The following is a 55687-nucleotide window of genomic DNA, read 5'->3' on the forward strand; positions in this document are numbered from 1 at the left end:
CCGGGTGCTGCCGACGCTGGCCGACTGTCTGAGCCGGCTGGCCGAGCGTGGGTTGCTCGCCATCAAGGATCCGGAGATCGCGGCCAACCATCTGGCCGGTCTGCTGCTGTGGATCCCGAGCAACCGGGTGATGTTCTTCGGCCGGATGGACGCGGTCTCGGCCGAGGAGCTGGAGCGGTTCACGGCAGCGGGCGTCGAAGCGTTCCTGGCTGCCTACAAAGCTCGCTGAGTCTCGGGGCGCGGCCGATGCCTCGGGGCGGTGGGCACCGGCCGCGCCTGGGTGCTAGCTGATCGGGAGGGTGAAGGCGAGCAGCCCGGTGCCGGTGGCGTTGGTGATCCACGGGCCGGCGCCGTTGTGGCCTTGGTAGGTCAGGGAAGACCCGCTGGTTGCGGGCCCGGACAGGGTGACCACGAGCTTGCCGCCCGCCTGGTAGGCCACCGACGAGACGCTGACGATGGAGCCATCGACCCGGAAGGCGGCGGCTACTCCAGCGTCGACAGTCAGCGCATCAGTCGATCGAAGCTGTACTACGAGCTGCGACCCATTAGCGGTGACAGTGGATGGGTTAGGCGGAGCCACCCCGACCTTGGTGCCGCCGTACAGATCCCGAGCCAGTACTGCGAACGTGTGGTCGCCCAGATCGCGATAGCCACCCAGATACGAGTAGTGGCAGCCGTCATGCCCCGATACGCCGTTGGTCGACAGCACCGTCACGCCTGCTGTGTCGCCGAGATCCCGTTGGGCCTCGCGCAGGTTCATGGCAGTCGTGTTGCCGCAGGGCGACGTGCGGACCTGGTAGACGTAGTACCGGCTGCCGCCGGGGATGGCGGTGCCGAAGTCGGCTCGCCAGTCCTGCAGCAGCGAGGTGAAGCCGCTGATGTGCACCGACGCGTTGTCGTTGTCGGACTCGCCCTGGTACCAGAGCACGCCCCGCACCTGGCCGATCACGCCGGCGCCGGTCAGGCGCTGCCGAAGCCTGCCGTAGTTGGTGTTGAGGTCGTTGGGGTTCGCGTCGTTGCGCTGGAAGAAGTTGATCGGCTGACCGCCGTGTGCACCGTTGATGAGCGCCACCGGCACCTTGTAGGTGTCGACGATCCGCCGGCCCATCCGGACGGCCCACTGGCCGATCGAGCCGGACTGGTTGGTCACGTCGCCGGTCGCGTAGTGCCAGACCCGGTCGGCGCCGGAGATGTTCGGGTCCGCGGTCGGGGAGCCGTAGCTGCGCAGGTACGGCGACTCTTCCCCGTTGGCAGCGCCGTTGTACTTCGCTGCCTCCGAGTTCGACTGCCCCTGTACTACGTAGACGTCACCTGACACCACGCCCTCGCGGCGAGCCACCACCCGGTCGAACCCGGGACCAGTGGCGCGCAGCTCGAAGGTGTATACCTGCAGCCCTGCCTTGATCCGCGGGGAGAACCGGAAGGTGCTGCCGACGGAGCTGTAGCTCTCCGTACGGCCGTTGCTGCTCACCCGCAGCTGCACCCGGCGTACTCGGGGGTCGGTGACCCGCCCGGCCACCGGCACGATCGAGCCGCCCTTGGCGTCCCGGGGGATCAACTGCCGGTCCTGGGGAGACTCGGTCAGCGCGACGACCGCAGTACGGACGTAGGCGGTGAAGCGGCGCTGGGAGTAGCGGTTCGCGTTGTTGGCGAAGGTCCAGTCGGGCTGGCCGCTGAGGTTGGTGCCGATGCCCAACGAGAGCAGGCCGGTGTCCGACTCGGTGAAGGTGTTGATCGCGAAGACCTGCTTGGCCGCCAGGCTCGACGGCCGGGTCGGGCCGATCTGGGCGACCTGGAAGGAGCCGTAGCCGAGCGGGGAGGTCGGGTTGTCGTCGGCGTCGAAGGTGATCGGCGACGCGTTCGAGACCTGGCTGCTGGCGCTCTCCTGGTACTGGTTCGGCCACATCTCCAGGTAGCCGGTCTGGCCGGTTCCACTGGTCACGCTGGCCACGTTCGACTTGACGTCAAGGTCGCCGACCCGCTGCCGGACGAGTTCACCAGGCCTCGTCGGCAGGCCGATTCGCCTTGCGTCGTTGGAGAACGGCTCCATCGCGGTCCAGACCCACTGTGGTCCGTCCGGTCCGTTGAGCTCCACGCAGTAGCCGACCCGGTCGAAGTTCGCGCCGATCTCGGCGGTCCGGTCCAGGCTGTACGGCGGGGTCTGGTTCAGGTAGCCGGCCCGCTCCGGGAGGTCCAGCTGCAGGACCGGGGTGAAGCCGGCGGCGGCACTGTCGCAACTGGTCGCGGCCGCCTGACCCGAAGAGGTCGCGGCGGCGGGCGTCACCACTGCCTGCACGGTGGCGGTGGTGGCGATCAGGGTGGTGGCGATGGTGACGATCGAGCCGGCGTTGATGCGTCGAGGCATGGGCGGACCTCCATGGGCGGGATGTCTCCACCATGGGTAGCGGGTCGCTTACCTATCGTGCGAGCGTTCTGCGCCCAGCGGTCCGATCCCTGCGCCCAGTGGTAGCGACTTTCACTTTTGTGCATCGCCGTGCGGGTTTGGGGACTGAACCGCGGTGGATCACCGTCGGCGGAGCAGGATTCCGCGGCTGCCGCGTTTGCGGAGGTAGGCGCGGCCGCCGGCGACCGGCTCGATCCGCGGCAGGACCAGGTCGAGCTCCTCCTCGATCGACCAGGAGGAGGACCAGTTCTGGCGGGCCAGCTTCTCCGGTTCCATCGACACGAAGACCCGGTCGGTCGGGAAGCGGTCGAGCAGGGTCAGGTTCTGGCCGTAGTACAGCATCTCGATCAGCAGGTACGCCGAACCCGTCAGCCGCCGCGTCGTGGTGAGCTCCTCGAAGCTGTGCCGGTGGATCCGGACGTCACCGTCGACGCCGGCCCGCAGTCTGGCCAGGAAGGTCTGGTTCGGCTCGGTCGCATCCACCGAGTAGCCGTCGCGCAGCAGCCGCCGGGTCAGCGCGCCCTCGCAGGCGCCGAGCTCGATCACCCGGCCGGCGACCGGATCGAGATGCCCACGCACCCAATCCGCGGTCGCGTCCAGCCGCTCGATCTCGTACTGCGAGGTCGCGAACTCCCAAGGATCCTCGACGATCGCGGCGTTCGAGCTCAGGCTGCTCATCAACGCGAACAGCCGGGCCCGCTCGTCCGGATCGGAGTCGAAGAACCGCTCGACCGACTGGATCCGCCGGGTCGGCAGCGCGTCGTCGTCGTCCTCACCGAGCTGCAGTAAGTCGGCGCAATGGGTGTTGACGAAGTCGAGCTTCGCGTCGATCAGCGGCTGGTCGAGCTGGACGTCCAGCTCGGTTCGCCACTGGAACAAGAGTGCGTCCCCGACCGCGTGCCGGACCGGCGCACGCCGTACTGCGGCGGCGAGGTCGAGACCCCACTGACCGCGACGCTCGCGGGCGTCGGCAGGTGAGTGGGTCCAGACGGTCGCCGCCACATCGCCGGTCTCGAGCGCGATCGCATCCGCCGCGCTCTCCGGCGAGAACGGTTTGGCGCCCTCGCCGGAGGTCTGCAGCAGCTCGGCCAAGGGCGCCAGCCGGCCGGCGAGCGGGACTCCCGCCGGCAGCCGCAGATAGGCGCCCCGGTCAGCGATGACCAGGTGTGTTTCGCGGCCGGAGCCTGGATCTAGGACGGAGAGGAAGTCGATCACGACGTCCTCGGGACGCAGCACAGCAACGACGTCAATCATCGAAACCGATTTTACGCAAGAACGCTACGAAAAGACGTCCGTCGCGTGTCGCCTGGTGGACTGCTGCTCGGCGTAGGTTCGGCGGATGGAGCTGAGGCGGTGGCTGGGAATGACCGCGCTGCTGTTGATGCTGAGCGGCTGCGTCGAGGACGACGGGTACAACGCCGCCCCGAACGTGCCGCCCCGGCCGCCGACCATCAATCCGCGCCCTGCTGATTGCCCGGCCGTCGGGCCGAAGATCACCACCGGGATCGTCGAAGCCACGATGGGGTACCGGGCGGTGGTGGTGACGCTGGCCAACTGCTCGGCGCAGCCGCTGATCATCAACGGCTATCCGGTAGTCGCCATCCTGGATGCCGACCGCAACACAATGCCCGTGCCGGTGACGCCGGGCGTCGTCAAGGTGGCGACCGACCGGGGCCCGGCCAGGATCCGGCTCGCCCAGGGCGGGACGGTCCAGGCCGCGGTCACCTGGTTCAACAGCGACGACATGATCTCCGGCAGGAAGGTGGCCGGCGACTTCCTGTCGTTGGCCCCCGGTCAGGGCGATCCGGTCGTCGTCCTGCCGATCGCCACTGACATCAACCTCAGGACGAAGGTCTCGGTGACCGCCTGGTCGCTGAGGTCGCCGCTCAGTTCTTGAGTTCGGCGTACACGTCGGCGAGGTCGCCGGCGGTGGAGGCCTTGGCCCAGCGGGCGGTGTCGTCGGCCAGTACTTCGTGCTGGCCGGTCTCGATGCCGTCGAGGGCGGCCTTGGCGATGTCGGCCGGGCTCTCCTTGGGGTCGGTGACGTCGCTGGTCATGTCGGTGTCGACGTAGCCCATGTGCAGGCCGGTGACGCCGATGTTGCGGTCGAGCAGCTCCAGCCGCAGGGCGTTGGTCTGGGACCAGAGGGCGGCCTTCGTGGCGGAGTACGCGCCGTGCCGGGCGACCCAGGTCAGGGCGGAGTGCGCGTTCAGGATGTGGCCGCCGCCGTTGCGCTCGATCACCGGGACGAACGCGCGGGTCAGGTTCAGCGGGCCGAAGAAGTTGGTCTCGAACACCTCGCGGATCGCCGCCAGCGGCACGTCCAGGTAGGTGTCCGGCGAGCTGCCGCCGGCGTTGTTGATCAGCACGGTGACGTCGGGCGCCGCGGCGACCAGGGCGTCGATCGAGGCCTGGTCGGTGACCTCGAGCGGGAGCGTCACGACCCGGGGGTCGGTGCTCGGCTGCGGGGCGCGGGCGGTGGCGTAGATCTTCGTGACGCCGCGGGTGAGCAGGTCGGCGACGAGCGCCTTGCCGATACCGCGGGTGCCGCCGGTGACGAGGACTACGGCGCCTTCGAGGGTGGTCATGTCTGCTCCTGGGAGAGTGGTTGGAAACCGTTCTGTTTCCACACTCTAAACCGATCGGTTTCCAAACACAAACCGAGCCGGTACGCTCGAAACATGAACTCCCAGGCGACACCCCGCGAGCGGCTTCTGGACGCGGCGGGCGAACTCTTCTACCGAGACGGCGTGAACATCGGCGTGGACGCGCTCTGCAAGGCGGCCGGCGTCTCGAAGAAGTCGATGTACCAGTTGTTCCGCTCCAAGGACGAGCTGATCGCCGAGAGCCTGGCCAGCGTCGGGCCGTCGTACCAGCAGGCGTTGGAGCCGGGGGTCGAGGACGGCGCGACGCCGCGGGAGCGGATCCTGGCGGTGTTCGAGAAGCAGGACCTGCTTGCCGCGGGCAACGAGTTCTTCGGGTGCCCGTTCGTCAGCACCGCGGTCGAGTTGAAGAACCCGGAGCACCCGGGCAGTGTCGTCGCGCGGCACTTCAAGCAGCGGCTGACCGACTTCTTCCGCAGCGAACTGGTGGCCGCCGGGGTCGACGATCCCGACGCGATGGCGATCCAGCTGACGATGGCGTTCGACGGCGCGAGCGCCCGGGCCGTCGTACGGGCCCAGGCGCTCAACGGGGTCGGCGTCCGGATGGCCGCGGCGATGCTCGACGCGGCCGGAGTACGTGCTGCGGAGTTAGCCGGCCAGGCTCGCTAATTCGGCGCCGGCCAGCAGGAAGGCGCCGACGCCGAAGTCGGCAGTGGATTCGTAGTTGACCGGTTGGCTCGACTCCGGCCGGTCGCCGACCTTCTGGACATAGCCGAGGAATCCGTCCGGGTGGACGGCCGTCTGGACCATTCCGTTCCAGGCCCGGGCCGCGACCGGGAGATGGTTGAGCGACGGCACCAGGCCGGTCTTGACGGCGTACGCCGTGGCATAGGCGAAGAACGCCGTCCCGCTGGTCTCCGGGCCTGGCAGGTGTTGCGGGTCGCCGAGGTTGACGTTCCAGAAGCCGTCGGAGCGCTGGATCGGCCGTAACGCACTCACCAGCTGCGCCAGCGTACTGCGGTACTCGACGACATTCTGCTGGTTCGCGGGCAATGCCTTGAGGGTCTTCACATGCGCGGCCGCGACCCAGCCGTTGCCGCGCGACCAGAGCACCGGCTTGCCGTTCGGCGAGACGATCTTGCCGGGCAGGAAGCGATCGTCGCGGTACCAGAGCCCGCTCGACGCGACGTACAGGCCGCGTCTGATCTTGGTGTCGCGGTACAGCTGGTGCAGCTTGGCCCAGTACGCCGGATCGTTGCGCAGCCGGCCGAGCCGGCCGAGTCGGGCGAACGGCGGCATCGCCATGTGCAGCGCGTCGTCCCACCACCAGTCGTCGACCTTGCTGCCGGCCACCATCCTGCCGATCGTTTCCGTTGCCGCGGTCAACTTGTTGGCGGACGGCTCGAGCTCGTTGAGGTCCAGGTAGACCTGGATGGCGTTGTGGTTGTCGGCGTGCCGGGTGGCGACGCCTTCGCGGATGCCGTAGCTGTGCCGCTCGGCCCAGCTGCGGGTGTAGTCGAGGTAGCGGCGGTCGTTGGTCAGCCGGTAGGCGGCCATCAGGCCGCTGAAGAAGGTGGCCCGGGCCCAGCCGTTGTCGCCGGACTGCGGATGGGTGGCGATCCACTGGTCGGCGACCCGGCGGATCTGGGTGACGATCTGTGCGCGGCCGGGGAGCAGCTCGGACGGCGGCGCTGCGTAGGCGGTGACGGAGGGTAGTGCCGGGGCGGCCAGAACGGCGGTTCCAAGGCTCAGGAAGTGACGTCGTTTCATGGGACAAGACCTCGCTTTGTTCCATTGGGGATGGGACAAATCAGATTTCTGTTCCAGGTGAAGTTATTGCTGGCTTGGATATTGACGCCTTCACCCTCTGTCGTCAAACTTCCGAAAAGACTCTGCGGTAGTGGGGGGAATCGCAGCGTCACACCGCCCCCGTATGCAAGGACTCCGCCCATGCACAAGAAAGTCTTCTTCCCGGTAGTTGCCGCTGCTTGTGCGGCTCTGGTGGTCGGCACGCTGACCAGCCCGGCCGCGGCATCTCCCAAAACAGAGGCCGCAGTACAGGCTCCGCTGGCGCCCGGCACCTTCACGCACCCCGGCGTCGGGGTCAGCCGCGCACAGCTGGACTTCGTCCGCGCCAAGGTGAACGCCGGCGCCCAGCCGTGGACCAACGCGTTCAACCAGGCCAAGAACAGTGCCTACGGCTCACTCAGCCGTACGCCGAAACCGCGCGCCGTGGTCGAGTGCGGCCCGTACTCCAACCCCGATCTCGGCTGCCGGGACGAGCGCGGCGACGCGATCGCGGCGTACACGGACGCGTTGATCTGGTACGTCACTCGCGACGATCGCTATGCCCAGAAGTCGATCCAGCTGATGGACGCCTGGTCGAACACGATCCGCGACCACACCAACAGCAACGCGCCGCTGCAGACCGCCTGGTCGGCCTCGTCGTGGCCGAAGGCCGCCGAGATCATCAAGCACGTCTACGGCAACTGGCCGAACTCCGGCCGGTTCGGCACCATGCTGCGCAACGTCTACCTGCCCGAGATCATCAACGGCTCGAACTCCAACGGCAACTGGGAGTTGAGCATGACCGAGGCCATCCAGGGCATCGGCGTGTTCCTCGAGGACGCGGCGGTCTACGACAAGGCGATCTCGCTGTTCCGGGTCCGGACGCCTGCCTTCGTCTACCTGGAGTCCGACGGCGCGCTGCCGAAGACCAAGCCGAGCCAGAACCTCAACACCCGCGACAAGATCGTCGCGTACTGGCAAGGTCAGGGCACCTTCGTGAACGGCCTGACCCAGGAGACCTGCCGCGACTTCGTGCACACCGGGTACGGCATCTCGGCGATCTCGCACGTGTTGGAGACCTCGCGGATCCAGGGCATCGACCTGTACCCCGAGTTCGGGCCGCGGCTGCAGCAGGCACTGGGCTTCCAGTCCCGCTACGAGCGCAACCTCGAGGCCGTTCCGTCCTGGCTCTGCAAGGGCACGCTGAAGCGTGGTCTCGGCCCGATCACCGAGGTCGGCTACAACGCGCTGCACACCCGGCTGGGGATCGCGATGGCCAACACCCAGGCACTGACCGAGTCCCGCCGCCCCGCCGGTACGAACGATCTCTTCGTGGCGTGGGAAACCCTCACCCACGCAGAGAACCCGAGCTGACCTTCACTCCATTGCTTCGCCGCGCTTCCAGTACCCCTGGAAGGAGATGGCGGACTTGGGAAGGCCTGCAACGTTGACCAGGTGCCGGCGGATCTGCTTGATCATGGTGGATTCGCCGGCCACCCAGGCGAAGTCGACGTCAGTAGGCAACTTGGCCGCGTCGAGGGCCTCAGGCAACGATGTGGGTGTGCCTTCGGGTGCTCCGGCGTGCGGGAGCCAGGTGATGTCGACCTCGCCGGGGCTCGGCAGCGGACGGATGTCACGGATGTCCGGGACCTCCGCGAAGACGGTCGCCCGTACTCCGGCCGGCAGCTGCTCCAGGATGCCTGCGAGTGCGGGCAGCGCGGTCTCGTCGGCGACCAGCACCCGGCTCAGACTCGTTGCCGGAGGCACATAATCGACGCCGGACATCAGCAGGCCCTTGACGCTGGTGGTGTCGACCGAGAACGGCAGGATCAAGCCGATCGTCTGGCCGACCGTGACCTCGCCGGCCCACGCCGAGGCGGGCCCGTTCACGCCGTGCAGGACGAACTCGATGTCGAGCTCTGCCAGCTCGGGCCGGAGCGCGCGCACTGTGTAGGTGCGCATGATGGAGCGCTCCTCGGCGGGCTGCGCGCACCAGGCGGCGTACCACTCCTCGCCTTCGGGCAGCTTCAGTTCGCTGCCGTTGGGTGGCGGGAGCAGGATCTTGATCCGCTGGTCCGGGCCCGCGGTGACCGCGGCGCCGATTCGTTCGCCGGTGAAGGTGACCCGGCGCAGATGCGGGCTGAGGTCATCGATCGCCGAGACGGTGGCAAAGACCGAGTCGAAGGCGATCGGGCGTTCGAGCGTGGACGTCATGGCGGCGTCTCCGTCGGGTTCGGATGGCGGAAAGGCAGGGTTCAGGTGCGGGGCGACAGGCCTGCGGGTTATGGTGAAGCACCTAGAGGTTAGCCTTACCTAAGAGGATCCCAAAAGTCCATGCCCCCGTCTTCCGCTGCCGACACGGTCTCCGCCGGCCGTCCGGAATCTGTTCCTGCCGGCGGAAAGCGGCCGCAGCGCGCCCGGCGGACGACGCTGATTCTCGGGCTGGTGAGCTGTGTCGCGCTGTTGCTGCTGATCGCGTTGCTCAGCATCGCGGTCGGCTCGAAGCAGATCCCGCTGGGGACCGTGCTCGATGCCCTGCGTCACTACGACGAGACGAACACCGATCACGTGATCGTCCGGTCGCTGCGGGTGCCGAGGACGGAGATCGGCCTGCTGGTCGGCGCCGCGCTCGGCCTGTCCGGCGGGTTGATGCAGGGCGTCACCCGCAACCCGCTGGCCGACCCGGGCATCCTCGGCGTCAACGGCGGAGCGGCGCTGTTTGTTGTCGCGGGCATCTACTGGTTCGGCCTCAGCAGCCTGACGGCGTACGTGTGGCTGGCCTTCGCCGGCGCCGCCGCGGCCTCGGTGGCGGTCTACCTCCTCGGCTCACTTGGTCGTGAGGGTGCGACCCCGGTCAAGCTCGCGCTGGCCGGAGCAGCACTGACCGCGATGCTCGGCTCGCTGACCACCGCGCTGCTGATCGGTGACGTCGACACCTTCGACCAGTTCCGGTTCTGGGCGGTCGGCTCGCTGGCCGGCCGTGGCTCGGACATCGCCGGCCAGGTCGCGCCGTTCATCATCATCGGCATCGTGCTCGCGCTGGTCTCCGGCCGGATCCTGAACGCCCTGTCGCTCGGTGACGACGTGGCCCGCTCGCTCGGTCAGCGGGTCGGCATGGCCCGGCTCTTCACCGCAGTGACCGTCGTACTGCTCTGTGGCGCGGCCACCGCTGCCGCCGGACCGATCGGTTTCGTCGGGCTCACCATCCCGCACGTCGCGCGGCTGGTGACCGGCCCGGACTACCGCTGGATCCTGCCGTACTCGATGCTGCTCTCCCCGATTCTGCTGCTCGGCTCGGACGTGATCGGCCGGGTCGTGGCCCAGCCCGGTGAGCTCCAGGTCGGCATCGTCACCGCCGTCATCGGCGCCCCGTTCTTCATCGCCCTGGTACGCCGCCGGAAGCTGGCGGACCTCTGATGGCCGACGTGATCGTGGAGCAGTCGCCCGCCCAGGTGATCTCGCACGCCCGCGCCGTCCGGCATGCCCGGAACGCGGCCGTGGTGCTCGTCCTGGCCGTCATCGTCTTCGTCGTGTTCTGTGTCTCGCTGTCGCTCGGCGACTTCAAGATCCCGGTCCTCGACGTGGTCAAGACCCTGTTCGGCGGTGGCGACAAAGCCACCGAGTTCATCGTCAACCGGCTCCGGCTGCCGCGCGCGCTGACCGCGATCCTGGTCGGCGCCGCGCTCGGACTGTCCGGCGCGATCTTCCAGAGCATCGCCCGCAACCCGCTCGCCAGCCCGGACATCATCGGGGTCACGTACGGCGCCAGCGCGTTCGCCGTCTTCGGGATCATCACCCTCGGCCTGACCGGCGCCGCTGTCTCGGGGCTGGCCATCCTGGGCGCGCTGCTGACCGCGATCATCATGTACCTGCTGGCCTGGCGGCGCGGGGTCTCGAGCTACCGGCTGATCCTGGTCGGGATCGGGATCGGCGCGATCGCCACCAGCCTCACGTCGTACCTGCTGACCAAGGCCCGGGTCGAGATCGCCCAGCAGGCGCTGATCTGGCTGACCGGCAGCCTGAACGGGCGGGACTGGTCACATGTCCGGTCGATGGTGATCACGCTGGTGGTGCTGACGCCGGTGATGGCGCTGCTGGTGCACCGGTTGCGGATCCTGCAGCTCGGCGACGAAACGGCGTACGGGCTGGGGTTGCGGGTCGAGGGGTCGCGGCTGGCGCTGATCGTGGTCGCCGTACTGCTCGCCGCCGTCGCGACCGCGGCGGCCGGACCGATCGGCTTCGTGGCGTTCGTGGCGCCGCCGATCGCCCGCTGGCTGACTCGCTCGCCCGGGCCGTCGATGGTCGCGTCGGCGCTGATCGGCGCGCTGGTGGTCGGGGTGTCCGACCTGATCGCGCAGCACGCGCTCGGCAACACCCAGCTGCCGGTCGGTGTCGTCACCGGCGTGGTCGGAGCGCCGTACCTGATGTTCCTCTTGGCCCGGACGAACCGGATCGGAAGTGGTGGCTGACATGGAGACGCACGTGGAGCACAGCCTGTCGGCCGAGAACCTTGCCGTCGGCTACGACCAGCGGGAAATCATCCACGACCTGTCGGTGCGGATCCCGACCGGCAAGATCAGCGTGATCGTCGGCGCCAACGCCTGCGGCAAGTCGACCCTGCTGAAGACGCTGGCCCGGCTGCTGAAGCCGAGCCGCGGCACGGTGCTGCTGGACGGCAAGAGCATCCAGTCGATCCCGACCCGGCAGGTCGCGACCAAGCTCGGACTGTTGCCGCAGTCACCGACCGCGCCGGAGGGGATCACCGTCGCCGACCTGGTCGGCCGCGGCCGGTACCCGCGGCAGGGCTGGATCCGGCAGTGGACCAAGGGTGACGACGAGGCGATCGCCGACGCGATGAGCTCGACCGACGTGCTGGAGATCGCCGACCGGCCGATCGACGAGCTGTCCGGTGGCCAGCGGCAACGGGTCTGGATCGCGATGGCGCTGGCCCAGGAGACCGACATCCTGCTGCTGGACGAGCCGACCACGTTCCTCGACCTGACCCACCAGTTCGAGGTACTGGACCTGCTGGTCGACCTGAACCGGCGCGACCAGCGCACGATCGTGATCGTGCTGCACGATCTCAACCAGGCCTGCCGGTTCGGCGATCACCTGATCGCGATGAAGAACGGCGCGATCGTTGCTGAGGGCAACCCCAGTGAGGTGATCACCGAGCAGGTCGTGCAGGACGTCTTCGGGCTGGCGGTGAAGGTGATTCCGGATCCGGTGGCCGGTACGCCGATGGTGGTGCCGATCGGGCGGCATGCGAGCCGGCCGCAGGATCAGGTGCCGGCTGTGGGCGCGACGTCCACTGCTGCTGAGAATGCTGCTGCCAAGGCGCTGGCCGCGTCGGCTGCCGCGAACGGGATCTGCCGGCCGACCGAGCGCTAGTTGGTACGCCGTACCTGGTAGAGGATCAGGCCGGCCAGGAGTGCGCCCAGGCTGCCGAGGGTGAGGTCGCCGAGGGTGTCGGTGTAGGCGGTCTGCAGCTCGGTGGAGTGCCGGACGAAGGCGACGTACTCGCCGAGCTCCCAGATCACCGCCGCGGTGGCGCCGAAGCCGAGGGCGACGAACGCGGTCAGCGCGCGGCTGAGGTCGCGCGGGGCGAAGGCGGTCAGCGCGCCCGCGGTGAGCAGCGCCCAGAGGCTGAAGTGCATCGCGTCGTCCCACCAGGTGATGGTGTCGAACAGGTTCAGCCGGTTGCCGACCAGGTCGATCAGCCAGGGCAGCGTGAGCAGCAGGTCGGCGTGCCACGGGAAAGCCTTGTGCAGCTTGCCTTTGGCACGCCCGTACGCGAACCACCACAGCGGCAGCACCAGCGCGCCGATCGGGTAGACGACCAGCCGGGCCGTCGACGCCTTGCCCTTGATCCCGCTCAGGTCGGGCCAGATGAGGGCGGTGAGCAACAGCGCGAAGAGCGCGGCCTTGGCGAGCAGGGCGGCGTACTTCGTCCAGTCGGCGCGGACCGCCGTACCGGCTTTGGTGGTGGTGGCAACCATCGTCGTCATGCTCCCAAGTCAAGCTGGTGGGGGCGGCAGCGCGGATGCGTAGTACTACGCGAAAAAGCCCCCGATCGCGTCATTGTGACGCAACCGGGGGCTGAGGTGGTGGATTCAGCTCACGCTGACCAGGTCGACCACGAAGATCAGCGTCTCGCCGGGCTTGATCGCGCTGCCCGCGCCACGGTCGCCGTAGCCCAGGTGCGGCGGGATGACCAGCTTGCGCCGGCCGCCCACCTTCATGCCCTGGACGCCGGTGTCCCAGCCCTGGATGACCTGGCCGACGCCGAGCTGGAAGGCCAGCGGCGCGCCCCGGTTGTAGGAGGCGTCGAACTCCTCGCCGGTCGAGTGGGCCACGCCCACGTAGTGCACGTTGACGCGGGAGCCGGCCTTGGCCTCGTCGCCGTCGCCTTCGGTGATGTCGGTGATCTCCAGATCCGCCGGCGGCGGGCCCTCCGGAAATTCGATCTCAGGCTTGTCAGTCATGTCTCCAGCTAACCAGATAGGTGGCCGGCCGCCGGTCAGCGGGCCAGCACGTCGCGCAGTTTGGCCCCGAACTCCACCGGCTTGCCGGGCATCCCGTACTCGTCGCCGAGGAAGCCGCCGTGGTTGCTCGGGAACACCACCGGGGCGAGCCCGAGCCGCTCGGCAACCGCCTTCCCGCCGCGTGCCGCGAGCTGGTTGGCCGACTCCTCGCCGATCCCGACCACCAGCTTGCCGGTGGCCTGGGCGAGCGCGTCGAAGTTCGGCAGGTACGACGTACAGCCGCGCAGGTTCTGCCCGAGCAACGCGTCGTCGCGGGAGCCGTCGTCCTCGGCCGGCAGCCCGAACATCGCCGGGTCGGGCGCGGGCTGCTCGGTGTAGTCGGCCGGGATCTCGCCCTCGAAGCCGACGATCGAGATGAACTTCGCCATCGCCGGGCCCATGCCGTCGCGCTGGTAGGTCTCGGAGATGTCCTCGCAGGCCTTCAGAGCTTCCTTGCTGTCCGGGAGGATCGCGGCCAGCGGCGGCTCGTGCGCGACCAGCGTGTTGACCAGGTCGGGCCGGATGGCCAGCAAGGCGAGCGCGTTGACCGCCCCGCCGCTGCTCGCGAACAGGTCGACCGGTCCGGCATCGAGGGTCTCGATCAGCGCGATCAGATCGGCAGCGTGGTGGTCCGGGGAGAGCTCGCCGGTGCCGTTGGTCCGGGTACTGCGCTCGACGCCGCGCGGGTCGTAGGTCACGACCGGACGGTCCTCGAACTGCGCCGCCAGGGTCGGGAAACCGCTCGCGCCCATCGGCGACCCGATCATCAGCAGCACGGGCCGATCTTGGAGATCACCGCGTACGTCGTACGTGAGATCGGCGCCTGGCACGGCGAGGGTGTGGGTCACGGGTTCCGGCATTTCAGCTCCTCGAATCAGGCTTTGCTGGACCATAAACCGGACCGGGGTCCCCTGAACAGCACTACTCTCGGTGTTCATGCGGAAGAAGATTTTGGCCGTGCTCGCTGCTGCGTTGCTCACTGCCGGTACTCCGGCTGTGGCCGCTCCTGCTGAGAACTACGGCCAGTACTCGCTGATGTTCGAGCGTTCGGCCGGGCAGTACTGGGCGGGCGGGGTGGCCGCTGGTCAGTGGACTTGGTCGCCGTTGGATGCCGCTATCTCGGACATCTCGTGGGGCGACCCGAAGACCTGGCCGCCGTCTTCTGCCGAGCGGTTCGTTCGCTCGGGCGACTGGGTGCTGCTCGAGGGCTACAACGACGGCGCCGGCCGACCGCTCACGCAGATCCAGCGGGTGACGTCGGAGAAGATCGGCAGCGCTACTTGCACTGGGATGCAACCGCTCGCCTCCGCAGGCGGACGGCAGCACTATGTGCGGTGGACGATCCCTCGGGTTGGCTACTGCCTGGATGCCGTGGGGACGATCCGGCCGCCTGACGGTGCGACCACGGTCAACTTCCGTCACGTGCAGCGGTGGAGCCCGCCGCATGCCTGCTCGAACGCGTATTTCAGCGGCGAGACGTGCATTACGCAGTTCGAGCAGTGGTGGGACGACAACCGGCATGCGTACGGCTTGCAGTTGTCGCGGACGCTGGAGCTTGCCCGGGGCAAGGGGATGGCTTTCACCAACCACACGACGGTCCCGCTCAGCTGGACCGCCGAGGCGCGGTCCTACTGGCACTACTGAGCTACCCCGAGTCAATTCCCCGCACCCACGAGTGTTCGGAATCGCATCGGGGTGTCGGCGGTTCGGGCCCGGTTTAGGGGCCGAGGGCAATTAAGGTCACGCGACCTATTACTGGGAGTGACCACCTCGGTGCGTCGGGTAAGGATGCGGTTGTGAGTTCAGTGGGAGTTGGCCGGGAGCCGGTTGCGGTGATCGGGATGGCAGCGCGGGTGCCGGGGGCGGCGAGCGTCGGGGCGTTGTGGGAGTTGTTGTGCCGGGGCGGGAACTCGATCACCGAGATCCCGGCGGAGCGGTTCGCGGTGGACGAGTTCTACGACTCGGCGCCGGCGACGCCCGGCCGGATGATGAGCCGGTACGGCGGGTTCCTGGACCGGATCGAGGAGTTCGACGCGGAGTTCTTCGGCATCTCGCCGCGCGAGGCCGAGTGCATGGACCCGCAGCAGCGGTTGCTGATGGAGGTCGCCTGGGAGGCGTTCGAGGATGCCGGGCTGACGCTCGACGGGGTGTCGACGCTCAATGCCGCGGTACTGATGGGCGTGATTACCAGTGACTACTGGGATCGGCAGTCGCATCGGCTGCAGGACCTGGATGTGCACACGGTCGGCGGCAGCACGCGGGGCGGGAACGCGGGACGCATCTCGTACGCGCTGAACCTGCACGGGCTGAGTGTCGCGGTCGATGCCGCATGTTCGTCGTCGCTGGTCGGGGTCCACCTGGCCATGCGCGAACTGCGGGCGGGCGACTGCGACGTGGCGTTCGCGGGTGGGGTCAACATGATCCTCAACCCGGATCACGCGATCGGCTTCTCGCAGGGCCGGATGATGGCGCCTGATGGGCAGTGCAAGGCGTTCGACGCTCGCGCTGACGGGTATGTCCGCAGTGAGGGCGCAGCGGTGGTCGCCCTCAAGCTGCTGTCGCGGGCGATCGCTGATGGGGATCGGGTGCACGCGGTGATCCGCGGGAGCGCGGCCAGCAACGACGGGCATGGCGAGACGTTCATGGCGCCGCAGGTCTCGGGGCAGAGCGCCGGCCTGCGCGCGGCGTACCAGGATGCTGGGGTCGATCCAGGCACGGTCGGGTACGTCGAAGCGCACGGTACCGGCACGAGTGTCGGCGACCCGGTGGAGCTCGGCGCGCTGCAGGCGGTCCTGGGTGCGGCGCGTCCGGACGGGCAGCCACTGATGGTGGGGTCGGTCAAGACGAACGTCGGGCACACCGAGGGGGCGGCCGGCGCGGTCGGGCTGATCAAGGCGGCGCTGTGCGTGAAGCACGGGCACATCCCGCGCAGTTTGAACTTCGAGACGCCGAGTCCGGCGATTCCGTGGGCCGAGATGAACATCGAGGTTGCGGCGCAGGCTCGGGAGTGGGAGGAGGTGAGCGGGCCGCGGCGTGCGGGGGTCAGCAGCTTTGGGATCACTGGAACCAACGTGCACATCGTGCTGGAGGAGCCTCCGACCACCACGTCGATTGGTGGCGCTGACGGGCCGGTGTTGTTGCCGGTTTCGGCTCGGAGCGAAGCCGCCCTCGTCGAGCTGGCCGGTACCTTCCGCGATCTAGTGACACGGCTGGAGGTCGACTTGGCCGACGTTGCCTACTCGGCTGCGGTACGGCGTACTCAGCACTCGCAGCGGCTGGCGATCGTGGCGGAGTCGCGGGCGCAGGCGGTGTCGCGGCTTGATGCCTTCGCGCAGGGAGAGTTTGCTGACGGACTGGTCTCGGGGGATGCCGAGGACGAGTTGGATACCGCTCACTCGACCGCGTGGGTGTTCCCGGGGCAGGGTGGGCAGTGGCTCGGCATGGGGCGTGAACTGCTGGCCACCGAGACGGTGTTCGCTTCGAAGATCGCGGACTGCGAAGCCGCGATGGCGCCGTACGTCGACTGGTCGCTGACCGCGGAGCTCGTCGCGTCCGAAGAGGACTCGCAGCTGGCCCGGATCGACGTGGCTCAGCCGATGATCTTCGCAGTACAGGTCGCGCTGGCTGCGTTGTGGATGGAGCGCGGCCTCACCCCGGACGTCGTGGTCGGTCACTCGATGGGCGAGGTCGCGGCCGCGCATGTCGCCGGGATTCTCGACCTGGACGATGCGGCGATGGTGATCTGCCGCCGAAGCCGGCTGATGCGCAGCGCGAGCGGCAAGGGTGTGATGGCTGCGGTCGAGCTGTCCCGGCAGGAGGCCGAGGAGATCGTTGCCGGGCGCCCCGGAGTTTCGCTTGCCGTGTGCAACGGTCCGTCTTCCTCCGTGCTGTCCGGTGACGAGGCCGTCATCACGGAGATCCTCGACGAACTCACCGCGCGCGGGGTTTTCGGTCGCCGGGTCAAGGTGGACGTCGCCTCCCACAGCCCGCAGATGGATCCGCTGCGAGCCGAGCTGCTCGAGTTGCTGTCCTCGCTGAGCCCGAAGGCGGGTCACCTTCCGCTTCGCTCGACCGTGCACGGCCGGATCGTCGACGGCCGCGACCTCGGCCCGGAGTACTGGATGGACAATCTCCGCGAGCCGGTGCTGTTCGGCGAGGTCATCCAGCAGCTCGCCAACGACGGGGTCGACACGTTCGTCGAGTTCAGCCCGCATCCGCTGCTGGCGGCCGCCGTCCAGCAGAACCTGCGGCATGTCGGTCGCACCGGCGTCATTGTCAGCACGATGTCGCGCGAGAGCAGCGGGCAGGCCGCGTTGCTCCAGGCGCTCGCCGAGCTGTACATCGCCGGCCGACCTGTCCCGTGGGACAGCCTCTACGACCCTGCTGCCCGCTACGTCCCGCTGCCCAGCTACCCGTGGCAGCGCGAGCGGTACTGGCGCGAGGAGCTCGGCGTGCCCGGCGCTGAGCAGAGTTTCCGGGCGACGACCGTGGGTTCGGGTGGTCTCGCCACCACCACGGCCGTCCCTGCGCACCCGCTGATCGGCACCTACGTGCGGCTGGCGCCCGGCGACACCTACGTCTGGGACGTCGAGCTGGATCTGCGGCGCCTGCGCTACCTGGCGGAGCACCGCGTCCACGACATCCCGGTGCTGCCTGGTGCGGCGTACCACGAATTGGCGCTCGCAGCCGGCGGGCAGATCCTCGGCACGACTCCGTTCTCCGTCCGCGACCTGAGTCTCGACCGTGCGCTCTTCTTCACCGCCGATTTGCCGGCACGACTGCAGATCCGTTGTACCCAAGAAGAATCAGGCGCTCATCGCTGGGCCTGCTACACCGACGACGGGGAGTGGTTGCTGCTCGCAACCGCGACCATCGCGAGCGAGCCGGACCGGGCTGCCTCGGCGACACTGGAGCTGCCGGACCCGACGCAGTACGAGGAACAGCTCGATATCGCGCAGCACTACGCGGCGTCCGCCGCTCGCGGGATCGTCCAGACCGGACCGTTCCGCACGCTCACCTCGCTGCGTCGCGCGCCGGGCGAGATCCTCGCCGAGTTCACCATCGACGGATCGATCGCCGGTGACGTCGGCCAATACACCATCCACCCGGCGCTGCTGGACTGCGCACTTCAGCCACTGATGTCCCTGCTGGTCGGCGCAGAAGTTGCCCAGGACACCTATCTCCCGGTCGGCACGGCACGCTGCCACGGCGAAGGCAAGCCGACCCCCGGTACGTCGTTGTGGTGCAAGGTCATCCGTACGTCGGCCGCCGACGAGGTCGACCTTGTCCGAGGCAACATCCTGATCGGCGACAGCGACGGCCGCCAACTCCTCGCGATCGAGGACTTCCAGCTGAAGCGACTCGGCGGGGATCTGCCGGAGCTGTTCCAGCAGCGCGCGCGCCAACTCCTGTACGACCTGACGTGGGTGCCGGCCGAGCCGGTCGGGCAGTCTGCCTCAGCCGGAACCGTACTGGTGATCGGCGATGGAACCGCAGTACAGGCTGAGTTTGCACGGCAGGGTGTCACCGCGGTGCTGGCGCCGTCGTGCCCTGATGAGGAGTCGGGCGGCTACTACTGGGAGCACCTCCTCAAGACCGTGGATGCCGAGTACGGCGATCTGCGGACGGTCCTCTACCTGCACTCCGGAGATCACCTCCAGGAGACGGTTGTCGCGATGGAGCTCCTTCAGGCGCTCGCGGCAACTGCTGCGCCGCCGAGACTTTGGTTTGTCACGCGCGGCGGGCAAGTTGCATTGCCTGGGGCAACGGTTGATCCGCTGCACACCGCGTTGTGGGGGCTCGGTCGCGTCGTCCGGTACGAGATCCCGGATCTGCGGTGCTCGATGCTGGATCTGCCGAAGTCGCCGTCGACTGCTGACGTTGCCGCGCTGTGTGCCGAGGTCTTGGCCAATGATCTGGAAGACGAGATCGCGCTGCGCGACGGAGTACGGTACGCCGCTCGGCTGGCGCCGGGGCAGTTGCCGGATGAGGGCGCTTCGCCGGTGCGAGAGGATGCGACGTACCTGGTCGTCGGCGGGCTCGGCGGTGTCGGGCTGCTCACCGCCCGCTGGCTGGTCGAGCAGGGCGCTCGTCATGTGGTGCTGACCAGTCGGCGCGGTCCGGACGATGAAGCTCTTGGAGAGCTGCGGGCGATGGGTTCATCCGGCGCGGATGTGCGGATCCTGCAGGCGGATGTCGCTGATCTCGAGCGGATGACCGAGGTGTTCGCCGAGATCTCCGCGACGATGCCGCCGTTGCGAGGGGTAGTTCATTCGGCGGTTGTGCTCGATGACGGAATCATCACTCAGCTCACCGCTGACCGGTTCATGACAGTGATGCCGCCGAAGGTCCTGGGCGCTTGGAACTTGCACGCTTTGACCAAGGATCTGGAGCTGGACTTCTTCGCGCTGTACTCGTCGGCGGCGTCGCTGATCGGCTCGCCCGGGCAGGGGAACTACGCCGCGGCGAACGCGTATCTCGATGGGTTGGCGCACTATCGGGTGGCGCGGGGGTTGCCGGCGCTCAGTATCAACTGGGGGCAGTGGACTGCCACCGGGCGGGTCGCCAAGGCCGACCACGATCTGCGGTTGGACGAGCGTGGCTTCAAGGGGTTCGATCCTGCGGATGGGCTCGCTGTTCTGGGGCGTTTGCTGGGGAGGTCCGGGGCGCAGACTGCGGTGATGTCGTTCGATCCGGCTGTTTGGGCGAAGGACTTTCCGGCGTTGCGTACTGGTTCGCTGCTGCGGGACTTCGACACCACGCAGGGCTCATCGTGTTCTGCAGGGATTGATGTGGCTGAGCTGGATCTTCTGGATGAGGCTGCTTCGCTGGCGGCGGTGTCCAGCTATTTGTGCGGACAGGTCGCGGCTGTGGTGAAGACTCCGGTCGAGCGGGTGCAGGGGAGCCAGCGGCTGAATCGGCTGGGGATCGATTCGCTGATGGCGGTGCAGCTGCGGAACCGGATCACTGAGGATCTCGGGACGACGATCCCGGTGGCGGTGTTCTTGCAGCGCAGGACTGTGGATCAGCTGGCTGGGTTGATCCTGGGCGTCATGCGGGGAGAGGACGCGTAGGTCGCACGCGGATCGCCCTCGGCAGGTAGGTGCTGCTGGGGGCGATTTGCTGTGCTGCGGTGGCGGTGGGTGCTCGCCGGGCGCGGGGCTGCCGGGGGAGACACTCGGCTAGCTGGTCGCGATGCGGGCGGTGCCACGCCCCGGAGCGGGCTTTCAAAGGAGGGTGGGCGGGAGCACCCCGGAAGTGAAGCGACGAAGGAGCGGAACTGCAGGGTGCGTGGGAGTTGCTGAGCGGCCGAACAGGCCGCTCAGCAACCAACCACAACTACTTCTTGACCGTCTTGTTGTACTGCTCGATCTGCGGCTTGATGGAGTCCGCCGCGTCCTGCATCGCCTTCGCCGGGTCGGTCCCGAGCACAGCCTTCTCCAGCCCGTCCTCAGAAGCCTTACGCGACTGCGGCATCACACCAAGAATGCAACCCGACGAAGCGTTGGTCGGCTTCGTGGAGTGCAGCTGAGTGATCGCGGTGGTGAACTGCGGGTACTGCGCCACCCACGCCTTGTCCTCCGGCAGGTCCAGCGCCTTGGAGTTGATCGGGAAGTAGCCGGTCCCCGTGTGCCAAGCAGCCTGCTGCTCCGGCGTGGAAGCGAACTTCACGAACTCCCACGACGCACGCTTCTCAGCGTCCGAGTGGCCAACACCATCAACCCACAGCGACGCGCCACCGATGATCGGCCCGCCAGTGCTGTCCGCCGCAAGCTTCGGGAACGGCGCGGTCAACACCGTGAACTTGCCCTTGGCCGCATCCAGATACCCGCGCAGCGACCCGGTCGACTCCAAGTGCATCGCCGACGTCCCAGACTTGAACACCGCCTGAGCATCGTCGGTCTTCTTGCCGGTGTTCGGCATCAGGCCCTGCTTCACCATCTGCTGGTACCAGGTGGCGATCTTGACGCCCTGCTCGTCCGCGAAGTTCACCTTGGTGGCGAGGTCCTTGCGGCCGTTGTCGTTGTCGCAGTACGACGTACCGGACTGCGCGATCAGCTGCTCCAGGAACCAGCCGTAGATCGCCGCGTTGAACCCGTACTGCGTGGTCTTGCCGCCGGACTTGACGGTCAGCTTCTTCGCCGCCGCCATGATCTCGTCCAGGTTGGCCGGCGGTTTGGCGGGGTCGAGCCCGGCCTTCACGAAGGCTTCCTTGTTGATGTACAGCAGCGGCATCGACGTGTTGAACGGCATCGAGTTCAGCTGCGAGTCGATCGAGTAGTAGTTCGCGATGTTCGGCTCGATCGAGTCCAGCGCGTAGCCGTCCTTGTCGGCGAACTTCTGCACCGGCACGGTCTGCTTGGAGTCGATCATGAACCGCGAGCCGATGTCGTAGATCTGCACGACGGACGGCGTGGTGCCCTGCTGCACCGACGTCTTGTACTTCGTGATCGTCTCGTCGTAGTCGCCCTGGTAGACCGGCGTGACCTCGATCTTGCCGGTGTTCTTGGCGTTGAACGCCTTCACCAGCTTGTCGACGGCCTCGCCGTTGGCGCCCTTCATGCCGTGCCAGAACGTCACCTTGGTGACGCCGGTCGCCTTGTCCAGCGCGTCCGCGCCGGGCGCGTCCTGGCCGCCGCTCTTCGCGTCGGAGTCGGAGTCGCCGCTGCCGCAACCGGTCGCCACCAGGGCGAGCGCTGCGAGCAGGGAGAACGCGGCCGCCGTACGCCGTTGTCGGACTAGTCGCATCGGTAGAACCCCATTCGGATTAGACACAGTAGTTACCGGATCGCGCCCGCGGTCAGGCCGCGGACGATGAAGCGCTGGCCGAAGATCACGATGGCCAGGGTGGGCAGGATGGAAAGGGTGACTCCGGCCAGGATCAGCCCGGGATCGGCCGCTTCGGCGTCGTTGAGCTGGCTGATACCGATCTGCAACGTACGGCGGGACGCCGAGTCACCGATCAGCAGTGGCCAGAAGAACTGGTTCCAGCCGGCCAGGAAGACGTACAGGCCGACCGCCATCAGGGCCGGCTTGTTCAGCGGGACCAGGATCTGGCGCAGGAACCGCCAGTGCCCGCAGCCGTCGATGGTGGCCGCGTCGCGCAGCTCGCTCGGGAACTGCAGGAACGACTGCCGCAGCAGGAACACCCCGAACGCGTTCGCCAGGAACGGCAGCACCAGCGCCACCATCGTCCCGGCGTACGACGCGGTCAGCCGCTCGCCGCCGACCGACCAGCCGGTGATGGTCAGGTAGTTCGGCAGCACGATCGACTCCCACGGCACCATCAGGGTGCCGAGGAACAGGCCGAACAGCACGGTCCGGCCCCACATCTTCATGAACACGAACGCGTACGCCGCGAGCACGCTGGTGACCAGCTGCGACAGCGTGATGATCGAGGTCTGCAGGATCGAGTTCAGGTACTGCCGGCCGATCGGGGTGCCGGAGGTCGTGGCGCCTTCGTAGTTGCCGGTGAACAGGCCGTGCGGGAACAGGTCCGGCGGGTACGACGAGATCTGGCCGGGCGACATGATCGAGCCGGCGATCACGTAGTACACGGGGAAGATCACCGCGATGGCCGCGGCGATCAGGACGGCGTACGTGACGACCCGTCCGACGGTCAGTTGCCTCACTTGTAGTGCACCCGCCTCTCGAGGACGCCGAACTGGATCGCGGTGCACGCGAACAGGATCACCAGCAGCACGATCGCCTGGGCCGACGCGGCGCCGAAATCGCTGTTGTTGTTGGCGAAAGCGGTGTGGTAGATCGAGTAGACGAGCGTCTTGGTGGACTGCTCGGGGCCGCCCTCAGGGGTGAGGATCTTGATCTGGCCGAAGCCCTGCAGCGACTGGATGGTGGAGATCACCACCAGGAAGAACAGCTGCGGTCCGAGCATCGGCACGGTGATGAACCGGGCCGCGCGCCAGCCGCCGGCGCCGTCCAGGGTGGCCGCCTCGTTGATCTCCTGCGGGATCGCGCCGATCCCGGCCGACAGCACCAGCACGTTGTAGCCGATGCTCATCCAGACGGTGGTGATGGCGACGCTGATCAGCGCCCAGGACGGGTCGGTCAGCCAGCCGATCCGGTCCACCCCGAACCGGCCGAGCAGGCCGTTGGCCAGCCCGATCGCGGGGTTGTAGATGGTCGCGAAGATCACCGACGCGCTGGCCACCGAGAAGGCGAACGGCAGCGCGAAGGCGGTCCGGAAGATCCGGATGCCCTTGATGTGCTGCTCGAGCAGCAGCACGATCGCCAGCCCACCGAGTACGCCGGGGATCACGGTCAGCAGCACGAACGCGAAGGTGACCCACAGGATGTGCCGGAACTCCGAACTGCCGAGCATGTCCCGGTAGTGCTGCAGCCCGACGAAGGCGTCCGGCCGGCCGAACAGGTCGGACCCGTGCAGCGACAGCGAGACGGACTTGCCGAGCGGCCAGACGATGAACAGGGCGAAGATGACCACGCAGGGGAGCAACATCAGCCAGGACGCCAGCGACGCTGCGGTGGGCCCTCGGCGGGCGGTCGCAGGTGCGGAACTCGTAGTCAATCGAATACCTCCAGTCAGGCGCAGTCTTGCACCGCCCGGGTCCGGACAAACTCAGGCCACGCACAAGTGCACTAGGCTCAGGCCCCGTGAAGGTTCTAGTTATCGGCACTGGCGGCCGCGAACACGCACTCGTCTGGGCGCTCAGCCGGGACTCCGAGGTCGAGCAGCTGGTGGCGGCCCCGGGTAACCCTGGCATCGCCGCGTTGCAGCCGGCGTACGACGGGCAAACGATCGTTTGCCGCCCGGTGGACATCTCCGACCACGACGCGGTGGTCGCGCTGGCCACCGAACTGGCGGCCGACCTGGTCGTCGTCGGCCCGGAGGCGCCGCTGGTCGCCGGGCTCGCCGATCCGCTCCGCGCGGCCGGGATCGCAGTCTTCGGCCCGTCCAAGGACGCGGCCGAGCTGGAGGGTTCGAAGGCGTTCGCCAAGGACGTGATGGCCGCCGCGAGCGTGCCGACCGGCCGGGCCTACGTCTGTACGACGCCGGAGCAGGCCGCCGAGGCGATCGATGCCTTCGGCCCGCCTTATGTGGTCAAGGACGACGGGCTGGCCGCCGGCAAGGGCGTGGTCGTCACCTCCGACCGGGCCGAGGCGCTCGAGCACGCGGCCGGGTGCGAGCAGGTGCTGATCGAGGAGTTCCTGGACGGCCCCGAGGTCTCGCTGTTCGCGATCACCGACGGCACCACCGTGCTGCCGATGCAGCCGGCCCAGGACTTCAAGCGCCTGGCGGACAACGACGAGGGCCCGAACACCGGCGGCATGGGCGCCTACACTCCGTTGCCCTGGGCACCGGACAACCTGGTCGAGGAGATCACCGAGAAGGTGCTCCAGCCGACCGTCGACGAGATGCGCCGGCGCGGTATCCCGTTCAGCGGCCTGCTGTACGCCGGACTCGCGCTGACGTCGCGCGGCACCCGGGTGATCGAGTTCAACTGCCGCTTCGGCGACCCGGAGACGCAGGCGCTGCTGCCGCTGCTGAAGACCCCGCTCGGTGGACTCCTGTACGCCGCGGCGACGGGCAAGCTGGCCGATGTCGAGCCGCTGAGCTGGAAGTCGGGCGCGTCGGTCGCGGTCGTGGTCGCCGCCAAGAAGTACCCGGCCAAGCCGCGCAGCGGTGACGTGATCAGCGGGATCGAGCAGGCCGAGGCGGGCGGCGTCCGCGTCTTCCACGCCGGCACCACGGTCGAGGACGGCGAGGTGGTCACGGCAGGCGGCCGGGTGCTCGCGGTCAGCGCCACTGGCAAGGATCTCGACGAGGCGCGGCAGCGGGCGTACTCCGGTGTCGGTCAGATCCTGATCAAGGGTTCCCAGCACCGCACTGACATCGCGCTCAAAGCAGCCCGCGGCGAGATCGAGCTGCAGCAGCCGGTCAGCTAGCTGGTAATGATCTCGCCAATCCGTCCAGGATGAGGTCGAGACCGAAGTCGAACTCATCGCCGAACGCATAACCGGGCTGGAGGACGTGATCCGTCGCCAGCTCGGTCAGGTGCGGGTACTGACCTGACGCGAAGTGCTCCATCATGGCCCCGGTCACCTCGGCTGCGTCCTCGGAGCTCTCGAACGGCAGCGACGTCTCCTGCAGCGCGAAGCCGTAGACGAAGGCGTCCAGCAAGGCATAGGCGTGCGCGGCCAGTGGCACCGAGAAGCCGGCCAACCGGAAGGTGCCGACGATCGCGTCGTGGTGGCGCAGCGTCGCCGGACCCGGGTTGGTCCGCGACTCCATCAGGGCGATCGCCCACGGGTGCCGGCGGAGTACCTCGCGAGCCGAGTGGGCGCGCTTGCTGATCTCGGCGCGCCATTCGCCGCCCGGCGTCGGCAGCTCGATCTCGGCGAAGACCAGGTCGACGATGCCGTCCAGGATCTCGCTCTTGTTCGCGACGTAGTAGTAGACCGACATCGGCTTGACGTCGAGCTGGAGCGCCAGCGACCGGATCGTCAGCCCGCCCAGACCGCCACCGTCGGCCACCGCGACGGCGGCCCGCAGTACCCGGTCGCGACTCAGCTGCGGCCGATCCGGGGATCCCTGTGAACGTGGCACCGAACGGACGATAGCAGTTTCGTACTTAGTACGATACGCTCGCCGTACTTAGTACGGTGAGACTTGGGGGCGGACATGAAAGCAGTGGTTCGGGACAGCTACGGCACCGCCGACGTACTACGGGTCGCCGACGTCGAGCGGCCCACGCCGAAGTCGGGGGAGGTGCTGGTCCAGGTCGAGACCGCGGGGCTCGATCGGGGCGCCTGGCACCTGATGACCGGCAAGCCGTATCTGTTGCGCCTGGTTTTCGGCGTACGGCGGCCGAAGGATCCGGTGCTCGGTCGCGAGCTGGCCGGACGGGTGGTCGAGGTCGGCGACGGGGTGACCACCTTCGTTCGGGGCGACGAGGTATTCGGGATCGGCGAAGGGGCATTTGCCGAGTACGCCGTGGCGCGGGCCGACAAGTTGGTGCTGAAGCCGGCCGGTCTCGGCTTCACCCATGCGGCGGTGGTCGGGATCTCGGGGCTCACCGCGCTGCAGGCGCTCCGCGATGCGGGCCGGGTCCAGGCCGGGCAGAAGGTACTGATCACGGGCGCGTCCGGCGGGGTCGGCACGTTCGCGGTCCAGTTGGCCAAGGCCTTCGGCGCCGAAGTCACCGGCACAGCCAGTACTGCGAAACTCGCGCTGGTGCAGCAGCTCGGCGCCGACCACGTCCTCGACTACACCCACGAGGACTTCGCGGACGGCACTCGGCAGTACGACCTGATCATCGATCTGGCCGGCAATCCGACCCTGCGGCGACTGCGCCGGGCACTCACGAAGACCGGGACCGCCGTCATCGCGGGCGGCGAGGGTGGCGGTCCCATCGCGGGCGGAACCGATCGGCAGCTGCGGGCGCGGCTGCTGTCGCCTTTCGTCCGGCAGCGGCTGACCAGCCTGCTCTCGCGCGAGAACGCCGCCGACCTCGCAGTACTGCGGGAGCTGATCGAGGCCGGCCAGGTGGTGCCGAGCATCGACAGCGTCGTGGGCCTGACAGAGGTCCCGCAGGCCCTCGTCGACCTGGAGAGCGGGCTGGTCAGCGGCAAGATCGCAGTCGCCGTCGCCTGACCCCGGCGGCCGCCAGTAGGTTCGATGGAACCACTGGGAGGGGCTGGGGGTGTAGGTGGTCATGAGGCTGACGGAGTCCGACGAGACGGCGCTGCGCGAGTTCTACTCGGCGCAGCAGCCGCGGCTCGTCGGTGTGGTGACGCTGCTGACCGGATCCCGGGCCGAGGCCGAGGACATCGTGCAGGAGGCGTTCGTCCGGTTGGTACCGCGCTGGACCAAGGTCTCGCGGTACGAGTCGCCCGAGGGGTGGCTCCGGCTAGTCGCGATCCGGCTCGCCGGGAACCGGCACCGCAACGCGACCCGGTTCGCCTCGCTGCTGCGCCGAGTGCCGGCTTCCGTCGTACGGGATCCGGCCGACGGGCAGCAGGTCGACCTCGAGCGGGCGCTGGCGCAACTGCCGATGCCCGCGCGCCAAGCCGCCGTCCTGTACTACGTCTGCGACCTGCCGGTGCCCGAGATCGCGAGAGCCCTCGGGATCGCCGAAGGCACCGTCAAGTCGCGACTGTCCAGGGCCCGGGCCGCGCTGTCCCAGTCACTGACTCTCAGGGGTGCTGACCATGAGTGATCTCCAGAACGACCTGCAAACCATCGCCGACCGGCACGCGAGCCAGTCCGGTGGCGACTTCGACACCGTCCTCCGTACCGCGACCACCCGCCGCCGGCGTCGGTTCGCGGGGGTCTCGGCGGTCGCGTGCGCAGTACTGGCTGTCGGAGGGATCGCCGCGGTGTCGCCGTGGCAGCACGACCCGGCTGATGTCCCGGTCGCTGCGGGGCCGACGCTGGACCCGAAGTACGCGGGCACGATGACGATCACCCCGTCCACGGCCGCGCCTGACGCGGAGATCAGGCTCACCTTCCCCGCCGACAACGGGCGCGGTGTCGGCTTCTCCCTCGCCGATCCGTCGGACGAAACGAAGGCTCTCTACTACCTGACGGCCCCCAGGTCGCCCAATGGCAAGCCGTTCTGGAAGAGCGCCGCCGACAACCAGGGAGGCGGTTGGCGCGCCATCGGCATTTCCGGCCCCGGCCCGGACCGTCTGGTGGTGCCGACCACCATCGCCGACGGCACCTACCTGCTCTGTACCGAGATGAGCAACCCCAAGGCCTGCGCCCTGCTGACCGTCGCCCGCTGAGCCTGGGAGACAATGGGGTACGTGCCGACCTCCAGTAAGCCCCGGATCCCGAACGTTCTCGCCGCGCGCTACGCCAGTTTGTCGATGGCGCAGCTGTGGTCGCCGGAGTACAAGATCGTGCTCGAGCGGCAGCTGTGGCTGGCGGTGCTGGGGGCGCAGAAGGCGTACGGCGTGGATGTGCCGGACGGGGTGATCGAGGACTATCGCGCGGTGATCGACCAGGTTGATCTGGAGTCGATCGCGGCTCGGGAGCGGGTCACCCGGCATGACGTGAAGGCGCGGATCGAGGAGTTCAACGCGCTCGCTGGGCACGAGCACGTGCACAAGGGCATGACGAGCCGCGACCTGACTGAGAACGTCGAGCAGCTGCAGATCCGGGCCGGGTTGGTGCTGGTCCGTGATCGGGCGGTGGCGACCGCGGTCCAGCTCGGGCAGAAGGCGGCCGAGCACGCGGCGCTGGTGATGACCGGGCGTTCGCACAACGTCGCCGCGCAGGCGACCACGCTCGGCAAGCGGTTCGCCTCGGCGGCCGACGAGTTGCTGGCCGCGATCGCGCGGCTCGAGGACCTGATCGAGCGCTACCCGCTGCGTGGCATCAAGGGCCCGGTCGGTACTTCGCAGGACATGCTGGACCTGTTCGGCGGGCAGGAGAAGCTGCTCGCCGGGCTGGAGTCGGAGGTCGCGCAGCACCTCGGCTTCCGCCGGGTGCTGACCAGCGTCGGCCAGGTCTACCCGCGTTCGCTCGACTACGACGTCGTCTCGGCGCTGGTCCAGCTCGCCGCCGGGCCGTCCAGCCTGGCGACGACGATCCGGCTGATGGCCGGGCACGAGCTGGTCACCGAGGGCTTCAAGGACGGCCAGGTCGGCTCGTCGGCGATGCCGCACAAGATGAACACCCGGTCCTGTGAGCGGGTCAACGGGCTGGCCGTGATCCTGCGCGGCTACGCGTCGATGACCGGCGAGCTGGCCGGCAACCAGTGGAACGAGGGCGACGTCTTCTGCTCCGTCGTCCGCCGCGTTGCACTGCCGGATGCCTTCTTCGCGCTGGACGGGTTGTTCGAGACCTTCCTGACCGTGCTGGACGAGTTCGGCGTGTACCCGGCCGTGGTGGCCCGCGAGCTGGAGCGGTACCTGCCGTTCCTGACCACCACCAAGGTGCTGATGGCCGCCGTGAAGAACGGGGTCGGCCGGGAGACCGCGCACGAGGTGATCAAGGAGCACGCCGTCGCGATGGCGCTCGACCTGCGCAAGGGCACCTCGGCCAACGACCTGTTCCACCGGCTCGGCACGGACGGCCGGCTGGGCCTGACCGAGGAGCAGATCGTCGGCATCGTCGGCGAGCCGCTGTCGTTCACCGGCGCGGCGGTCGCGCAGGTCAACACGGTGGTCGCCGCGATCGACGACTTGGCCAAGCGCTACCCCGAGGCCGCCGCCTACACCCCGGGTGACATCCTCTAGTCCGTGTACGAACCGCTCACCTGGGCCTTGGTGGCCCTGTCGCTGGCAGCGATGGTCTTCGCGTTGGTGCTGGCCGGGCTGGACCGCCGGATCAACTGGTGGCTGCTCGGGCTGCTCGGCGTGGTCGAGGTCGCCCTGCTGGCCCAGCTCGTGGTCGGGATCGTCCAGCTGGCCGGGACGGACCGGGATGTCTCCGGACCGTTCTTCGTGGGCTACCTGATCGGCTCGTTGCTCATCCTGCCGATCGGGGCGCTGTGGGCGCTGGCCGAGAGCAGCCGGTGGGGTGCGGGCGCGCTGGCGATCGCGTGCATCGTGATCCCGGTGGTCGAGCTGCGGCTGCACGACATTTGGGTGCTCTGAGATGGCTGACGCCGAGGCGACCAGGCATGGACCGGGACGCATCCTGATCGCCGTGTACGGCGTCTTCGCGCTCTCCGCGACGGCGCGGGCCGGCGTACAGATCGCTACCCAGTACTCCGAGGCGCCGATCGCCTATTCGCTGTCGGCGGTTGCCGCGATCATCTACTGCGCGGCCACCTTCGCGCTGGCCAAGGCCACTGTCATCTCGCGCCGGGTCGCCCTGGTCGCGATCGTCATCGAGCTGGTCGGCGTGCTGGCCATCGGGACCTTCAGCTACGCCGTACCGGACGACTTCCCGCACTCCACCGTCTGGTCGCACTTCGGCCAGGGCTACGGCTATGTCCCCCTGGTTCTGCCCGTCCTCGGCCTGCTCTGGCTGCGGCGTACCGCCAAGGACTGACTCCCAGGGAACTCCCAGGCGAGCGCAGGGAGTGGCCAAGGTTCACCGGCCAGCATCGGTGACATGGAGAAAACAGGTCGTCCCCGGGTCGAGATCGTCGTCCCGGTGCGGAACGAGGAATACGACCTCGGCCCCAACATCCGGCGGTTGCGTGCGTTCCTTGACGACGCGTTCCCGTTCCCGGCCGAGGTCTGCATCGCTGACAACGGGAGCACCGATGCCACCTGGGAGATCGGCGCGCTGCTGGCGACCGAGCTGCCGGGAGTCCGGATCGTCCGGCTCGAGGAATCCGGCCGTGGGCGGGCGCTGAAGCAGGTCTGGTCGTCCAGTGAAGCCGAGGTGCTGGCCTACATGGACGTCGACCTCTCCACCAATCTCAACGCGCTGCTGCCGCTGGTCGCCCCGCTGTTGGCCGGCCACAGCGACGTGGCGATCGGATCGCGGCTGGCGCGCGGCTCCCGGGTGGTCCGGCGGCCGAAGCGGGAAGCGATCTCGCGCGGGTACAACTTGTTGCTGCGGGCAACGTTGGGAACGCACTTCTCCGATGCGCAGTGCGGCTTCAAGGCGATCCGGCGGGACGTCGCGGCCGAGCTGCTGCCGCTGGTGCAGGACACCAGCTGGTTCTTCGACACCGAGCTGCTGGTGCTGGCCGAGCGGGCCGGGCTGCGGATCCACGAAGTACCGGTGGACTGGGTCGACGACCTGGACTCGCGGGTCGCGATCGCCAAGACGGTCGCCGAGGATCTGCGGGGGATCGCTCGGCTGAGCAAGAATCTCGGTCGCGGCCGGATCCCGCTGGAGCCGGTCCGGCAGGCTTTCGGCCGGCCCGCGATCGCCGATCCGAAGACCGCCCTCGCGGCCCGCGTACTGCGCTTCGCCGGGGTCGGTGTGGTCAGCACGCTCGCGTACATCCTGCTCTACCTGGGTCTGCGGCACGCGATGCCCGCCCAGGTCGCCAACGTCCTCGCGCTGCTGATCACCGCGATCGGGAACACCGCGCTCAACCGCCGCGTCACGTTCGGCGTCCGGGGCGTGGAGAACCGTGGCAAGCACCAGCTACGCGGGCTGGTCACCTTCGGCATCGGCTGGAGTCTGACCGCCTCCTCGCTGTGGCTGCTGCACGCGGCGGTCGCAGTACCGGCGCACAGCGTCGAGATCGTCGTCCTGACGGCCGCCAACCTGGCCGCGACGGTGGTCCGCTTCAGCCTCTTCCAGGCCTGGGTCTTCGACGACGAGGCGCCCATCCTGCCCACCTTCGAACCCCCGGTGGTTCTCGATTCGACCCGGAGCAACTGATATGAGCACACTGACCGAACCGACCACCGCGGCGCCGTCGCGGGCCGAACGCAGCAGATCGAGGACGCGCGTCACGGCGTACGCGATCAGCCGGGACCACGCCCTGTACGGCGGACTGCTGGTGCTCACCGCGATCGCCTACCTGTGGGGCCTGTCCAAGAACGGCTACGCCAACGAGTACTACGCGGCCGCCGTGCAGGCGGGCTCGACCAGCTGGAAGGCCTGGTTCTTCGGGGCGTTCGACTCGTCGAGTTTCATCACCGTCGACAAGACGCCGGCCTCGCTGTGGGTGATGGGGCTGTCCGGCCGGATCTTCGGGTTCGGAGTCTGGAGCATGCTGATCCCGCAGGCGTTGATGGGTGTCGCGAGTGTCGGCTTCCTGTATGTGTCGGTACGGCGCTGGTTCTCCGCCAACGCCGCGCTGCTCGCGGGAGCCGTGCTGGCGCTGACTCCGGTCGCGGTGCTGATGTTCCGGTTCAACAATCCTGATGCGCTGTTGGTGATGTTGCTGGTGGCAGGTGCCTGGGCGGTGACTCGGGCGATCGACTCGGAGAAGTACGCCTGGCGCTGGATGGCTCTGGCCGGAGCGCTGGTCGGCTTCGGATTCTTGACGAAGATGCTGCAGGCGTTCCTGGTGCTGCCGGCGTTCGGGCTCGCGTACTTGATCGCGGGGAAGCCGGCGTTGGGCAAACGGCTGGTGCACAGCTTGGTCGCGCTGGGTGCCTTGATCGTCAGTGCTGGTTGGTGGATCGCGATCGTCGAGCTGGTACCGGCTTCGGCCCGGCCGTACATCGGCGGGTCGTCGACGAACAGCATTCTCGAACTGACTCTTGGGTACAACGGGCTTGGCCGGTTGACCGGCAACGAGACCGGGTCGGTGGGCGGCGGGACCGGAAACCCTGGCTGGGGTGGTGCTACCGGGGTGCAGCGGTTGTTCGGTGGTGAGTTCGCCAGCCAGATCGCCTGGTTGCTGCCGGCAGCTTTGCTGGCGACCGTCGTCCTGGTTGTTGCTGCAGGCAAGGCTGGGCGGACCGATCGGACCCGGGCGTTCGCGGTGTTGTGGGGCGGCTGGCTGGTGGTGACCGGACTGGTCTTCAGCTTCATGCAGGGGATCATTCACAGCTACTACATGGTGGCGTTGGCGCCGGCGATCGGTGCGCTGGTCGGTGCGGCGGCGATGGTGTTGTGGCGGCGGCGCGACGAGTGGTTGCCGCGAGCAACACTTGCCGGTGGCACGTTGCTGACGGCCGGGTGGAGTTTCTCCTTGCTGAACGCGGTGCCGACGTGGTTGCCGTGGTTGCGGTGGGTGGTGCTGATCGTGGGTGTGCTGGCGGCCGGGTTGGTGCTGGTGCTGCCGGAGTTGAAGCTGCATCGGTCGGCGGTACGGCGTACTGGGTTGTTCGCCGCGAGCTTGCTGGCGTTGACGGCGCTGGCCGGGCCGGCGGCGTACTCGGTGGAGACGATCAGCGCGGCGCATGCCGGGGCACTGCCGTCGGCCGGACCGGCTGGTGCTGGTGGCGGGCGGATGGGCGGTGGCGGTGGTGGCCGGATGGGTGCGATGCCTGCCCAGCCCGGCACTACGACCCAGGGTGGCGCTACTGCTGGTGCTCCGCGGGGTGGCGGGGGCGTGGGTGGATTCCTTGGTGGCGGCGGGATCAGCGGGGTGTCGAGTGAGTTGGTCTCGTTGCTGCAGAACGGCGCGAAGGGATACACCTGGGCGGCGGCCGCGGTGACGTCGAATGCGGCGGCTCCGTTGCAGATCGCCGCGGAGGTGCCGGTGATGTCGATCGGCGGGTTCAACGGGACCGATGTGGCGCCGACGCTGGCCGAGTTCCAGGAAATGGTTGCCCAGGGCAAGGTGCATTACTTCGTCGGGAGTGGCGGGGGTGGCTTCGGTGGCGGCGGTCGCGGTGGGACCTCGAGTGAGATCAGCACGTGGGTCGCGGAGAACTTCACGGCGCAGACCGTTGGCAGCAGCACCATCTACGACCTCAGCAGCAAGTGAACAGGAGGATGGGAATGTCTGAGAACACTGCAGTACCGCCGTGGGTGGCGGGTCCCCAGCAGGCGCCGGCTCCGGTGCAGGCGCCTGCGCAGGCGGGTGAGCCGGTTGTTGAGAAGGCCGGCGCGGGGCGGCCTAGTGGGCTGGTGCTGGCTGGGGCCGGGTCGCTGTTGGCGGTGCTTGCCTTCCTCGGTGGGACTGCTGTTGGGCATGCGTGGGGCGGTTCGAGTGGTGCGGGGCAGACGCAGTTCAACGGACCTGGTGGTGGCCGGTTCGGACAGGCGCCCGGGCAGCAGGGTGCTGGGCCGGGAACCCAGCAGGGGCAGGGGACCCAGCAGCAGCCAGGCACCCAGCCGGGGCAGGGCACGGACCCGGGTGCCCAGCCAGGTCAGGGGACAGACCCGGGCACCCAGCAGGGCTCTGTGCCTGGGCAGACTCGAACTAGCTGAACAGTTTTCGCCGGAGCGCCCGCAGGACATTCTGCGGGCGCGCCAGCGTGCTCGGGTGTTCGACCATCGTCGTCACCCGGTTGAACTGCACGTTCAGCGCCGGATCCACCGCCGTGGCTTCGTACAGCAACCCGGAGATCCACTTCGACAGCCGATACCCCCGCGGATACGGGCCGTCGACATGCGGCAGCGCCAGATCCGGGAAGGTCGAGGTCTGCCAGGCGGCGTCGACGACGACGCGCACCTGGTCGAAGTACGAGCGAGCAGGCTGGTCGAGAGCTGGTTCGGAGCGTAGGTAGGCGGAGAGGCATGAGGCGTGCAGAGTCGCCGACGTCATCCCCTGCCCGTAGACGGGGTTGAACGACGCGACCGCGTCGCCGGCGACGATCAAGCCGGCCGGGAAGCGCTCGAGTTCGTCGTAATCGCGGCGTCGACTGTCTGCCTGGTGGTAGGTGATCACGTCGCCGATGAGCTCGGCCTGGTCGGCGATCTGCCCGAACGCCGGCGGGAAGTCCTCCCGGCAACGCTTCCGGAAGTCCTCGAGCGTCCGCGTCGGCCGGTCATCGCCGTACCCGGCGACGAGCACCAGCCAGCGATCACCCTCGACCCCCAGTACGCCGCCCTGACGCGGCGCCTGCCCGGCGCCGGGTTGGTTGACGGCGATCGAGATCCCGATGTCGGAGATGGCCGGGTCCCGCTTGAACAGCGCGCTCGCGTAGTTGAGTTTGATCGGCATCCGCCGCATCCGTGGTTGCGGCCAGCCGGCCGACCCGAGCCAGTCGCTGAGCCGGCTGGAGCGCCCGGTCGCGTCCACCACGAGATCGGCGGCTTCGGTGACCAGCCCGCCACCCGACGGCTCGTACCGCACTGCGCTCACCCGGTCGCCGCTGAACTCGATCCCGTCAGCGCGCCCGTGAATCACCCGGATGTTCCCGATCTCCAGCGTCCGTCGCCGCACGAGCGACTCCAGGAACGGCCGAGTGCTCACCAGCGACGCGCCGACCGTATCCGCCGGCGGCAACGGACGAAGGACTCCGTTCACGTAGTTGCGGATCTCTTCCGGCGGCGGGTTCGTGGCGCCGGCCGCCAGCGCCTCAGCGCTGAATCCCGGAAACCAGCGATCGAGCTGCGCATTGCCGGACGGCAGCAGCGCATGCACCTGACTCCCTTGCGGTACGCCGGGCCGCGGCAACGCCGACTCCTCGGAAGAATCCCGCTCGATCACCAGGACTTCGTCAGCGTGATCGCTGAGCACCCGCGCCGCCATCAACCCGGCCATGCTGGCGCCGAGCACGATCGCCCGTCCGACCACGACGTGCGGGTCCGGCGGTCGCTCCGAGGTGGCGATCCGGGCAAAGCGTTGCGCGACCGATTCGGCCATCTGGAGCCCCCCAGTGGAAATTACGGAAGTGACTTCCAGTTTATGGCGCGGGGTGGCGGCGTGCAGCGCTACGCATGTCGCAGTCCGGCCAGCAGGGCCGCCAGAGTCGTCCGTACTGCGCGCTCCCACGCGTCGGTCGCCAGCGTCGTACCGGCGCCCGCGACCCGGTCGTACAGCAGGCCGTCCATCATCGCGGCGACCGGCCAGGCGGCGGTGTCGGCGTTCGGAACACCCAAGGCCGCCAACAGGTCCGCGAGCCCTTCGCGCAGGACTCGGCCGCCTTGGACGATCGCGTCGCGGAGCTCCGGTTGCCGGCTGGCCTCCAGGGAGAGCTCGTACCGCGCGATCAGGTCGTCCGGGCGATCGCGGACGAGGTTCACCACCATTGCGACCAGCAGGTCTTCGGGATTCGCGGCGGCTGGGACCTCCATCGAGCCGCGGGCGAGGTCTCGCTCCAGCATCCGGTTGACGCAGGCGGTGAGCAGCGCGCTCCGGGTGCGCAGGTAGTACGAGGTGGAGCCGGGTGGCAGGCCCGCCTCCTCGTCGACCGCGCGATGGGTGAGGCCGCGCAGACCGCGGGTCGCCACGAGATGGATGGCCGCATCGGCGATGGCGGCTCGACGGTCGTCGCCGAGCGGCACCTTTTTCGTCACGGCGGCTACTCTACTCAAGCGAACTCTACAGATGTAGAGTCATCGGCATGAGGACAGCGATCGTGGTGGGAGCGGGGATCGGTGGGGTGACGGCGGCCGTCGCGCTGGAGCAGTGCGGCTGGCAGGTCACGGTGCTGGAGCGGGCGCCGGAGTTGGGTGAGGTCGGCGCGGGCATCTCGGTCTGGCCGGCGGCGCTGGCGGTGCTCGACGAGTTGGGGGTCGAGGGTGTGGCGAGGGCTGCTCGGCTGGGATCCGGGGCGGGGATGCGCAGGGCGGACGGCCGGTGGGTGGTGGATGCGTCGGCGCTCGGCGTGGAGTTGCCGGTGATGATTCACCGGGCTGAGCTGCATCGGCTGATCTCTGAGCGTCTCGGTTCGGCCGTGACGATTCATACCGGTACGACGGTGAGCGGGCTGACGCAGGACGCGGATGGAGTCACCGTGCTGGCGGGCGATACGCAGTACCGGGCGGAGTTGGTGGTTGCCGCGGATGGGATCCGCAGTGTGGTGCGCGGGCTGCTTTACCCGCAGTACAAGGGGGCTCGGTACTCCGGCTATACGGCGTACCGGGGGATCGCCGAGGTGGAGACGCTCGACGACGGCGGTGAGACTTGGGGCCGTGGGCAACGATTCGGGTTCGCGAAGCTGGTCGACGGACGGTACTACTGGTACGCGACTGCCAATCGTCCGGCGGGGAGTGAGAGCGACGACGTACGGGAGCGGTTCGCGGGGTGGCATGACCCGATTCCGGCGTTGATCGCGGGCAGTTCCGGCGTACTGCGGAACGATATCTACGACCTGACTACTCCGTTGGTGCCGTTCGTGCAGGGGCGCGTTCTGCTGCTCGGTGATGCCGCGCACGCGATGACGCCCAACCTCGGGCGCGGTGCATGCTCCGCGATCGAGGACGCGGGAGCGCTGGCCCGGGTGCTGCGGCGAGGTGACGAGTTGAGTGCCTATGACGCCGAGCGCCGGCCGGCGACGACCAAGCTCGTCAAGCGGTCCCGCCAGGTTGGCGTGGTTGGTCAGCTCGACAATCCGGTGCTGTGTGCGCTGCGTGATGGTGTGTTCGGGCTGGGCGGCAAGCTGGCCGGGTTGTCGGCCAGGCGGCGTCGGTCGGAGCGCGCGCCTGCAGCGCAATGACTGGTGGGGCGACCGAGGCCGCCCCACTGTCAACTGTCTGGCCAGCTAGCGCACGTACAGGCTCCACTTGTAGATCGAGGAGTGCAGGCCGTCCTTCACGCAGATCCAGTCGATCCACTCGCCGTTGCTGATGCCTCGGCGGCCGCGATTGGCGCAGTCACCGCTGGTGGACCACACGGTGTGGAAGTAGTAGGTCACGTCGACCTTGCTCGGTCCGGAGCCCGTGGTCGCTCCGGAACTGATCGACGCTGGCCGGCTTGCTGCCGGCTCGGCGGCCGCGGCTGGTCCGGCGGTGGCCAGACTCGTGCCGGCCAGCACGAGGAACGCTGTGATTGCCAGGCTCTTCTTGGCTGTTCTCATCGAAAACCCTCCCTGAAGTTGACTACCTGCTGCAACAGGCCGGTGACGCTAGCAACCCGCCTAGACCTGGGTCGACCGGTGGAGTGTCGGCGCCACGAGGGCAGATGGAACAATCGCCGGTGTGATCACACCTCCGCAGGCTGTCGAGATCCCTGGCGCGAAGCATCTGCACTCCGGCAAGGTCCGGGACCTGTACGAGTTGGAGTCGGGTGAGCTGCTGATGGTCGCCAGCGACCGGATGAGCGCCTTCGACTGGATCCTGGACACGCCGATCCCGGACAAGGGCAAGGTGCTGACCGCGATGAGCCTGTGGTGGTTCGAGCAGCTCGGGGTGCCGAATCACATCATCTCCACCGACGTACCTGCTGAGGTCGCGGGGCGTGCGGTGGTCTGCGAGAAGCTGGAGATGCTGCCGGTCGAGTGCGTCGCCCGCGGCTACCTGAGCGGCACCGGGCTGGTCGACTACAACAAGACCGGCGAGGTCTGCGGCATCCCGCTCCGCGCCGGGTTGGTCGAGGGGTCGCGGCTGGACGAGCCGATCTTCACGCCGGCCACCAAGGCGGACCTCGGGGAACACGACGAGAACGTCTCGTACTCCGCTGTGGTGGCGACCGTGGGCGCTGAGACGGCTGATGCTCTGCGGAAGCTGACGCTCGAGACCTACTCGACGGCGCATGCGATGGCTGAGCAGCGCGGGATCATCCTGGCCGACACGAAGTTCGAGTTCGGGACCCGGGCGGACGGGACGATCGTGCTCGCCGACGAGGTGCTGACGCCGGACTCGAGCCGGTTCTGGCCGGCCGCCGAGTGGGCGCCGGGCAAGCAGCAGCCGTCGTACGACAAGCAGATCGTGCGCGACTGGCTGCAGTTCGAGTCGGGCTGGGATCGGCACTCGGGTGAGGCGCCGCCGCCGCTGTCGGCCGAGGTGATCGAGCGGACGCGGTCGGCGTATGTCAACGCTTATGAGCAGCTGACCGGACAGACCTTCAACAGCTGAAAGAATTGCCCGCGAGGTCCCCTTATGGTTGCCCCGCGCTTTGCGGTGCTGGTCGCGGGACTTCCTGTAGCTAGAAGAGGCTGACACCCAGCGCGAGGGTGATGAAGCGGGCTGCTCGGCCGGCCAAAACCGACAGCGTGAACGAGAGCAGGCCCATCCGGCTCGCGCCTGCGATCAGCGCAACGCCGTACAAGGGCGGGATGCCGACCGACGAGCTCAGCAGGGTGACCGGGATGCCCCAGCGGCGGTCGCTGAGGGCGTCGAGGAGGCGTTTGCTGAGGTCGCGGTTCCACTGGATCAGGCGGCCGCGGCGGGTGTCGAGGTTGACCGGTTTGGGCTCTTTGCCCTTCTTGGCGGCGTAGCCGGGGCGGTAGCGGACGGCGAGGAACATGGCGACCTTGCCGATGGTCTGGCCGACCGAGACGCCGATGGCGGCGACCACCGGGTCGAGTGCGCCGGAGGCGCCTACGCCCAGGACGTAGACCTCTGCGTTCAGCACAGGGATGACAGCGGATCCGATTCCGAATCCGACCGCCAGCACGAGTTGCCACGCCCACATGACGTCGAGGCTATGTCCCATTCCGGCCGCCAGCACGGGACCTAGCACCACCCAAGACCTGTCATTTACACCACAGTTCCCGGTACTGCGGGACGCCGGCCGGTCAGGATCGCCAGCAGCCGGCCCAGCGAGCAGACCTTGACGGCGACGCCCGCCAGCGCGACGCAGTACGGGAGCCAGGGCAACTCCAGCCGGGACGCGATCAGCAGGGAGACCACGACGGCGCCGGTGTTGAGGGCCTTGGCTGGTTTCGACCAGTTCCAGGTGTAGATCGGGCGGTCGATCCGGTGGAAGTAGTTCGGGCTGATGCAGCTCGGCCAGAGCAGGAAGGCCAGCGACAGCATCGTGTCCAGTACGCCGAACTGGATCAGGAAGATCGCCAGTGGGCCGGCCACGTCGGGGTAGGTCGCCATGAAGGCGGCGGCGAGCAGGAAGCAGCAGGCTCGGTCGCAGACGATGTCGAAGACGGCGCCGGCGATCGTCTCCTCGTCCCGGTACCGCGCGACCGCGCCGTCCGCGATGTCGCCGATCCAGTAGACGGCGTACCCGGTGATCAGCCAGGTCAGGTCGCCGGAGCCGAAGGCGACGGTGGCGATCAGCATCGCCAGTACGGTCCGGACGAGGGTGATCTTGTTGGGCAGGCCGAGTAGCAGGGCAGGCTTCTGCAGGACGGTCGCAGCGGTGTTCATCACGCCGCCCGCAGGTTCTCGGGTGCCAACGCGTCCTGGACGTGGTTGCGCAGCAGGAAGCCGGCCAGGTTTGTGCCGAGCAGGCCCGCGGCCACTCCGACGGCGGCCAAGGCCAGGCTGCCCAGCAGCAGAGCCGGGAATCCGGCGTCGCTCAAGGCGTTCCGGGTCGGGCCGAGCCCGAGCAGGCAGCCGAGGAACAGGCCGACGCCGAGAGTCGGGCAGGCGGCGATGATCAACTGCCGCTCGATCACCCGGCGGAGGAAGCGGGCGTCGACTCCGAAGGCGGTCAGGCAGGCCAGTTGGCGGCGCTGGTCCACCAGTTGGTCGGTCACGCCGACCAGCAGCGCGGTGAAGGCCGTCGCGACGATCAGCAGCAGCCCGATCATCCCGAGAAAGAACCCGGTCAAGTAGAAGCCGGGCTCGACCGTGTCACTGACAGGGGGCGGGTCCAGGACCAAGCCCGTGGCGCTGTTGCCCAGGAAGCCGATCAGCAGAGCGCAGGAGACGAGCACCCCGCCCAGCCGGCCGGTCGGCCGGGAGTCGGTGATCAGCCGGGCCCCGGCGAGCACGTTGGCCGGTGACTTGGATCGGGTGAGCCGCTGCCCGAGGCGGACCGCCCAGTGCGGTGCCAGGACCACAATGAGGAACGGCATCACCAGGACCACAGCCACAAAGCCGATGGCGGCCGTGCCGACCAGCAGGACGATGCTCATCAGGACCGTGCCGACGATGACTGCAGGCCGCCGTAGACCGGCAGACGGCACCGGCTCGGGTGAACGGCGGTCGGTGGCGAGGGACCAGCCGAGAGTCGCGGCCGCGAGAGTAGTGACCGCAGTACAGGCCACCCAGGCCGGCAGGTCCACGGCGTCGATCCCGGGCAGCAGCCTGCCCATCCGCGGTACTGCACCGAACAGGAGACTCAGGAACAAGTAGATCGGCGCTGCCAACAGGCCCCCGACCAGCCCGGCCAACCCGGCATCCACAGCGCCAAGCTGCTTCACCTGTCGCACAGACCCACCAGCAAGCCGTACTGCGTTGAGCCGCCGCTCCCGAGCCGCGACACCGATCCGAAGCGCCTGCCCGGCCAGCCCCGCCGCCAGTACTGCGATGACCACGAACGCTGCGATCACCCCCGGCCGCAGACCTTCCTCGGCCAGGTAGTTGCTGTACTTCGCCTTCGACAGATCACCGGGACCGAGTCGGCCGACCCGGAGCGCGCTGATCAGCAGAGCACCCGACAACCCCACTGCCATGGTGGCCAGCCGGATGCGGCTGCGGTCGGCCGCAGTACGGGATCGGGACAGCAGGATGGCGGTCGAGAGCTTCATGAGAGCCTCACCTCGTGCTGGACCACGCCGTCGCGCAGCCGGACCTCGCGGTCGGCCACTGCGGCCAGCAGGTTGTCGTGGGTGACCATGACCAGCGCAGCGCCCTGATCCCGGGTCGCCTTGAGCAGTACGTCGAGGAGTTCCTGCCCGGAGCGGCTGTCCAGGCTGCCGGTCGGCTCATCGGCCAGTACGACGGCAGGGTTGGTGATGAGCGCCCTGGCCACCGCAGCTCGCTGGGTCTGACCACCTGACAGCTCGGCCGGGGTGGACTCTGCCTCACCGGCAACACCCACCCGCTCCAGCCACTCGATCGCCGTCGCTCGCGCCGCGTTGCGGTCGTGGCCGTCCAGCAGGAGAGGCAGTGCGACGTTGTCGGCCAGGGACAGGTCCGGGACGAGCTGCCCGAACTGCAGTACTACGCCGACGTGGCGGCGGCGGTACTGGCTGCGCTCCTCCTCGCTCAGCACGGACAGGTCCTGCCCGCCGATCGCGACTGTGCCACTGTCGGGCAGCAGGATCCCGGCCGCACAGTGCAGCAGGGTCGACTTGCCGCCGCCGCTGGCCCCGGTGATCGCGACGACTTCGCCCGGGACGACCGTGAGCGAGACACCGCGCAGGGCGACGTTGCGGCGATAGGCGTACTCGACCTCGTGCAGTTCCAGTGCGCTCATCGGCTGGTCTCCTTCTGGTCGGTGATGCGTTCCATCACGCTGTCGAGCCAGCGCAGGTCGGCGTCGAGGTGGGCGACCGTGTAGTCGCGGACCAGCGGGGAGGTGGCGTCGTCGCCGGCCGGGGTGCTGGTGAGCTCGCGGATCCGGCGCAGGTGACTGGCCCGCTGCCGGGCCAGGAACTCGGTCGCGTCACCACCGGTCCGTACTGCGGCCACCAGCTTGCGGAGCATCTCGTCGGCGCTGCCCCACGCCGGTGGCACCGGATCGGCCAGCCAGTCGGCCAGGTGCTTGCGGCCCTTGTCGGTGATCGCGTAGACCGTCCGCTCCGGGCCGCCCTCGGAGCCCTTGTCGACCACCTCGGCCAAGCCGTCGCGGGCCAGCCGGCCGAGCGTCGTATAGACCTGCCCGAAGGCCAGCGGACGGCTGTCGGGGAACCAGGAATCGTGGCCGCGTTTCACGTCGTACCCGTGGGCCGGGCCGTCGGCCAGCAGTCCCAGGACGAGCTCAGCGGTTGCCATGCGCAGGACTATACACTCAGAGTATGTACTGAGTGAATAGCCGAGCGATGCGGGGCAACCGGCCGGAGGTCGGTAGCATTCATCGGGTCAGCCGGATCGAAACCAGGAGTAATCAGTGGCTCGCGTTGTCGTCGACGTCATGCTCAAGCCCGAGATCCTCGACCCGCAGGGCAAGGCGGTGCACGGCGCGTTCGGCCGGCTCGGCTTCGACGGCGTGGCCGATGTGCGTCAGGGCAAGCGCTTCGAGATCACCCTGGACGGTGAGGCCACCGAGGAACAGGTGGCCGAGATCCGGAAGGCGGCCGACACGCTGCTGGCCAACCCGGTGATCGAGGACTACACCCTCCACGTCGAGGACGACGCCCAGTGAAGATCGGCGTCGTCACCTTCCCGGGCTCGCTCGACGACGTCGACGCCCGCCGGGCCGCCGCTGTCGCGGGCGCCGAAGCGGTAGCGCTCTGGCACGGTGACGCCGACCTGCACGGGGTCGACGCGGTCGTGCTGCCGGGCGGCTTCTCGTACGGCGACTACCTGCGGGCCGGCGCCATCTCCCGGTTCGCGCCGGTGATGGACACGATCATCAAGAAGGCCGGTGAAGGCCTGCCGGTGCTCGGCATCTGCAACGGCTTCCAGGTGCTCTGCGAGTCGCACCTGCTGCCAGGCGCGCTGATCAAGAACCACCACCGCAAGTTCATCTGCAAGGACCAGGCGCTGCGGATCGAGAACAACCGCACCGCGTGGACCAGCGACTACGACGCGGACCACGAGATCACCATCGTGCTGAAGAACCAGGACGGGTCCTTCGTCGCCGACGAGCCCACCCTGGACCGGCTCGAGGGCGAGGGCCTGGTCGTCGCCCGCTACCTGGGCGGCAACCCGAACGGCTCGTACCGCGACATCGCCGGGATCACCAACGAGCGCGGCAACGTGGTCGGCCTGATGCCGCACCCCGAGCACTGCGTCGAGACCCTGACCGGCCCGAGCACCGACGGCCTCGGCTTCTTCACCTCGGTCCTGAAGGCCGTCGTCTCCTCCTGATGACGTCACGGGGGGTGCGGCGGCTGCTGTCCCGCACCCTGTTCCTAGCCGCCGCGGTCGCGGCCTGCGCCGGTACTACGGCAGCCGCGCCCGCGCAGGCCACGCCACCCGCGGCTCAGCCGCAGGCCGAGCAGGACCTGCTGGCCAAGGTGATCGTCATCGGCGTCCCCGGACTGAGCTGGAACGACGTCAAAGCCTCGCCGGAGCTCACTGCGCTCGTCGACCAGTCCCACGTCGGCTCGATCACCGTGAAGACGGCCGGCCCGCACACCTGCCCGGTCGACGGCTGGCTGACCATCAGCGCCGGCACCCGCGCCTGGGGCAGTGTCGCGGACCAGTCCTGCGGCGAGCTGCCAACCGTTGCCGGTGGCAAGGTCGAGAACTGGCAGACGTACGTCGACCGCCAGGCCGAGCACCACACCGGCGCACCGCTCGGCCGCCTCGCGGAGAGCCGGGACCGCGTCTGCGGCTTCGGTCCCGGCGCGGCGATCGCCACCGCGCGGACCGACGGCACGGTCACCAACTGGCAGCCTGAGCTCGACCTGGCCAAGCTGGCCAGCCCGCAGTGCGGTGACGCGATCATCGACGCCGGCGCGCTGCCGCTGCGGGAAGGCCGCGAGGAGGCTCGCAAGAAGGTCGCCGAGCTGGTCGCGCAGGCTCGAGCGGCAGGCGGTTGGGTGCTGCTGGCCGGTATCAGCCAGGAGATCGCGGGAGCGCACCAGGAGCCGCTGGTCGCGCTGCAGCTCCCGCCTGACGACGTACCGCGCTGGCTGACCAGTGACTCGACCCGTCGGCCCGGCCTGATCCAGCTCACCGACCTGACCGCGACCATCCTGCGCGGCGAGGCCAAGCCCATCGACCCGGCCGGCACCGAGCAGTCCGGCCCGCTCGACGGCAACGAGATCGGCTTCGGCGGTGACCACCACACCGACGCCGCCGCGGTGATCGAGGACCGGCTCGACACCAACGAACGGTTCGAGCACCCGCGCCCGGTGCTGGTCGCGGTCTCGATGACCTTGCTGGTGGCGCAACTGGCCGCACTCGGCTGGTTCCTGATCACCCGCGGCCGGAAGGCACGCAGTACGAGTGAATTCACCATGCTTGCCCAGGGTGGCTTCTTCATCGCGGTCTTCCTGTCCACAGCGACCGTCTGGTGGCGCTGGCCGTCGCCAGGTCTCTCCCTGTACTTCGTGGTGCTTGCGATCAGCGTGGCCTTCGCAGCCGTCGCCAAAGCATTGCTGAAGCAGTGGGCCGCGCTAGGCATCCTGCTGGCGGCGTACCTGATCCTGCTGGTGGACGGAGTGCTCGGGACGCCGCTGCAGTTCGGCAGCATGTTCGCGGACGGGCCGGTAATCGGCGGGCGGTTCTACGGCTTCGGCAACTCGACCTTCGCGACGCTGGCCGTGGCAGCGCTCGTCACGGCCGGGTCGGTCGCGCAGAAGCTGTTGCCGCAGAGCCGGGTCAAGGCGGCGCTCGCAGTACTGGGTATTGGTGGCCTCGCGATCATCGTCGACGGCAAGCCAGGCTGGGGGACCGACTTCGGCGGCATCATCGCGCTGACGCCCGCAGTACTGCTGCTGGCCTGGCTGACCTGGCGGGGCGGCATCACTCTCAAGGCCCTGGTCGGTATCGGCGTCGCGGGAGTGCTCGCGGTGTCCGCTGTCGCTTTCCTCGACTACCTGCGGCCCGCGGACCAGCGCAGCCACTTCGGCACCTTCGTGGACCGGCTGCTCGACGGTGATGTCAACGACGTACTGATCCGCAAGCTGCAGATGTCGCTGGGCTTCTTCCACACCCCGGCCGGCTGGTTCATGCTGATCGGCGTCGTGCTCGCGATGATCGCCACGGTCTGGCCGAACAAGGTGCCGTCGGAGACCTACCGTCGCTTCTACACCAGCGCGCCGATGATCCGGCCGACCCTGCTCGCCCTGTCGGCCTGCGGTCTGGTCGGCATGCTGCTCAACGACGCCGGGGTCGCGTTGCCCGCGATCATGACCGGTTTCGCCCTGCCCTTGCTGGTGGCCCACCTGCTGGCCGCTAGCGTTGTACCCGAGTCCCACCTAGTTCAGGAGTCATCAAGTGTCGACCGACACCGTCAGTAACGCGACCAGTACGCCGGACGTGGAGCAGCCGTGGGCGGAGCTCGGGCTGAAGCCGGACGAGTACCAGCGGATCCGCGACATCCTGGACCGGCGGCCGACCAGCTGCGAGCTGGCGATGTACTCCGTGATGTGGAGCGAGCACTGCTCGTACAAGTCGTCGAAGGTGCACCTCAAGCGCTTCGGTGAGATCCCGCAGGAGACCCCGGCCGGCAAGATGCTCGCCGGCATCGGCGAGAACGCCGGCGTGATCGACATCGGCGAGGGCTACGCGGTCACCTTCAAGGTCGAGTCGCACAACCACCCGTCGTACGTCGAGCCCTACCAGGGCGCGGCCACCGGGGTCGGCGGCATCGTCCGCGACATCCTGGCGATGGGCGCCCGCCCGGTCGCGGTGATGGACCCGCTGCGGTTCGGCCCGCTGGACGCGCCGGACACCAAGCGCGTGCTGCCCGGCATCGTCTCCGGCGTCGGCGGCTACGGCAACAGCCTGGGCCTGCCGAACATCGGCGGCGAGGTCGTCTTCGACCCGACGTACCTGGGCAACCCGCTGGTCAACGCGCTCTGCGTCGGCGTCATGCGGCACGAGGACCTGCACCTGGCGAACGCGACCGGGGTCGGCAACCAGATCATCCTGTACGGCGCCAAGACCGGTGGCGACGGGATCGGCGGAGTGTCCGTGCTGGCGAGCGAGACGTTCGCCGACGGCGGCCCGACCAAGCGTCCCGCCGTCCAGGTCGGTGACCCGTTCATGGAGAAGCTGCTGATCGAGTGCACGCTCGAGCTGTTCGCGGCCCGGATCGTCGAGGGTATCCAGGACCTCGGTGGCGCGGGACTGTCCTGCGCGACCTCCGAGCTGGCCAGCGCGGGCGACGGCGGTATGCACGTCTCGCTCGACAAGGTGCCGCTGCGGGACGCGACGCTTGCTCCGGAAGAGATTCTGATGAGCGAGTCGCAGGAGCGGATGATGGCGGTCGTCACGCCGGACAACGTCGAGAAGTTCCTGAAGATCTGCGAGAAGTGGGATGTCCAGGCCGACGTGATCGGCGAGGTCACCGACACCGGGCTGCTGCAGATCGACTGGCACGGCGAGCGCGTGGTCGATGTGCCGCCGCGGACCGTCGCGCACGACGGCCCGGTCTACGAGCGCCCGTACGCGCGGCCGGCCTGGCAGGACGAGCTGCAGGCCGACGCCGCCGAGAAGTTGCCGCGGGCAACCACTGGCGAGGAGCTGCGGGACACCCTGCTCAAGCTGATCGCGTCGCCGAACCTGTGCGACAAGTCGTGGGTGACGGACCAGTACGACCGGTACGTGCTCGGCAACTCGGTGCTCGCGCAGCCCGAGGACAGCGGCATGATCCGGGTCGACGAGACCAGCGGCCTGGGCGTCGCGGTCTCCACCGACTGCAATGGCCGGTTCGCCAAGCTCGACCCGTACACGGGCGCCAAGCTCGCGCTGGCCGAGTCGTACCGCAACGTCGCCACCACCGGTGCCCGCCCGGCCGCGGTGACGGACTGCCTGAACTTCGGCTCGCCGGAGGACCCGGGCGTGATGTGGCAGTTCACCGAGGCCATCCGTGGCCTGGTCGACGGCTGTATCGAACTGGGCATCCCGGTCACCGGCGGCAACGTGTCGTTCTACAACCAGACCGGCGAGACCCCGATCCTGCCGACGCCCGTGGTCGGCGTCCTGGGGGTCATCGACGACGTCACCCGCCGGACCCCGATCGGTTTCACCGCGGAGATGGAGGGCCACCAGCTCTACCTGCTCGGCGAGACCGAGGAGGAGCTGTCCGGCTCGGAGTGGGCCAATGTCATCCACGGCCACCTCGGCGGCCGTCCCCCGGCGGTCGACCTGGCCGCTGAGATGCAGCTCGCCGACATCCTGATCAACGCGTCGCGCGACGGCCTGATCGACGCCGCCCACGACGTCAGCGACGGCGGTGTCGCCCAGGTCCTGGTCGAGTCCGCCCTCCGCGGTGGCGTCGGCGCCCGGGTCTGGGCCCCGGACGACCTGGACCCGTTCCTGTTCCTCTTCGCCGAGTCCTCGGGCCGCGCGGTCGTCGCCGTCCCGCGCACCGAAGAGGTCCGGTTCACCGACATGTGCACCGCCCGCCGCTTCCCGCACACCAAGATCGGCGTCGTCACCGGCGAGTCCCTCGACGTCCAGGACCAGTTCGAGGTGTCGCTGGCCGATCTGCGCACCACCTGGTCCGCCACCCTCCCGGCAGCCCTCGGCTGACGTGAGCCGTGAGCTGAGCTGGGACGGCGCGGTCAACGCGCGCGACCTGGGCGGCCTGCCGGCTGGATCGGGAACGATCCAGCCGGGGCGGGTGTACCGGTCGGCTCGGCCTGATCTGCTGACCGAGGACGGGTGGCAGCAGCTCGAGCAGGCCGGGGTCGGCACCGTGATCGATCTGCGGAACGACCACGAGCGGCTCGAAGTACGGGTGCTGGACGTGGTGCACCATCACCCGATCGAGGATCAGCAGGACACCGAGTTCATGGCGGTGTGGGGTGAGCGGCTTGACAGTCCGGCGTACTACTCCGAGGCGCTCCGGCGGTGGCCGGGGCTGATCACCTCGGTGTTCGCCCGGATCGCGGACGCGCCGGAAGGCGGCGTTCTGGTCCACTGCAAGGCAGGCCGGGACCGGACCGGCATGATCATCGCGATGCTGCTCCAACTGGTCGGCACCCCGGTCGCCGACATCCTCGACGACTACGAGCTGAGCCTGCGCACGATCAACGCGTACTACGAGGCGACTCCCGCGGCAGGCGAGACGCCGCTCACGCCGGCCGAGCTGGAGCAGCACTGCGCGGACAACTGCCTGGCCCTGATCGCCTTCCTCGGCTCCACCGATGTCGCCGGCTATCTCACCAACAGCGGGCTCACCTTCGAGCAGTTGGATCGGCTTCGGGAGCGTCTGCTGGCCGAGTGATCGGTTGGGTGTTGCCCTCTCGGCTGGCACACTCGGGAAGAGGGAGTGGGGTGGCACGGATGACCGATCGCTACAGAGACCGGCCGAAGACGGATCTGGCCAATCTGGCGGGCTATGCCGCCGCCGCGGGCCAGGAAGCGCGAGCGGTGGCCGCGCGGCGCAAGATGATGCCGGTGCGGCTGACCGACGAGGAGCGCCGGGTCGGGATCGACGAGCTCTCCGAGCAGTTCGCGATCGGCCGCCTCGACGAGGCCGAGCTGCATCGCCGGGTCGACATCGTCAACGAGGCCGTCACCCACGCCGATCTCCAGCCTGCCTTCCACGGGCTCCCGCAACCCGGCCTCTACGCTCTGCCGCCCCGTCGGCAAGGCCGCTGGCGCTGGGCCGCGTTCGTCGGAGCGATCTGGCTCGCGTTGCCGTTCTTCCTGACCGGCTTGGCGTTGCTGGTCTTCGGCCGCGAGGTCGCCGCCGCCATCTTCGCCCTCCCCGCGCTGGCTTTCGTCGGCGTCACCTGGCGCTGGGCCAAGGCTCCGACCCGCCGCTCCCGCCAGAGCTGACCAGATCCGAGCAATCCTGGTGGTCACGCTGAGGATGTGGCCGGAAGCGTTGTGTTACCGGGGTGTGCGCTCTAGGTTCTAGCTCCCGAGGACCGGAGGAGCCCCAGATGCCATCGCTGTTCAGACGTGTGTTCGCCGGTACTGCGGCAGCCGCCGCCCTGCTGGCCGGATTGTCGCTGACCCCCTTCGGTCCTGAGCCTTCCGCTGCACAGGCGGTTACGTCGTACAGCCAGGTGGACTGTGGTGACTCCGCGGCCCGGCTGTTCCAGCTGCGAGACGACGGTAACGAGCTCTGGTACAGCTCGATCAGTGGTCCGGCCAGCAGCAGCCCGGCGGTCTACAACTGGCGCAAGGTCTACACCTTCGGCACCAGCAGGCCGGCCCTGGCTGTCGCCGCGCACAGTGTAGTCAACGGTGTCGTGAAGTTGTTCGTGACCGATCGCGACGGCGGGCTGCGGGTCTACAACTTCAGCACCAGCGAGACCGCCGTCACCAGCGTGAACAACCTGCACACCGGCTCGGCCGCCAACCCCGGCCCCTACAACTTCAGCCGCCTCGCCTCCGACGGTCGCCGGCTCTACGGCACCAAGGGCGGCGAGCTCTTCATCATGACCGGGATCAAGACCACCGCCCGGCCCAACCAGCTCGCCACCGTCAAGACCATCGGCTACCCGCTGGCTCTGTGGGGCGTCGCCGACAACGACCAGGAACTCCTCTACACCGACACCAGCGGCGTACTCCGCTCCGTCGACGTCGGAACCACCAGCAGCGGCAGCCTCACCGCGACTGTTGCCGTCGTCCGCAGCGACGGCTGGAACCAGGCCGCCATCGCCTCACCTGGCGCGGGCCTGCTCATCCGCGACACCACGAACAACCTCTGGCGCCACCTGGTCGACCTACCGGCCAAGGGCACCGACACCGTCATCAGTGCACACCAGACCATCAGCACCAGCGTCAGTACTCCGGACCTCCCGATCACCACCCCGCCGGACATCTGTTCGCCGATCAACACCTCCAACGTGGTGGCGATCGCGCGCGGTCAGCTGGGGACGGAAGAGGGCCCAGACGCCGACAAGTACCTCGCTTGGGCCTGGCCCGGACTCCACACCACCAGTACTTCGTGGTGCGCCGGCTTCACCAGCTGGGTGACCAACCACCAGGCCGGAGTCACCACGTTCAAGAACCTCGCAGTTCAGAACTGGGTGATCGCCGCCAGGGCCGGTAACAACGGTCTCCACCAGGTCAGTACCCCGCAGTCCGGTGACCTGATCGCCTTCGACTGGGACGGCAACGGCGACTTCGCTCCCGGCAACGCGCACATCGGGATCGTCGACCGGGTCGGCAGCGACGGCAGCATCCACACGATCGAGGGCAACGCGGAGGGCAACGACGGTACCGACGCGGTGACCCGCAACGTCCATCCCCGCAGTACGAGCTACAGCCAGCTGTACATCCGGATCGGCTGACCCGGACCGCTTCCCGCCGGGCCCGAGGCCCGGCGGGAGCAGCGCCGGCGACTACTTTTGCGGAGCGGGACCGACGTACAGGACGACCTTGCCCGGCGAGTACGGCTCGGCGCCGTGGACGTACCAGCCGTCGTCCGGCTTGCCGATGTCGTCGAATTTCGGGGAGTCGCTGCTCGCGTAGTAGGCCTGCACTTGGACGCCCTTCGACCCGATCAGTGGCAGCACCGCACCGACGGTCTTGTTCGCGATCCTCAGCCCGGCGAGCGATTCGCCCGTCTCGGTGGCCGACGACGACCTCTGCAGGTACTGTTCGCCCGGCTTGGCCTGCCGGCCGAACAGGATCTCGGTGTCGCCCCGGTAGTTCTTCGGTACCTCGAGCCCGTCCTGGCAGCCCGGATCGGACGCGTTCAGTGTCCCGTTGCACTTCTCACCCGGCGCGAGGATGCGCAACTGGTCCAGCTGCTGCCCGCTGCCGGCGGTGAAGGTGATCATCCTTCCCTCCGACGGCGGGCTGACCGGGACCGCCTTGACCTTGACGTTCAGGCCCATTTTCTTGAACTCGGCGTTGTACCGCTTCGGATCGGCGTTCGGGTCGACCACCCGGACGATCAACTTGTCGCCGAACTCGGTAAAGGACAGCGCCTGCGGCTGGTTCTGGGCCGGACCGTCGACCACGGCCGCGGCGACCACGCCGGCGATCAGCAGCGTGCAGGCGGCCGCCAGCGCCAGCCGCGGGCGGTTCGGCGTACGGCGTGGGACCAGGGCGGTGACGCGGGTGGTGGTGTCGCTGGGCGCGTTGGTGATGCCGGCGGACAGCTCGGCCCAGGCGGAGTCGCTGATCTCGGTGCTGGTGGATGGGTTCAGGCCGCGCAGTACCGCGTCGATGTCGTCTGTCTTCATGGCACTCTCCTCTCAGAGCGGTTGGCGAGCGGGGCGGTCAGCAGCTTGGCGAACCGCGTCCGCGCCCGGTGCAACCTGATCCGTACCGCGTTGCGCGTGATGCCGAGCGTGATCGCGATCTGGGCGGTGTCGAGCTCCTCCCAGGCCACCAGCGACAGCAGTTCCCGGTCCTGCTCCGGCAACGCGCGGAAGGCGATGCCGGCGGGGGAGTTGTCGGTCAGCGTCGTGGCGGGCTCGTCCGGCTCGGCCAGCTCGCTGCGGAGCCGATCGGCCAACGCGTGCCGGCGACCTTCACCACGATGATGGTTGGCGAGCACGCGCCGCGCCACGCCGTACAGCCAGGGCCTGGTCTGGTCGCCCGGCGGCACGTCGTCCAGGCGGCGCCACGCCACCAGGAACGTGTCCGCGAGCAGGTCGGCAGCGTCGTGCCGGTTACCGGTCCGGCGGAGCAGATAGCCGAGCACCGCCTCACGGTTGACCGCGAAGAACTGCTCGAACCGCTCCCGCCGGCGGTCCCGCGGCACCTCGCCCACGCCCGCCCCACTCACTGGCCCCGGCCGGGCCTTCGTCGGTATCTGCGTCATACCCACCACATGTCCGGCACCCGGCGCCCCCATTTCACCCCGCCCACATTGCAGCAACCTGCAGGTCTCCACTCGACTGGATGACCGCCCCGGCGGGGAAACTGATCCGGTACGCCGGTCCGGGGTGGATCGGTGAAAGCCTGGGGGAACGCATGGCCGTGTCGTCGGAGTACCGCCTGCTCAACGCACTGTCGGAGACGACGCCGTACTCCGTACCGGAGCTGGCCGAGAGCGCAGGACTGTCCGCCCCGCAGGTCGAGCGGCTGATCCAGCCACTCGCCGCCGACGGGCGGCTCACGGTGCAGTGGCAGGACGGACGTGCGGAGTACAGGTTGAGCCCTGCCGGAGTCGTCCAGCGGGTCATCATGCGAAACCTCGTGCGGGACGGCCCGGTCAAGATGGGCGACGTCATCAACGCGTTCTCGGCCGCCGAACACCAGTCGGGGATCGCGGCGCACCGCGAGCAGATGGCCGAGGTGCCGCTGACCGACCACGAACGGACCGTCTGCGCGGACGCGCTGACGTGGCAGCATCAGCGGAGCCGGTTCGACTGGAGCGACCTGAGCAGGCGCCGGGCGCTGCTCAATGCGGCGGTCACGCACGGGGACCTCGCCGCGGTGTTCGACGGACTGCAGTTGCCGCCGCTGTACGGCGAGCAGTCGGCAGCGCCGGCCGGGGTTTCGTGGAACAAGATCGGCTACGGCCTGAGACTGCTCTACGGCCTGAGAGTGCTCTTCTGCCTGCCGTTCCTGGTCGCCGGGATCTTTGTTCTCTCCGAAGCCTCAGGCCCGAAGGGGTACTTCGGCGGCGCGATCCTCATTGGCGGCGCAGCCTTCTGCGCCTACCCGGTTGCACGCCGCGCCTTCGGGCGGTCACCCCGCTGACCGGTTGGACTGGGAAACTGGTGGCGACCGAGGGGGAGTGGATGGCTGACGAGGCGCAAGTGCATGCGGTGCTGACCGCGCTGACCGAAGGACCGATGACGGCCGACCGGGTCGCGGTGTCGACAGGGTTGCCCGAGGATGCGGCGACGAAGGTGCTGCAGCATCTGGTCTCGGCGGTTCAGGTCGCGGTGGTGCCGCAGAGCGAGGGACTGCCGAAGTACCAGCTGACCCCGAACGGCGTGACCCGGCTGGAGGTCACCAACCGCCTGACGGTCGCGAAGAAGGTCGACCTCGGCGAGGCACTCGACGCGCTGCAGGCCGGTCAACGCAAGGGCCGGCTCGCTGAACAACGCGAGGCCCAGCGCAACGAGCGCCCCCAGGACCGACCCCAGGACCAGCAGCCCCCAGGCGCGGCGACCGGCTTGTGGTCCTTCCTCACCAGCTTCTGGACCTCCAGCCGCAAAGAACCACCTCGCTGATCCCGGGGGCGGGAGCGCATAGCCTGCGGGTATGACCGTACTGCGTTCGATCGGGTTGTTCGGGGTGGCCGCGGTGGCGGAGATCGGGGGCGCCTGGCTGGTGTGGCAGGGGATCCGGGAGCATCGGGGAGTGCTCTGGGTGCTGGGCGGGATTGTTGCCCTGGGCGCTTATGGGTTCGTCGCGACGTTGCAGCCGGACGCCAACTTCGGGCGGATTCTGGCGGCGTACGGCGGGGTGTTCGTGGCCGGGTCGCTGGCCTGGGGGATGGGGTTCGACGGGTTCCGGCCGGATTGGTGGGACCTGGCCGGGGCGGCGGTCTGTCTCGTCGGTGTAGGGCTGATCATGTACGCGCCCCGCGGCTGAAATAACCTGACCTGGTGGAGCCCGTGCAACGTCTGGCCGTGCCGGCGGACGCGCCTGCCATCACGGAGTTGATGCGGCAGTCCGTGCTCACCCTGTTCCCGGCGTACTACGACGACGCGCAGGTCGCGAGCGCCGTGGTGCACATCGCCGGGCTGGATCTCGCGCTGATCGAGGACGGCACGTACTACGTGCACGAGGCCGGCGGCGAGATCGTGGCGTGCGGCGGCTGGAGTCGGCGCAACAAGCTGTTCAACGGTTCGGGCGCAGGCGCCGACGACCGGCTGCTCGACCCGGCCACCGAGCCGGCCAGGATTCGCGCGATGTTCGTGCGTGCCGACTGGACCCGGCGTGGGCTCGGCCGGGCGATCCTGACCGCCTGCGTCGACGCTGCTCGCGGCCGCGGGTTCACCCAGTTGGCGTTGATGGCGACGCTTCCCGGCGTACCGCTCTACAAGTCGTTCGGCTTCACCGAGGTCGAGCCCGCCGAGCTGACGATGCCCGACGGCGTCGTGCTGGCCGCGGTGGCGATGGAACGCGCAGTAGATGTGCCCAGTTGATCCGAACGGAGACGCACGATGACCGCAGGCACTACAGTCCAGGCCCCCGACGGCACCGAGGTCGTGCTCGGCGAGATCGGCACCCGGGTGCTGCTGGAGAACTCCCGCGTCCGCGTCTGGGAGGTCTCGCTGGCTCCCGGCGAGGCGCAGGGCTGGCACCTCCACCACAACCCGTACGTCGTACTCTGCCTGGCGACCTCCCCGTGTCACATGGACTGGCTGGACGGCAGCGCCGCCCGCGAGCTCAGCGAGACTGTCGGCGGCTCGGTCTACCGCCCGGTCTCGCCGGTGCACATGCTCACCAACGACGGCGATACGCCGTACCTGAACCGGCTGATCGAGCTCCTCGACCTCGGCGAGGAAGCGTCCGGCGAGCCCTACAGCTCAGGTGTTGACGGCGTCGGCAGCTTCGCCGGCGTCGGCGAGGTCCCGGCGAAAGTCGTCGTCGACGAGGCAGATGTGCAGGTCCTGCACGTCACCCCCGGCGCTGGCGAGACCTACACCTGGAACGTCGGCGCCCACCCGACGCTGATCGTCGACCTGGGCATCACCTGCCCCGACGTCAGCTACCTCGAGCCGGGCGACACCTACGCGCTGCCCGCCAAGGACGCCCGCACCAACGGCTTCAACATCGTGGAGCTCCGCTACTTCAGCTGAACCTACTGGGCACGGACCTCGGCAGCGCTCGCGAGCTGTAGCGCCTCGGCGGCTCTCGCCGTTGCCGCTGCCAGGTCCGTCTCCCGGAGCCGGGCTTTGATCGTCGGCACCTGAGGACCCACCGCGCTCAACTCGTGGACCCCGAGCCCGACCAGCAGCACCGCCGCCGCCGGATCGCTCGCCAGGTCACCACAGACGGCAACCTCGACCCCCTCGGGCACACCCCGCACCACCCGATCGATCAACTGCAGCACCGCCGGATCCAGCCCATCGGCAAGCCCCGCCACCGCACTGTTGCCACGATCAGACGCCGTCGTGTACTGCGTGAGGTCGTTCGTCCCGATGCTGACAAAATCCAGCCTCGCGGCCAGTGTCGCGATCCGCAACGCGGCGGCCGGTACCTCGATCATGATGCCGACCTTGAGACCCTGCGGCGGGTCGACCGCCTTCAGTTCCTGGAGAGCCCACGCAACTTCGTCAGCCGTCGTCACCATCGGGAACATCACCTGCACCGGCGTCTCCGCCGCCACCTGACAGATCGCCCGCAGCTGATCCCGCAGCAGCTCCGGCCGCCGCCGGAACACCCTGATCCCACGCTCACCCAGGAACGGATTCGCCTCCCGCTCCTGCGGCAGGAACGCGAGCGGCTTGTCCCCACCGACATCCCAGGTCCGGATCGTGATCGGCTTCCCACCGAACGCCGCCGCGATCGCCCGAAATGCCTCCACCTGCTCGTCAACCGTAGGCGCCACCCGACGCTCACCGAACAACACTTCCGTCCGCACCAGCCCCGACCCATCGGCCCCGCGCGCATC

Annotated in this window: 56 protein-coding genes (2 of these 56 running past the window's edge); 33 read left to right on the forward strand and 23 right to left on the reverse strand. The window is 68.6% G+C overall.

Going from position 1 to position 55687, the window contains the following annotated elements:
• Window positions 1–229, forward strand: the end of a protein-coding gene (locus tag AB0P21_RS14235; RefSeq protein WP_363696692.1) for a TetR/AcrR family transcriptional regulator. The gene continues 398 nt to the left of window position 1, outside the view; the window shows 229 of its 627 coding nt (coding positions 399–627); its start codon lies beyond the left edge, outside the window; its stop codon occupies window positions 227–229.
• Window positions 230–283: 54 nt separating this feature from the next.
• On the opposite strand, the gene AB0P21_RS14240 is transcribed toward AB0P21_RS14235, so the two are convergent.
• Window positions 284–2365, reverse strand: a complete 2082-nt coding sequence (locus tag AB0P21_RS14240; protein WP_363696694.1) for a sialate O-acetylesterase — start codon at window positions 2363–2365, stop codon at window positions 284–286.
• Window positions 2366–2524: 159 nt separating this feature from the next.
• Window positions 2525–3658 carry an SAM-dependent methyltransferase gene (locus AB0P21_RS14245; protein WP_363696696.1) on the reverse strand — a complete coding sequence of 378 codons (1134 nt, stop codon included), beginning with the start codon at window positions 3656–3658 and terminating at the stop codon, window positions 2525–2527.
• An 85-nt stretch (window positions 3659–3743) separates the two neighbouring features.
• Between AB0P21_RS14245 and AB0P21_RS14250 the strand changes: the two genes are divergently transcribed.
• The gene (locus AB0P21_RS14250) at window positions 3744–4301 is read left to right on the forward strand and encodes a DUF4232 domain-containing protein (RefSeq protein WP_363696698.1); all 558 of its coding nucleotides are present in this window, start codon (window positions 3744–3746) and stop codon (window positions 4299–4301) included.
• On the opposite strand, the gene AB0P21_RS14255 is transcribed toward AB0P21_RS14250, so the two are convergent.
• The gene (locus AB0P21_RS14255) at window positions 4291–4992 is read right to left on the reverse strand and encodes an SDR family oxidoreductase (RefSeq protein WP_363696700.1); all 702 of its coding nucleotides are present in this window, start codon (window positions 4990–4992) and stop codon (window positions 4291–4293) included. The two genes, AB0P21_RS14250 and AB0P21_RS14255, sit on opposite strands and share 11 nt — an antisense overlap.
• Before the next feature lie 93 nt (window positions 4993–5085).
• Between AB0P21_RS14255 and AB0P21_RS14260 the strand changes: the two genes are divergently transcribed.
• A complete protein-coding gene (locus AB0P21_RS14260; protein ID WP_363696702.1) occupies window positions 5086–5676 on the forward strand; it encodes a TetR/AcrR family transcriptional regulator in 591 nt (196 codons plus the stop codon).
• Here AB0P21_RS14260 and AB0P21_RS14265 read toward each other — a convergent pair.
• Window positions 5656–6777, reverse strand: a complete 1122-nt coding sequence (locus AB0P21_RS14265; protein WP_363696704.1) for a glycoside hydrolase family 88 protein — start codon at window positions 6775–6777, stop codon at window positions 5656–5658. The two genes, AB0P21_RS14260 and AB0P21_RS14265, sit on opposite strands and share 21 nt — an antisense overlap.
• A gap of 180 nt (window positions 6778–6957) precedes the next feature.
• On the opposite strand from AB0P21_RS14265, the gene AB0P21_RS14270 reads away from it, so the two are divergent.
• A complete protein-coding gene (locus AB0P21_RS14270; protein WP_363696705.1) occupies window positions 6958–8169 on the forward strand; it encodes an alginate lyase family protein in 1212 nt (403 codons plus the stop codon).
• A 3-nt stretch (window positions 8170–8172) separates the two neighbouring features.
• On the opposite strand, the gene AB0P21_RS14275 is transcribed toward AB0P21_RS14270, so the two are convergent.
• Entirely contained in the window at window positions 8173–9009 is an 837-nt protein-coding gene (locus AB0P21_RS14275; protein ID WP_363696708.1) for a siderophore-interacting protein, read from the reverse strand.
• 120 nt (window positions 9010–9129) lie between these two features.
• Between AB0P21_RS14275 and AB0P21_RS14280 the strand changes: the two genes are divergently transcribed.
• From AB0P21_RS14280 to AB0P21_RS14290, 3 genes are read left to right on the forward strand one after another with little or no spacing between them, the layout of a single operon-like run.
• Complete coding sequence (locus AB0P21_RS14280) at window positions 9130–10212, forward strand: iron chelate uptake ABC transporter family permease subunit (protein ID WP_363696710.1); 1083 nt, start codon at window positions 9130–9132, stop codon at window positions 10210–10212.
• Window positions 10212–11264 carry an iron chelate uptake ABC transporter family permease subunit gene (locus AB0P21_RS14285; RefSeq protein WP_363696712.1) on the forward strand — a complete coding sequence of 351 codons (1053 nt, stop codon included), beginning with the start codon at window positions 10212–10214 and terminating at the stop codon, window positions 11262–11264. Before AB0P21_RS14280 ends, AB0P21_RS14285 begins: the two co-directional genes overlap by 1 nt.
• Before the next feature lies 1 nt (window position 11265).
• Entirely contained in the window at window positions 11266–12186 is a 921-nt protein-coding gene (locus tag AB0P21_RS14290) for an ABC transporter ATP-binding protein (protein WP_363696714.1), read from the forward strand.
• Here AB0P21_RS14290 and AB0P21_RS14295 read toward each other — a convergent pair.
• The 3 genes from AB0P21_RS14295 to AB0P21_RS14305 all read right to left on the reverse strand — a co-directional run bounded on the left by AB0P21_RS14295 (window position 12183) and on the right by AB0P21_RS14305 (window position 14179).
• A complete protein-coding gene (locus AB0P21_RS14295; protein WP_363696716.1) occupies window positions 12183–12803 on the reverse strand; it encodes a hypothetical protein in 621 nt (206 codons plus the stop codon). The two genes, AB0P21_RS14290 and AB0P21_RS14295, sit on opposite strands and share 4 nt — an antisense overlap.
• A 105-nt stretch (window positions 12804–12908) precedes the next feature.
• A complete protein-coding gene (locus AB0P21_RS14300) occupies window positions 12909–13280 on the reverse strand; it encodes an FKBP-type peptidyl-prolyl cis-trans isomerase (RefSeq protein ID WP_363696718.1) in 372 nt (123 codons plus the stop codon).
• Window positions 13281–13315: 35 nt separating this feature from the next.
• Complete coding sequence (locus tag AB0P21_RS14305; protein ID WP_363696720.1) at window positions 13316–14179, reverse strand: alpha/beta hydrolase; 864 nt, start codon at window positions 14177–14179, stop codon at window positions 13316–13318.
• 76 nt (window positions 14180–14255) lie between these two features.
• Between AB0P21_RS14305 and AB0P21_RS14310 the strand changes: the two genes are divergently transcribed.
• Complete coding sequence (locus AB0P21_RS14310; protein WP_363696722.1) at window positions 14256–14963, forward strand: hypothetical protein; 708 nt, start codon at window positions 14256–14258, stop codon at window positions 14961–14963.
• Window positions 14964–15115: 152 nt separating this feature from the next.
• On the forward strand, window positions 15116–20392 hold the full coding sequence (locus AB0P21_RS14315; protein ID WP_363696724.1) for a type I polyketide synthase: 5277 nt from the start codon (window positions 15116–15118) through the stop codon (window positions 20390–20392).
• Between the two features lie 265 nt (window positions 20393–20657).
• Here the strand turns inward: AB0P21_RS14315 and AB0P21_RS14320 are convergent, their stop codons facing one another.
• From AB0P21_RS14320 to AB0P21_RS14330, 3 genes are read right to left on the reverse strand one after another with little or no spacing between them, the layout of a single operon-like run.
• Window positions 20658–22067 (reverse strand): ABC transporter substrate-binding protein, encoded by a 1410-nt coding sequence (locus tag AB0P21_RS14320; RefSeq protein ID WP_363696726.1) that lies wholly within the window; start codon window positions 22065–22067, stop codon window positions 20658–20660.
• A gap of 32 nt (window positions 22068–22099) precedes the next feature.
• The gene (locus AB0P21_RS14325) at window positions 22100–22951 is read right to left on the reverse strand and encodes a carbohydrate ABC transporter permease (protein WP_363696728.1); all 852 of its coding nucleotides are present in this window, start codon (window positions 22949–22951) and stop codon (window positions 22100–22102) included.
• Window positions 22948–23796, reverse strand: coding sequence for a sugar ABC transporter permease (locus AB0P21_RS14330; protein WP_363696730.1), 849 nt, complete (start codon window positions 23794–23796; stop codon window positions 22948–22950). The genes AB0P21_RS14325 and AB0P21_RS14330 overlap by 4 nt, the downstream gene beginning before the upstream one ends.
• 155 nt (window positions 23797–23951) lie before the next feature.
• On the opposite strand from AB0P21_RS14330, the gene purD reads away from it, so the two are divergent.
• Window positions 23952–25244: a phosphoribosylamine--glycine ligase gene (purD, locus tag AB0P21_RS14335; RefSeq protein WP_363696732.1), complete on the forward strand. Its 1293-nt coding sequence runs from the start codon at window positions 23952–23954 to the stop codon at window positions 25242–25244.
• Here purD and AB0P21_RS14340 read toward each other — a convergent pair.
• On the reverse strand, window positions 25237–25905 hold the full coding sequence (locus AB0P21_RS14340; RefSeq protein ID WP_363696734.1) for a TetR/AcrR family transcriptional regulator C-terminal domain-containing protein: 669 nt from the start codon (window positions 25903–25905) through the stop codon (window positions 25237–25239). The genes purD and AB0P21_RS14340 overlap by 8 nt on opposite strands.
• Window positions 25906–25980: 75 nt before the next feature.
• Between AB0P21_RS14340 and AB0P21_RS14345 the strand changes: the two genes are divergently transcribed.
• From AB0P21_RS14345 to AB0P21_RS14385, 9 genes are all read left to right on the forward strand, one after another.
• Window positions 25981–26952: an NAD(P)-dependent alcohol dehydrogenase gene (locus AB0P21_RS14345; protein WP_363696736.1), complete on the forward strand. Its 972-nt coding sequence runs from the start codon at window positions 25981–25983 to the stop codon at window positions 26950–26952.
• A 61-nt stretch (window positions 26953–27013) separates the two neighbouring features.
• Window positions 27014–27517: a SigE family RNA polymerase sigma factor gene (locus tag AB0P21_RS14350; protein ID WP_363696738.1), complete on the forward strand. Its 504-nt coding sequence runs from the start codon at window positions 27014–27016 to the stop codon at window positions 27515–27517.
• A complete protein-coding gene (locus AB0P21_RS14355) occupies window positions 27510–28085 on the forward strand; it encodes a hypothetical protein (RefSeq protein ID WP_363696740.1) in 576 nt (191 codons plus the stop codon). The genes AB0P21_RS14350 and AB0P21_RS14355 overlap by 8 nt, the downstream gene beginning before the upstream one ends.
• A gap of 12 nt (window positions 28086–28097) precedes the next feature.
• On the forward strand, window positions 28098–29543 hold the full coding sequence (gene purB / locus AB0P21_RS14360) for an adenylosuccinate lyase (RefSeq protein ID WP_363696742.1): 1446 nt from the start codon (window positions 28098–28100) through the stop codon (window positions 29541–29543).
• A gap of 3 nt (window positions 29544–29546) precedes the next feature.
• A complete protein-coding gene (locus tag AB0P21_RS14365) occupies window positions 29547–29903 on the forward strand; it encodes a hypothetical protein (protein ID WP_363696744.1) in 357 nt (118 codons plus the stop codon).
• A gap of 1 nt (window position 29904) precedes the next feature.
• Window positions 29905–30303, forward strand: coding sequence for a hypothetical protein (locus AB0P21_RS14370; protein ID WP_363696746.1), 399 nt, complete (start codon window positions 29905–29907; stop codon window positions 30301–30303).
• Window positions 30304–30366: 63 nt separating this feature from the next.
• Entirely contained in the window at window positions 30367–31599 is a 1233-nt protein-coding gene (locus AB0P21_RS14375; RefSeq protein WP_363696748.1) for a bifunctional glycosyltransferase family 2/GtrA family protein, read from the forward strand.
• A gap of 1 nt (window position 31600) precedes the next feature.
• A complete protein-coding gene (locus AB0P21_RS14380) occupies window positions 31601–33604 on the forward strand; it encodes a glycosyltransferase family 39 protein (protein ID WP_363696750.1) in 2004 nt (667 codons plus the stop codon).
• 14 nt (window positions 33605–33618) lie between these two features.
• On the forward strand, window positions 33619–34050 hold the full coding sequence (locus AB0P21_RS14385) for a hypothetical protein (protein WP_363696752.1): 432 nt from the start codon (window positions 33619–33621) through the stop codon (window positions 34048–34050).
• Here the strand turns inward: AB0P21_RS14385 and AB0P21_RS14390 are convergent.
• Window positions 34043–35431 (reverse strand): hypothetical protein, encoded by a 1389-nt coding sequence (locus AB0P21_RS14390; RefSeq protein ID WP_363696754.1) that lies wholly within the window; start codon window positions 35429–35431, stop codon window positions 34043–34045. The genes AB0P21_RS14385 and AB0P21_RS14390 overlap by 8 nt on opposite strands.
• Window positions 35432–35499: 68 nt before the next feature.
• Window positions 35500–36084, reverse strand: a complete 585-nt coding sequence (locus AB0P21_RS14395) for a TetR family transcriptional regulator (protein WP_363696755.1) — start codon at window positions 36082–36084, stop codon at window positions 35500–35502.
• A 47-nt stretch (window positions 36085–36131) separates the two neighbouring features.
• Here AB0P21_RS14395 and AB0P21_RS14400 point away from each other — a divergent pair, with 47 nt between their 5' ends.
• The gene (locus tag AB0P21_RS14400) at window positions 36132–37226 is read left to right on the forward strand and encodes an FAD-dependent monooxygenase (RefSeq protein ID WP_363696756.1); all 1095 of its coding nucleotides are present in this window, start codon (window positions 36132–36134) and stop codon (window positions 37224–37226) included.
• Window positions 37227–37271: 45 nt separating this feature from the next.
• Here AB0P21_RS14400 and AB0P21_RS14405 read toward each other — a convergent pair whose 3' ends face one another.
• On the reverse strand, window positions 37272–37586 hold the full coding sequence (locus AB0P21_RS14405) for a hypothetical protein (protein WP_363696758.1): 315 nt from the start codon (window positions 37584–37586) through the stop codon (window positions 37272–37274).
• A gap of 121 nt (window positions 37587–37707) precedes the next feature.
• On the opposite strand from AB0P21_RS14405, the gene AB0P21_RS14410 reads away from it, so the two are divergent.
• Window positions 37708–38583 (forward strand): phosphoribosylaminoimidazolesuccinocarboxamide synthase, encoded by an 876-nt coding sequence (locus AB0P21_RS14410; protein ID WP_363696760.1) that lies wholly within the window; start codon window positions 37708–37710, stop codon window positions 38581–38583.
• Between the two features lie 70 nt (window positions 38584–38653).
• Here AB0P21_RS14410 and AB0P21_RS14415 read toward each other — a convergent pair whose 3' ends face one another.
• The 5 genes from AB0P21_RS14415 to AB0P21_RS14435 form a co-directional block, all read right to left on the reverse strand.
• Window positions 38654–39142, reverse strand: a complete 489-nt coding sequence (locus tag AB0P21_RS14415; RefSeq protein ID WP_363696762.1) for a hypothetical protein — start codon at window positions 39140–39142, stop codon at window positions 38654–38656.
• Window positions 39143–39207: 65 nt separating this feature from the next.
• Window positions 39208–39831, reverse strand: a complete 624-nt coding sequence (locus AB0P21_RS14420) for a CDP-alcohol phosphatidyltransferase family protein (protein WP_363696764.1) — start codon at window positions 39829–39831, stop codon at window positions 39208–39210.
• On the reverse strand, window positions 39831–41159 hold the full coding sequence (locus tag AB0P21_RS14425) for a hypothetical protein (RefSeq protein WP_363696766.1): 1329 nt from the start codon (window positions 41157–41159) through the stop codon (window positions 39831–39833). Before AB0P21_RS14425 ends, AB0P21_RS14420 begins: the two co-directional genes overlap by 1 nt.
• Window positions 41156–41830 carry an ABC transporter ATP-binding protein gene (locus AB0P21_RS14430; protein WP_363696768.1) on the reverse strand — a complete coding sequence of 225 codons (675 nt, stop codon included), beginning with the start codon at window positions 41828–41830 and terminating at the stop codon, window positions 41156–41158. The genes AB0P21_RS14425 and AB0P21_RS14430 overlap by 4 nt, the downstream gene beginning before the upstream one ends.
• Window positions 41827–42348 carry a PadR family transcriptional regulator gene (locus tag AB0P21_RS14435; RefSeq protein ID WP_363696769.1) on the reverse strand — a complete coding sequence of 174 codons (522 nt, stop codon included), beginning with the start codon at window positions 42346–42348 and terminating at the stop codon, window positions 41827–41829. Before AB0P21_RS14435 ends, AB0P21_RS14430 begins: the two co-directional genes overlap by 4 nt.
• A 115-nt stretch (window positions 42349–42463) precedes the next feature.
• Between AB0P21_RS14435 and purS the strand changes: the two genes are divergently transcribed.
• The 7 genes from purS (at window position 42464) to AB0P21_RS14470 (ending at window position 50447) form a co-directional block, all read left to right on the forward strand.
• A complete protein-coding gene (purS, locus tag AB0P21_RS14440) occupies window positions 42464–42718 on the forward strand; it encodes a phosphoribosylformylglycinamidine synthase subunit PurS (RefSeq protein WP_363696770.1) in 255 nt (84 codons plus the stop codon).
• Window positions 42715–43386 (forward strand): phosphoribosylformylglycinamidine synthase subunit PurQ, encoded by a 672-nt coding sequence (gene purQ, locus AB0P21_RS14445; RefSeq protein WP_363696772.1) that lies wholly within the window; start codon window positions 42715–42717, stop codon window positions 43384–43386. Before purS ends, purQ begins: the two co-directional genes overlap by 4 nt.
• The gene (locus tag AB0P21_RS14450; protein ID WP_363696774.1) at window positions 43386–45488 is read left to right on the forward strand and encodes a hypothetical protein; all 2103 of its coding nucleotides are present in this window, start codon (window positions 43386–43388) and stop codon (window positions 45486–45488) included. Before purQ ends, AB0P21_RS14450 begins: the two co-directional genes overlap by 1 nt.
• Complete coding sequence (gene purL, locus AB0P21_RS14455) at window positions 45466–47727, forward strand: phosphoribosylformylglycinamidine synthase subunit PurL (RefSeq protein WP_363696776.1); 2262 nt, start codon at window positions 45466–45468, stop codon at window positions 47725–47727. Before AB0P21_RS14450 ends, purL begins: the two co-directional genes overlap by 23 nt.
• A 1-nt stretch (window position 47728) precedes the next feature.
• Entirely contained in the window at window positions 47729–48424 is a 696-nt protein-coding gene (locus tag AB0P21_RS14460; RefSeq protein WP_363696778.1) for a tyrosine-protein phosphatase, read from the forward strand.
• Window positions 48425–48483: 59 nt separating this feature from the next.
• Window positions 48484–48981, forward strand: coding sequence for a DUF1707 domain-containing protein (locus AB0P21_RS14465; protein ID WP_363696780.1), 498 nt, complete (start codon window positions 48484–48486; stop codon window positions 48979–48981).
• 107 nt (window positions 48982–49088) lie between these two features.
• Window positions 49089–50447: a CHAP domain-containing protein gene (locus AB0P21_RS14470; protein ID WP_363696782.1), complete on the forward strand. Its 1359-nt coding sequence runs from the start codon at window positions 49089–49091 to the stop codon at window positions 50445–50447.
• 51 nt (window positions 50448–50498) lie between these two features.
• On the opposite strand, the gene AB0P21_RS14475 is transcribed toward AB0P21_RS14470, so the two are convergent.
• Window positions 50499–51347, reverse strand: a complete 849-nt coding sequence (locus AB0P21_RS14475; RefSeq protein WP_363696784.1) for a hypothetical protein — start codon at window positions 51345–51347, stop codon at window positions 50499–50501.
• Window positions 51344–51931 carry a sigma-70 family RNA polymerase sigma factor gene (locus AB0P21_RS14480; protein ID WP_363696786.1) on the reverse strand — a complete coding sequence of 196 codons (588 nt, stop codon included), beginning with the start codon at window positions 51929–51931 and terminating at the stop codon, window positions 51344–51346. The genes AB0P21_RS14475 and AB0P21_RS14480 overlap by 4 nt, the downstream gene beginning before the upstream one ends.
• Before the next feature lie 80 nt (window positions 51932–52011).
• Between AB0P21_RS14480 and AB0P21_RS14485 the strand changes: the two genes are divergently transcribed.
• The 5 genes from AB0P21_RS14485 to AB0P21_RS14505 are packed head-to-tail and all read left to right on the forward strand — an operon-like array spanning window position 52012 to window position 54872.
• Window positions 52012–52815: a hypothetical protein gene (locus AB0P21_RS14485; RefSeq protein ID WP_363696788.1), complete on the forward strand. Its 804-nt coding sequence runs from the start codon at window positions 52012–52014 to the stop codon at window positions 52813–52815.
• Window positions 52816–52856: 41 nt separating this feature from the next.
• Window positions 52857–53294, forward strand: a complete 438-nt coding sequence (locus tag AB0P21_RS14490) for a hypothetical protein (RefSeq protein ID WP_363696789.1) — start codon at window positions 52857–52859, stop codon at window positions 53292–53294.
• Between the two features lie 31 nt (window positions 53295–53325).
• Complete coding sequence (locus AB0P21_RS14495; RefSeq protein WP_363696791.1) at window positions 53326–53658, forward strand: YnfA family protein; 333 nt, start codon at window positions 53326–53328, stop codon at window positions 53656–53658.
• Between the two features lie 14 nt (window positions 53659–53672).
• Entirely contained in the window at window positions 53673–54215 is a 543-nt protein-coding gene (locus AB0P21_RS14500) for a GNAT family N-acetyltransferase (protein ID WP_363696792.1), read from the forward strand.
• Between the two features lie 18 nt (window positions 54216–54233).
• On the forward strand, window positions 54234–54872 hold the full coding sequence (locus AB0P21_RS14505) for a hypothetical protein (RefSeq protein ID WP_363696793.1): 639 nt from the start codon (window positions 54234–54236) through the stop codon (window positions 54870–54872).
• A 2-nt stretch (window positions 54873–54874) separates the two neighbouring features.
• Here the strand turns inward: AB0P21_RS14505 and ptsP are convergent, their stop codons facing one another.
• A protein-coding gene (gene ptsP / locus AB0P21_RS14510) for a phosphoenolpyruvate--protein phosphotransferase (RefSeq protein WP_363698419.1) crosses the window boundary here: on the reverse strand, window positions 54875–55687 show its end. 1227 nt of this gene lie beyond the right edge of the window; only the last 813 of its 2040 coding nucleotides appear in the window; its start codon lies off the right edge, out of view; it ends in the stop codon at window positions 54875–54877.

It is taken from the genome of Kribbella sp. NPDC056861 (assembly GCF_040687575.1).
GTDB lineage: Bacteria > Actinomycetota > Actinomycetes > Propionibacteriales > Kribbellaceae > Kribbella.

Excerpts from the sequence above, each read along its gene's own strand:
- AB0P21_RS14415 (WP_363696762.1), bottom strand. The coding sequence starts at position 39,142 with ATGTGGGCGTGGCAACTCGTGCTGGCGGTCGGATTCGGAATCGGATCC.
- AB0P21_RS14350 (WP_363696738.1), top strand. The coding sequence starts at position 27,014 with ATGAGGCTGACGGAGTCCGACGAGACGGCGCTGCGCGAGTTCTACTCG.
- AB0P21_RS14400 (WP_363696756.1), top strand. The coding sequence starts at position 36,132 with ATGAGGACAGCGATCGTGGTGGGAGCGGGGATCGGTGGGGTGACGGCG.
- AB0P21_RS14305 (WP_363696720.1), bottom strand. The coding sequence starts at position 14,179 with ATGCCGGAACCCGTGACCCACACCCTCGCCGTGCCAGGCGCCGATCTC.
- AB0P21_RS14310 (WP_363696722.1), top strand. The coding sequence starts at position 14,256 with ATGCGGAAGAAGATTTTGGCCGTGCTCGCTGCTGCGTTGCTCACTGCC.
- AB0P21_RS14495 (WP_363696791.1), top strand. The coding sequence starts at position 53,326 with ATGACCGTACTGCGTTCGATCGGGTTGTTCGGGGTGGCCGCGGTGGCG.
- AB0P21_RS14370 (WP_363696746.1), top strand. The coding sequence starts at position 29,905 with ATGGCTGACGCCGAGGCGACCAGGCATGGACCGGGACGCATCCTGATC.
- AB0P21_RS14390 (WP_363696754.1), bottom strand. The coding sequence starts at position 35,431 with ATGGCCGAATCGGTCGCGCAACGCTTTGCCCGGATCGCCACCTCGGAG.
- AB0P21_RS14490 (WP_363696789.1), top strand. The coding sequence starts at position 52,857 with ATGGCTGACGAGGCGCAAGTGCATGCGGTGCTGACCGCGCTGACCGAA.
- AB0P21_RS14470 (WP_363696782.1), top strand. The coding sequence starts at position 49,089 with ATGCCATCGCTGTTCAGACGTGTGTTCGCCGGTACTGCGGCAGCCGCC.
- AB0P21_RS14380 (WP_363696750.1), top strand. The coding sequence starts at position 31,601 with ATGAGCACACTGACCGAACCGACCACCGCGGCGCCGTCGCGGGCCGAA.
- AB0P21_RS14465 (WP_363696780.1), top strand. The coding sequence starts at position 48,484 with ATGACCGATCGCTACAGAGACCGGCCGAAGACGGATCTGGCCAATCTG.
- AB0P21_RS14300 (WP_363696718.1), bottom strand. The coding sequence starts at position 13,280 with ATGACTGACAAGCCTGAGATCGAATTTCCGGAGGGCCCGCCGCCGGCG.
- AB0P21_RS14290 (WP_363696714.1), top strand. The coding sequence starts at position 11,266 with ATGGAGACGCACGTGGAGCACAGCCTGTCGGCCGAGAACCTTGCCGTC.
- AB0P21_RS14420 (WP_363696764.1), bottom strand. The coding sequence starts at position 39,831 with ATGAACACCGCTGCGACCGTCCTGCAGAAGCCTGCCCTGCTACTCGGC.
- AB0P21_RS14330 (WP_363696730.1), bottom strand. The coding sequence starts at position 23,796 with ATGTTGCTCCCCTGCGTGGTCATCTTCGCCCTGTTCATCGTCTGGCCG.
- AB0P21_RS14355 (WP_363696740.1), top strand. The coding sequence starts at position 27,510 with ATGAGTGATCTCCAGAACGACCTGCAAACCATCGCCGACCGGCACGCG.
- AB0P21_RS14280 (WP_363696710.1), top strand. The coding sequence starts at position 9,130 with ATGCCCCCGTCTTCCGCTGCCGACACGGTCTCCGCCGGCCGTCCGGAA.
- AB0P21_RS14240 (WP_363696694.1), bottom strand. The coding sequence starts at position 2,365 with ATGCCTCGACGCATCAACGCCGGCTCGATCGTCACCATCGCCACCACC.
- AB0P21_RS14505 (WP_363696793.1), top strand. The coding sequence starts at position 54,234 with ATGACCGCAGGCACTACAGTCCAGGCCCCCGACGGCACCGAGGTCGTG.
- AB0P21_RS14485 (WP_363696788.1), top strand. The coding sequence starts at position 52,012 with ATGACCGCCCCGGCGGGGAAACTGATCCGGTACGCCGGTCCGGGGTGG.
- AB0P21_RS14480 (WP_363696786.1), bottom strand. The coding sequence starts at position 51,931 with ATGACGCAGATACCGACGAAGGCCCGGCCGGGGCCAGTGAGTGGGGCG.
- AB0P21_RS14385 (WP_363696752.1), top strand. The coding sequence starts at position 33,619 with ATGTCTGAGAACACTGCAGTACCGCCGTGGGTGGCGGGTCCCCAGCAG.
- AB0P21_RS14435 (WP_363696769.1), bottom strand. The coding sequence starts at position 42,348 with ATGGCAACCGCTGAGCTCGTCCTGGGACTGCTGGCCGACGGCCCGGCC.
- AB0P21_RS14405 (WP_363696758.1), bottom strand. The coding sequence starts at position 37,586 with ATGAGAACAGCCAAGAAGAGCCTGGCAATCACAGCGTTCCTCGTGCTG.
- purB (WP_363696742.1), top strand. The coding sequence starts at position 28,098 with ATGGGGTACGTGCCGACCTCCAGTAAGCCCCGGATCCCGAACGTTCTC.
- AB0P21_RS14475 (WP_363696784.1), bottom strand. The coding sequence starts at position 51,347 with ATGAAGACAGACGACATCGACGCGGTACTGCGCGGCCTGAACCCATCC.
- AB0P21_RS14255 (WP_363696700.1), bottom strand. The coding sequence starts at position 4,992 with ATGACCACCCTCGAAGGCGCCGTAGTCCTCGTCACCGGCGGCACCCGC.
- AB0P21_RS14295 (WP_363696716.1), bottom strand. The coding sequence starts at position 12,803 with ATGACGACGATGGTTGCCACCACCACCAAAGCCGGTACGGCGGTCCGC.
- AB0P21_RS14265 (WP_363696704.1), bottom strand. The coding sequence starts at position 6,777 with ATGAAACGACGTCACTTCCTGAGCCTTGGAACCGCCGTTCTGGCCGCC.
- AB0P21_RS14450 (WP_363696774.1), top strand. The coding sequence starts at position 43,386 with ATGACGTCACGGGGGGTGCGGCGGCTGCTGTCCCGCACCCTGTTCCTA.
- AB0P21_RS14320 (WP_363696726.1), bottom strand. The coding sequence starts at position 22,067 with ATGCGACTAGTCCGACAACGGCGTACGGCGGCCGCGTTCTCCCTGCTC.
- AB0P21_RS14285 (WP_363696712.1), top strand. The coding sequence starts at position 10,212 with ATGGCCGACGTGATCGTGGAGCAGTCGCCCGCCCAGGTGATCTCGCAC.
- AB0P21_RS14270 (WP_363696705.1), top strand. The coding sequence starts at position 6,958 with ATGCACAAGAAAGTCTTCTTCCCGGTAGTTGCCGCTGCTTGTGCGGCT.
- AB0P21_RS14430 (WP_363696768.1), bottom strand. The coding sequence starts at position 41,830 with ATGAGCGCACTGGAACTGCACGAGGTCGAGTACGCCTATCGCCGCAAC.
- AB0P21_RS14250 (WP_363696698.1), top strand. The coding sequence starts at position 3,744 with ATGGAGCTGAGGCGGTGGCTGGGAATGACCGCGCTGCTGTTGATGCTG.
- AB0P21_RS14425 (WP_363696766.1), bottom strand. The coding sequence starts at position 41,159 with ATGAAGCTCTCGACCGCCATCCTGCTGTCCCGATCCCGTACTGCGGCC.
- AB0P21_RS14245 (WP_363696696.1), bottom strand. The coding sequence starts at position 3,658 with ATGATTGACGTCGTTGCTGTGCTGCGTCCCGAGGACGTCGTGATCGAC.
- AB0P21_RS14275 (WP_363696708.1), bottom strand. The coding sequence starts at position 9,009 with ATGACGTCCACGCTCGAACGCCCGATCGCCTTCGACTCGGTCTTTGCC.
- AB0P21_RS14375 (WP_363696748.1), top strand. The coding sequence starts at position 30,367 with ATGGAGAAAACAGGTCGTCCCCGGGTCGAGATCGTCGTCCCGGTGCGG.
- AB0P21_RS14345 (WP_363696736.1), top strand. The coding sequence starts at position 25,981 with ATGAAAGCAGTGGTTCGGGACAGCTACGGCACCGCCGACGTACTACGG.
- AB0P21_RS14260 (WP_363696702.1), top strand. The coding sequence starts at position 5,086 with ATGAACTCCCAGGCGACACCCCGCGAGCGGCTTCTGGACGCGGCGGGC.